44 protein-coding genes and 4 pseudogenes (2 of these 48 running past the window's edge) are annotated in these 57,671 nt (G+C 37.7%); 19 read left to right on the top strand and 29 right to left on the bottom strand.

Features of this window, described 5'->3' with window-relative positions; genetic code table 11:
• Positions 1 to 6,335: the 5' portion of an RHS repeat-associated core domain-containing protein gene (locus LEP1GSC060_RS14990; RefSeq protein ID WP_003006217.1), read on the bottom strand. Its footprint begins 712 nt before the window's first position; 6,335 of the gene's 7,047 nt are visible here — the first part of the coding sequence; it begins with the start codon at positions 6,333 to 6,335; its stop codon lies beyond the left edge, outside the window.
• Between the two features lie 391 nt (positions 6,336 to 6,726).
• Here LEP1GSC060_RS14990 and LEP1GSC060_RS14985 point away from each other — a divergent pair, with 391 nt between their 5' ends.
• The 4 genes from LEP1GSC060_RS14985 to LEP1GSC060_RS14970 all read left to right on the top strand — a co-directional run bounded on the left by LEP1GSC060_RS14985 (position 6,727) and on the right by LEP1GSC060_RS14970 (position 10,695).
• A complete protein-coding gene (locus LEP1GSC060_RS14985; RefSeq protein WP_003006295.1) occupies positions 6,727 to 7,617 on the top strand; it encodes an LA_3334 family protein in 891 nt (296 codons plus the stop codon).
• 101 nt (positions 7,618 to 7,718) lie between these two features.
• A complete protein-coding gene (locus tag LEP1GSC060_RS14980) occupies positions 7,719 to 9,158 on the top strand; it encodes a Kelch repeat-containing protein (RefSeq protein WP_338041975.1) in 1,440 nt (479 codons plus the stop codon).
• Positions 9,159 to 9,244: 86 nt separating this feature from the next.
• The gene (locus LEP1GSC060_RS14975) at positions 9,245 to 9,889 is read left to right on the top strand and encodes a tetratricopeptide repeat protein (protein ID WP_003006608.1); all 645 of its coding nucleotides are present in this window, start codon (positions 9,245 to 9,247) and stop codon (positions 9,887 to 9,889) included.
• Entirely contained in the window at positions 9,886 to 10,695 is an 810-nt protein-coding gene (locus LEP1GSC060_RS14970; RefSeq protein WP_003006321.1) for a hypothetical protein, read from the top strand. Before LEP1GSC060_RS14975 ends, LEP1GSC060_RS14970 begins: the two co-directional genes overlap by 4 nt.
• A 718-nt stretch (positions 10,696 to 11,413) precedes the next feature.
• Here the strand turns inward: LEP1GSC060_RS14970 and LEP1GSC060_RS14960 are convergent.
• The 3 genes and pseudogenes from LEP1GSC060_RS14960 to LEP1GSC060_RS21040 all read right to left on the bottom strand — a co-directional run.
• Complete coding sequence (locus tag LEP1GSC060_RS14960) at positions 11,414 to 12,664, bottom strand: DNA-binding protein (protein WP_036096581.1); 1,251 nt, start codon at positions 12,662 to 12,664, stop codon at positions 11,414 to 11,416.
• A 354-nt stretch (positions 12,665 to 13,018) separates the two neighbouring features.
• Positions 13,019 to 13,633 carry an IS5 family transposase gene (locus LEP1GSC060_RS20115; RefSeq protein ID WP_003006476.1) on the bottom strand — a complete coding sequence of 205 codons (615 nt, stop codon included), beginning with the start codon at positions 13,631 to 13,633 and terminating at the stop codon, positions 13,019 to 13,021.
• 102 nt (positions 13,634 to 13,735) lie between these two features.
• Positions 13,736 to 13,852, bottom strand: a pseudogene (locus tag LEP1GSC060_RS21040) (IS5/IS1182 family transposase); the annotation flags it as partial.
• Between the two features lie 393 nt (positions 13,853 to 14,245).
• On the opposite strand from LEP1GSC060_RS21040, the gene LEP1GSC060_RS14945 reads away from it, so the two are divergent.
• The 4 genes from LEP1GSC060_RS14945 to LEP1GSC060_RS14930 all read left to right on the top strand — a co-directional run bounded on the left by LEP1GSC060_RS14945 (position 14,246) and on the right by LEP1GSC060_RS14930 (position 18,524).
• Entirely contained in the window at positions 14,246 to 15,385 is a 1,140-nt protein-coding gene (locus LEP1GSC060_RS14945; protein ID WP_003005859.1) for a hypothetical protein, read from the top strand.
• Between the two features lie 1,191 nt (positions 15,386 to 16,576).
• Positions 16,577 to 17,449: a tyrosine-type recombinase/integrase gene (locus LEP1GSC060_RS14940; RefSeq protein ID WP_003006222.1), complete on the top strand. Its 873-nt coding sequence runs from the start codon at positions 16,577 to 16,579 to the stop codon at positions 17,447 to 17,449.
• A gap of 61 nt (positions 17,450 to 17,510) precedes the next feature.
• A complete protein-coding gene (locus LEP1GSC060_RS14935) occupies positions 17,511 to 18,050 on the top strand; it encodes an HD domain-containing protein (RefSeq protein ID WP_003006123.1) in 540 nt (179 codons plus the stop codon).
• 12 nt (positions 18,051 to 18,062) lie between these two features.
• The gene (locus tag LEP1GSC060_RS14930) at positions 18,063 to 18,524 is read left to right on the top strand and encodes a hypothetical protein (protein WP_003006797.1); all 462 of its coding nucleotides are present in this window, start codon (positions 18,063 to 18,065) and stop codon (positions 18,522 to 18,524) included.
• Positions 18,525 to 18,548: 24 nt separating this feature from the next.
• On the opposite strand, the gene LEP1GSC060_RS14925 is transcribed toward LEP1GSC060_RS14930, so the two are convergent.
• The 14 genes from LEP1GSC060_RS14925 to LEP1GSC060_RS14860 form a co-directional block, all read right to left on the bottom strand.
• Positions 18,549 to 19,130, bottom strand: coding sequence for a hypothetical protein (locus tag LEP1GSC060_RS14925; protein ID WP_003006710.1), 582 nt, complete (start codon positions 19,128 to 19,130; stop codon positions 18,549 to 18,551).
• A 26-nt stretch (positions 19,131 to 19,156) separates the two neighbouring features.
• Positions 19,157 to 20,131 (bottom strand): DnaB-like helicase C-terminal domain-containing protein, encoded by a 975-nt coding sequence (locus LEP1GSC060_RS14920; protein ID WP_003006790.1) that lies wholly within the window; start codon positions 20,129 to 20,131, stop codon positions 19,157 to 19,159.
• A 17-nt stretch (positions 20,132 to 20,148) separates the two neighbouring features.
• A complete protein-coding gene (locus LEP1GSC060_RS14915) occupies positions 20,149 to 21,804 on the bottom strand; it encodes a hypothetical protein (RefSeq protein WP_003005794.1) in 1,656 nt (551 codons plus the stop codon).
• A gap of 251 nt (positions 21,805 to 22,055) precedes the next feature.
• Entirely contained in the window at positions 22,056 to 22,643 is a 588-nt protein-coding gene (locus LEP1GSC060_RS14910) for a hypothetical protein (RefSeq protein ID WP_036096576.1), read from the bottom strand.
• A 195-nt stretch (positions 22,644 to 22,838) separates the two neighbouring features.
• A complete protein-coding gene (locus tag LEP1GSC060_RS14905; RefSeq protein ID WP_003006348.1) occupies positions 22,839 to 23,591 on the bottom strand; it encodes a DUF5131 family protein in 753 nt (250 codons plus the stop codon).
• 1,134 nt (positions 23,592 to 24,725) lie between these two features.
• On the bottom strand, positions 24,726 to 25,118 hold the full coding sequence (locus LEP1GSC060_RS14900) for an LIC_13246 family protein (protein ID WP_036096573.1): 393 nt from the start codon (positions 25,116 to 25,118) through the stop codon (positions 24,726 to 24,728).
• A gap of 185 nt (positions 25,119 to 25,303) precedes the next feature.
• The gene (locus LEP1GSC060_RS14895) at positions 25,304 to 26,419 is read right to left on the bottom strand and encodes an Lcl C-terminal domain-containing protein (RefSeq protein ID WP_003006456.1); all 1,116 of its coding nucleotides are present in this window, start codon (positions 26,417 to 26,419) and stop codon (positions 25,304 to 25,306) included.
• Positions 26,420 to 26,545: 126 nt separating this feature from the next.
• Entirely contained in the window at positions 26,546 to 26,734 is a 189-nt protein-coding gene (locus tag LEP1GSC060_RS14890) for a hypothetical protein (RefSeq protein ID WP_036096571.1), read from the bottom strand.
• A gap of 117 nt (positions 26,735 to 26,851) precedes the next feature.
• On the bottom strand, positions 26,852 to 27,448 hold the full coding sequence (locus LEP1GSC060_RS14885; protein WP_003006782.1) for a hypothetical protein: 597 nt from the start codon (positions 27,446 to 27,448) through the stop codon (positions 26,852 to 26,854).
• Entirely contained in the window at positions 27,445 to 27,627 is a 183-nt protein-coding gene (locus LEP1GSC060_RS20645) for a hypothetical protein (RefSeq protein WP_003005799.1), read from the bottom strand. Before LEP1GSC060_RS20645 ends, LEP1GSC060_RS14885 begins: the two co-directional genes overlap by 4 nt.
• An 875-nt stretch (positions 27,628 to 28,502) precedes the next feature.
• Positions 28,503 to 28,730: a hypothetical protein gene (locus tag LEP1GSC060_RS14875; RefSeq protein ID WP_036096569.1), complete on the bottom strand. Its 228-nt coding sequence runs from the start codon at positions 28,728 to 28,730 to the stop codon at positions 28,503 to 28,505.
• A 10-nt stretch (positions 28,731 to 28,740) separates the two neighbouring features.
• Positions 28,741 to 29,880 (bottom strand): hypothetical protein, encoded by a 1,140-nt coding sequence (locus LEP1GSC060_RS14870; protein ID WP_003005922.1) that lies wholly within the window; start codon positions 29,878 to 29,880, stop codon positions 28,741 to 28,743.
• A gap of 99 nt (positions 29,881 to 29,979) precedes the next feature.
• A complete protein-coding gene (locus LEP1GSC060_RS14865; RefSeq protein WP_003006664.1) occupies positions 29,980 to 30,627 on the bottom strand; it encodes a hypothetical protein in 648 nt (215 codons plus the stop codon).
• A gap of 23 nt (positions 30,628 to 30,650) precedes the next feature.
• Positions 30,651 to 31,223 carry an RNA polymerase sigma factor gene (locus LEP1GSC060_RS14860; RefSeq protein ID WP_003005976.1) on the bottom strand — a complete coding sequence of 191 codons (573 nt, stop codon included), beginning with the start codon at positions 31,221 to 31,223 and terminating at the stop codon, positions 30,651 to 30,653.
• A gap of 644 nt (positions 31,224 to 31,867) precedes the next feature.
• On the opposite strand from LEP1GSC060_RS14860, the gene LEP1GSC060_RS14850 reads away from it, so the two are divergent.
• The 5 genes and pseudogenes from LEP1GSC060_RS14850 to LEP1GSC060_RS19620 form a co-directional block, all read left to right on the top strand.
• Complete coding sequence (locus LEP1GSC060_RS14850; protein WP_003006374.1) at positions 31,868 to 32,569, top strand: NUDIX hydrolase; 702 nt, start codon at positions 31,868 to 31,870, stop codon at positions 32,567 to 32,569.
• A 51-nt stretch (positions 32,570 to 32,620) separates the two neighbouring features.
• Entirely contained in the window at positions 32,621 to 33,583 is a 963-nt protein-coding gene (gene nadE / locus LEP1GSC060_RS14845; RefSeq protein ID WP_003006559.1) for an NAD(+) synthase, read from the top strand.
• Complete coding sequence (locus tag LEP1GSC060_RS14840; RefSeq protein ID WP_003005893.1) at positions 33,580 to 34,356, top strand: 2OG-Fe(II) oxygenase; 777 nt, start codon at positions 33,580 to 33,582, stop codon at positions 34,354 to 34,356. The genes nadE and LEP1GSC060_RS14840 overlap by 4 nt, the downstream gene beginning before the upstream one ends.
• Before the next feature lie 5 nt (positions 34,357 to 34,361).
• On the top strand, positions 34,362 to 35,801 hold the full coding sequence (locus LEP1GSC060_RS14835; RefSeq protein WP_230458339.1) for a nucleotidyl transferase family protein: 1,440 nt from the start codon (positions 34,362 to 34,364) through the stop codon (positions 35,799 to 35,801).
• A 211-nt stretch (positions 35,802 to 36,012) separates the two neighbouring features.
• Positions 36,013 to 36,353, top strand: a pseudogene (locus LEP1GSC060_RS19620) (transposase); the annotation flags it as partial.
• Positions 36,354 to 36,360: 7 nt separating this feature from the next.
• On the opposite strand, the gene LEP1GSC060_RS14820 reads toward LEP1GSC060_RS19620, so the two are convergent.
• The gene (locus tag LEP1GSC060_RS14820) at positions 36,361 to 37,002 is read right to left on the bottom strand and encodes a hypothetical protein (protein WP_155119694.1); all 642 of its coding nucleotides are present in this window, start codon (positions 37,000 to 37,002) and stop codon (positions 36,361 to 36,363) included.
• A gap of 28 nt (positions 37,003 to 37,030) precedes the next feature.
• Positions 37,031 to 37,486 (bottom strand): helix-turn-helix domain-containing protein, encoded by a 456-nt coding sequence (locus LEP1GSC060_RS19010; RefSeq protein WP_051061442.1) that lies wholly within the window; start codon positions 37,484 to 37,486, stop codon positions 37,031 to 37,033.
• Between the two features lie 86 nt (positions 37,487 to 37,572).
• Between LEP1GSC060_RS19010 and LEP1GSC060_RS14810 the strand changes: the two genes are divergently transcribed.
• Positions 37,573 to 40,350 (top strand): hypothetical protein, encoded by a 2,778-nt coding sequence (locus tag LEP1GSC060_RS14810; RefSeq protein WP_003005854.1) that lies wholly within the window; start codon positions 37,573 to 37,575, stop codon positions 40,348 to 40,350.
• Positions 40,351 to 40,700: 350 nt separating this feature from the next.
• On the opposite strand, the gene LEP1GSC060_RS14805 is transcribed toward LEP1GSC060_RS14810, so the two are convergent.
• The 3 genes from LEP1GSC060_RS14805 to LEP1GSC060_RS19005 all read right to left on the bottom strand — a co-directional run bounded on the left by LEP1GSC060_RS14805 (position 40,701) and on the right by LEP1GSC060_RS19005 (position 43,575).
• Entirely contained in the window at positions 40,701 to 41,243 is a 543-nt protein-coding gene (locus LEP1GSC060_RS14805; protein WP_230458338.1) for a permease, read from the bottom strand.
• A gap of 78 nt (positions 41,244 to 41,321) precedes the next feature.
• Positions 41,322 to 41,642, bottom strand: coding sequence for a hypothetical protein (locus tag LEP1GSC060_RS14800; RefSeq protein WP_036096558.1), 321 nt, complete (start codon positions 41,640 to 41,642; stop codon positions 41,322 to 41,324).
• A complete protein-coding gene (locus LEP1GSC060_RS19005; protein ID WP_003005805.1) occupies positions 41,608 to 43,575 on the bottom strand; it encodes a hypothetical protein in 1,968 nt (655 codons plus the stop codon). The genes LEP1GSC060_RS14800 and LEP1GSC060_RS19005 overlap by 35 nt, the downstream gene beginning before the upstream one ends.
• Between LEP1GSC060_RS19005 and LEP1GSC060_RS14790 the strand changes: the two are divergent.
• Positions 43,551 to 44,180 (top strand): annotated as a pseudogene (locus tag LEP1GSC060_RS14790) (3'-5' exonuclease); the annotation flags it as partial. The gene LEP1GSC060_RS19005 and the pseudogene LEP1GSC060_RS14790 sit on opposite strands and share 25 nt — an antisense overlap.
• Positions 44,181 to 44,383: 203 nt before the next feature.
• Here the strand turns inward: LEP1GSC060_RS14790 and LEP1GSC060_RS14785 are convergent.
• Positions 44,384 to 45,943 (bottom strand): SDR family NAD(P)-dependent oxidoreductase, encoded by a 1,560-nt coding sequence (locus tag LEP1GSC060_RS14785; RefSeq protein WP_003006293.1) that lies wholly within the window; start codon positions 45,941 to 45,943, stop codon positions 44,384 to 44,386.
• Positions 45,944 to 46,161: 218 nt separating this feature from the next.
• Here LEP1GSC060_RS14785 and LEP1GSC060_RS14780 point away from each other — a divergent pair, with 218 nt between their 5' ends.
• Both LEP1GSC060_RS14780 and LEP1GSC060_RS14775 read left to right on the top strand, forming a co-directional pair.
• Complete coding sequence (locus LEP1GSC060_RS14780) at positions 46,162 to 46,485, top strand: 7(1) septoil knot domain-containing protein (protein ID WP_003006382.1); 324 nt, start codon at positions 46,162 to 46,164, stop codon at positions 46,483 to 46,485.
• Positions 46,486 to 46,852: 367 nt separating this feature from the next.
• Positions 46,853 to 48,010 carry an adenylate/guanylate cyclase domain-containing protein gene (locus LEP1GSC060_RS14775; protein WP_051061446.1) on the top strand — a complete coding sequence of 386 codons (1,158 nt, stop codon included), beginning with the start codon at positions 46,853 to 46,855 and terminating at the stop codon, positions 48,008 to 48,010.
• Positions 48,011 to 48,169: 159 nt separating this feature from the next.
• Here the strand turns inward: LEP1GSC060_RS14775 and LEP1GSC060_RS14770 are convergent, their stop codons facing one another.
• Positions 48,170 to 49,846 carry an acyl-CoA dehydrogenase family protein gene (locus LEP1GSC060_RS14770; protein ID WP_003006566.1) on the bottom strand — a complete coding sequence of 559 codons (1,677 nt, stop codon included), beginning with the start codon at positions 49,844 to 49,846 and terminating at the stop codon, positions 48,170 to 48,172.
• A gap of 315 nt (positions 49,847 to 50,161) precedes the next feature.
• Here LEP1GSC060_RS14770 and LEP1GSC060_RS14765 point away from each other — a divergent pair, with 315 nt between their 5' ends.
• Entirely contained in the window at positions 50,162 to 51,238 is a 1,077-nt protein-coding gene (locus LEP1GSC060_RS14765; protein WP_003006144.1) for an ankyrin repeat domain-containing protein, read from the top strand.
• Positions 51,239 to 51,338: 100 nt separating this feature from the next.
• Here LEP1GSC060_RS14765 and LEP1GSC060_RS14760 read toward each other — a convergent pair.
• Positions 51,339 to 51,990, bottom strand: a pseudogene (locus tag LEP1GSC060_RS14760) (hypothetical protein).
• A gap of 590 nt (positions 51,991 to 52,580) precedes the next feature.
• Here LEP1GSC060_RS14760 and LEP1GSC060_RS14755 point away from each other — a divergent pair.
• Entirely contained in the window at positions 52,581 to 55,598 is a 3,018-nt protein-coding gene (locus LEP1GSC060_RS14755; RefSeq protein ID WP_003006583.1) for a DUF2339 domain-containing protein, read from the top strand.
• 102 nt (positions 55,599 to 55,700) lie between these two features.
• On the opposite strand, the gene LEP1GSC060_RS14750 is transcribed toward LEP1GSC060_RS14755, so the two are convergent.
• The 3 genes in view from LEP1GSC060_RS14750 to LEP1GSC060_RS14740 are tightly spaced (at most 4 nt apart) and all read right to left on the bottom strand, a layout consistent with a single transcriptional unit that may run on beyond the window.
• Positions 55,701 to 56,900, bottom strand: coding sequence for an AZOBR_p60025 family cell surface glycopolymer formation protein (locus LEP1GSC060_RS14750; protein WP_003006337.1), 1,200 nt, complete (start codon positions 56,898 to 56,900; stop codon positions 55,701 to 55,703).
• A gap of 4 nt (positions 56,901 to 56,904) precedes the next feature.
• On the bottom strand, positions 56,905 to 57,609 hold the full coding sequence (locus tag LEP1GSC060_RS14745) for a glycosyltransferase family 2 protein (RefSeq protein ID WP_003006090.1): 705 nt from the start codon (positions 57,607 to 57,609) through the stop codon (positions 56,905 to 56,907).
• Positions 57,606 to 57,671 carry the end of an NAD-dependent epimerase/dehydratase family protein gene (locus tag LEP1GSC060_RS14740; RefSeq protein WP_003006680.1) on the bottom strand. The gene runs 972 nt beyond the window's last position, so 66 of the gene's 1,038 nt are visible here — the last part of the coding sequence; its start codon lies beyond the right edge, outside the window; its stop codon occupies positions 57,606 to 57,608. Before LEP1GSC060_RS14740 ends, LEP1GSC060_RS14745 begins: the two co-directional genes overlap by 4 nt.

Raw genomic sequence — 57,671 nt, 5'->3', positions numbered from 1 at the left:
GGCATTACAACCGAGTCCGCTTGTAAGAATCTACCAAGGATCGGTTCGTAATATCTCGCCTTGTAATAATAAAGTCCGGTATCTTTGTCTTCAATCTGGCCCGTAAACTTGTAACGGAAGATATCAGGACCATAGGAATCGTTTCTAATAATCGATCCGTACGGTTCATACGAAACATAACTTGTCCCTGGCTCCGGACCCGAGGCGGGATTCCCCGCACCGTCCGTGATCATCTGAATTGATCCTAAGTGATCCGGATGAAAGAAATACATTCCGGTTACTGGAAATCCTCCGACGCTTCCGCCGCCTGTCATCCCTACTCCCGGATTTTGGATGTTTGGTGTTCCCGGTGCTACGTTTGCCCCCATTGCCAAGATCCAAGGCGGATCTCCGTCCTTCCCGCCGGTTCCCGGTAACACGCCGCATCCGGGCAAAGATGTTACAACAAACATCGCAAGGATCAAGACAGGTGTTCCGACGCCGCGCCAACTCAGTCTTTGTAGTAGTTCATTCCCCTTTAGAAAATAAGGATAAACTAAATAACAAAGTCCTAATAAAAGCAAGAAATAAAAGGCGTTGTAAGTGCTTGTCGAAACTCCATTTTGAAAAAACTTGAAAATAAAACCATTCCGAATTCGATTCTTGTAATACGTCCCGCAATCGATCGCCACGTCCTTACAAAACGGTTTTGTGGTAGTTCCCACAAATCTTCCGACAACCGATCCGATCGAATTTTCACTTGCAATTTCTTCTGTTCTCGGACCCGTATCCGCAATCCGTAAAGTCGCGTCGTCCCTCGTCCATTGCGCCACCAAATCCCCTTGCAAGCCTCTCACATACAATGTATGTCTTTCCGCAACGCCCGGAGTTCTTACAATTTCGTAATTTTCTTCTAACGTATATGTGGAAATCAAAGATATATCCGAGACGGTTTTCACTCGGTTTCCTTGAAAATCGTATGTGTTTCGAATCGAACTACTCGTTGCATACGGAGTCAACTCGATGAGTTTGCCGTAGGAATCGTAGCGTAACGTGTCGCCGTTTCTCGAAACCATGTTCCCGCTTGCGTCGTATCCGTAGCTTAGAGTTCCCGTATTTGCGCTCGTGGCAGTTGTCACCGCGTTTGCGTGGCTTCCATCCGTGTAACCTAATGTGTAGGCGCCTTTTTGCAGCAAATTACCGTTAGGCGAATATGAATAGTCCTGGGTTCCGTATTTCCCTGTCGCTTGTGTCACTCTACCCAAGCTGTCCAACGTAAAGTTTTGAGTTCGATTCGGATTCAACTTGTCTTCAATTTTTGTTATATTCCCTTTGGAATCATACGTAAGTTCCGTGTTGCCGATTACACTTCCATCCGGTTTTTTGGAAACCACGCTCAACGGCTTTTTGTCCAGCGGTTCAAACCCAATCTCCATCGTTACTCCGTTTCCGGTCACTCGCCTCACGCTTGGAACTCCGTTGGCATTGAGGTAAGGCCCTTGGTAGCTTACAACCGTGTGGCCCGTGCTCGTTCCATCCGCGCTGTCCATCGTAATACTTGACAACGTTCCGTTAGGCGAATAAAAGTTGTGAAGTTTCGTTCCGTCCGGCAACGTTTCCGTGATCGGACGGCCTAAAGAATCATAATCCCGTTTAAAAATAGCAGTGATATCGTCCACGTATCTCGTTTTTTGGATCGTTTCCCCTCGTTGATTGTAGAAAAGCTTTGTAATTCCCGATCCGTCCGCTATCTGCGTTACGCGCCCTTTCGAATACGGAACGCTCGCGTCGTCATACGTGTATGAAACCGGAGCTTCGGGTCCGTTCGTGTTTTGTGCGAGAATCCTTCCTAAAATGTCGTAGCTAAAACTAATCGTCTTGCCTCTTGCGTCGGTTTGAGAGGACAACTGACCCAAGGAGTTGTAAGAATAATTGATCGTACCCGAGTTCGGATCTTGTGTGCTCGTCCTTCTTCCTTTGGAGTCATAGACAAAACTGGTCGTAAGTCCGCCCACGTCCGTAACCGAAGAAATACCACCAAACGGGGAATAGGTGTAGGAAAGTGTCCTTCCGTTTTCGGTTTTACTCATCGTTTGTCCGAGTTCGTTTTTGGTCACAACTTCGGTTTTGCTTTGGCCGTCCGGATAGGTAGTCGTTTTTGTTTCGGTAAATGCCGTTCTGGTTACGTTAGTCGTAATCACGCCACCGCCAGGACTCGGTTCCGTGATCGATGTTAGCTCCCCGTCCGGATCATTGTATTGATACGTCGTATATTGTGGGGCAATACTGGTATAGTATTCGTTGGATGTTCGAATGAGTTGACCCTTTGTATAGTCATAAAAACTTTCTTCGATCGTATTGATTCCGGCAAGCGCGGTATTTCCTTCCGTGCGAATCGTATTTCCCAAAGGATCTGTAAAAACCCGAGTTGTGCTCGTGTTCCCACTCACGTTGTCCCGGATCGTTTTCGTGACAAACTCGTTGTTATTCAAATTCGATAAATCGTATTCGCCCGTGTTTGTGTAGGTGTACGTTTCGTTCGGGCTACCCTCTCCCGGATACGTTACGCTCGTTTTCCTTCCGTAACCGTCATAGCCGGTTAAGGTGATCGCTCCGTTTGCGTCGGTCGTAGATGTTTCAAGTCCAGTTGCAAGATCGTACGCGGTAGTCGTAACATGTCCCAGCGCGTTTGTTTTGGTAACTGGAAAAAGATTTAAACCCGCGTCATACGAAATCAAAGAAACGCCTCCCGAAGGTTCTGTCACCGAGATCACATTCCCCAAAGAATCATAACCGAACGTAGTCGTTAGCGGAGACGCACTCGCAGGAAACTGTGTCTGAGAAGTGAGATTGTCTCCCGTGTATCCAAGAGAAACGTCTTCCACCCAAGTTCCGTCTACGTTTTTTCTCGACCGCAAAACCCTTCCCATTCTCCAACCGGCCACGTCATTGGAAACCTGAGTTGTATTTGTAATCGTATGGGAACCCAAACTCTCTATTTCACTCGTAACAAATCCGTAAGCGTCATATGTATAATTTTTAATCGATGTTTCGGTTAACGTTCCGTTGCTGTAATCATTCGTAGTCACAGTTCCCGGAACCGCCATTTCGGTTCCAAAAGAATTCGGAAAACTAAAACCGGAATTCGCAGTCGATCCGGTTAGGTTATTGGACGCGTTGTAACTTCTCGTAGATTGTGGAGTTCCCGCCAAACGATAGTCGTTTTGAAAAAAGTCCGTGATAGAATAAAAACCTGTGTTTATATCCGTTTCCCTTACGGAGGCAAATCCCAAACTCCTCGATACATTACGAGTTCCTAAATATTGCCTTGCGTTTGTATATCGATACGTGGTCGTTTTAGAAATCCCCGCGCTTAATCCTTGAGTGGTCTGAGTCGCGAGATATCCCGGTGACAGGTTCGGCATGTCCGGATAGTTTCCGGAACCCACGTTAACCGCTCCCGCGTGTGTGTTCTTAAGCGCATATTGAACGCTCGAACTCTGACCCGCTCCGTTGGACGTGGATAACAACATGTCTTCCCCGGAGTTCCGAGCCGCGTTATAACGATAATAAATTTTTCCCACGTTTTTGTCCGAGGAAAGAAACGCGATGCTTACGTCCGATATCCCGTCCAGGTTGATATCCTGTAGAGAAATTTGATACAAATCCGATCTTTCGATCCCGTTGGAATCCGTATATTCCTGAGTGGAAAATCCTCCGAACGAATAACCCCCGCTCAAAGTAAAACTTCCGTCGCCTCTCGAAAGATACGTTTCAATTACATGACTTTCTCTATTCAATAAAACTAAATCGGAAAGCCCGTCTCCGTTCACTTCGCCGAAATTAAACTGAACTAAGTTTTTGCCGTTCCCTGCGTTTAAGCCCGTATACACCGGAGGAGCAAATCCGTTGCCCATAAACAGAGAAACGGAGACCTGAGTTCCGATAAAGGAAACAAAATCCAAGGCCCCGTCTCTATTGATATCGGCTAACGTGCTTTTGTCAGGATCGATAGAGTTAGAAATCGGAAAGGTTCGAACTTGAGAAGTTCCGTTACTTGTATTAAACGTCCTCACTTGAAGTGCGTAAGTGGCTTGTCCCATCGTTCCCTGTGCATAGATCGCGCCGATTTGTATGTTGATCGCCTGACTCTGTTGCCCCACAAAGTTCATCTTTGCGCTTACGATATTGTCGAGGACTGTCTGTAAACTTGCGACTTGTGCGGGATCATAGGCATAGTCTTTTCCGTCCGTTTCCAAAGAATCAGACACCATGTCGTATCCGTTCAAAGTCAGATAATCTAATAAGTTTTGAAATTCGGTATCGTTAATTGTAGCGTGGGTCGTAGGCGTAGGCAACTGATCAGCAACCGCTTTTACCCTCGCGTGGTCCACTTGATACTGTGCCATGAGGGTGTCTAACGCCGCTTTTTGAGCCTGTAACGCCGTCAACGTGGAGTTGTCATACGTCGCGAGGAGCTGCACGTAATCCGCTTTTCCGTCTCCCGTAAAATCAATCATGGAATTGATATAAAAGTCGGAACCTCCTCCGATTACAATCGGATTGTCAAAGTAGGTTTTCCGGTTGATATAGATCGAAAAACTTCCGCCGTTCGAATGTACAAAATCCGTCAGGTCGTCCCCGTTCATATCCGCAAAAAAATCGGCAACGGATCGGTTACTCGCCAGTGGAGTAGTATTACTCGGAGAATACTGAAATCTGTATTCATACGGACTGAATGTTTTCATGTCTCGATTGGCCCCAACCAGGCTTACGTTTCCAAAAGCTACCGGAGAACTAAAGTTTCCTCCCGTAGAATAAACCCCCCAAAGTGTTCCGCCGTCTTCGTACACAAAATCGGTTTTACCGTCCCCGTTTAAGTCCACGGGTTGATAAAATGTATTGTAGTGAATTGGAATATTAGGACCGTTGAATGTGACCGGTCCTTGTCCGATCCTTTGGATATGTCCCACCAAATGAATCGATCCGTTTGTTTCGTTCCCGTTTAAGGTCGCAAAGTCCGTAATTCCGTCTCCGTTTAAATCCATCGGCAACCACGCCGTCAACGCCGAATCCACTCCGTTGTCGCAGGCTCCCGGCCCGCCCCAACTTAAAAAACTGAGACAATTCCCGGCCAGATAATCGAAAAAACCCATATTCCCACCCCAACACACCGGAAGAGCCGCACACAAACAAGACGCAAATCCCAAATTACAAGCGTTTCGATCCGGCACGGGAACCTTTACTACATACTGCAAGGACGCATCCACGTTCGAGTCCAGCGCGGAAGGATGATACGGCAACCCTCCGTTAAAATATACATTCAAGATATCTAATGCAATATTCGGCATAAAGACGGCCATCGATATCGTATTATTCAAGGTTTGGTAGTCTATATTACCGGGGGAAAAATTCCCCGAATGATTCGTATATGTAAAATTCAGATCCGCAAAATTCTCACTCCCGAACGTGTTACTTCCCGATCGTTTGATCTTTTGTAAAACCGACCTTCCGGTTACAGGCCCGGTTGTATAATCCAGGTCGTAAGTCCGAAACGTATTTCCTCCGACAAGGATATCGATCGTATTCAGTCTTCTTTGAAGTCTTTCCAAAGTGCCTAAAGAATAATTCGGAATTTTGTCGTTTCGATTTTCGTAGTTAAACCGGATCGTTCTGTCGTTGTATGTGATCGTGGAAGGATAATAGTCCCCGTTGGTAACGTCGATCAATGTGTAACTAACATCATATCCGTTCCCGAAAGAATCTTCTTCCCGACTCAAAGCCCATTCCCGGATCGATCCTGCGGTTCTGCCGAGCGCGGGAATTCTGGAATCGATACTACTTCCGAAGATATGTCTTCTTCCATCCTTGTCGGTTGCGATCCAAGTACAAGGACCGTCCCCACAAGTTCCTTGCGGTTCAAATTTTATATAGGATTCTTTTTTGGAATGATAGATCGTTTTGTTCCCGCTTATGTCTACCAGCTCCCCCGCCAAACTCGAAATATACGAATCACTTCCGTTGTAACCGATTCCGTTCGACGGATTTCTGAAAATAGTCGGAATTCCGTTTAAGCTCCATCCCATTCCCACAACTCCGTTTCCTCCGTTTGAGTTGTACGAAAGGGAAAGCTCCGGGATCACTCCTTTCGTGCCGGGTGGAACTTCGATTTCTACTTGAGTTGATGCCGACCCGTCGGGACCGGCTTGTATTACCGGAAGTTTTTGAGGAATTCCGCCCGCAATTGCAGACGCCGCCGCGTTGAATATATTAGAAATTCCGTTTAAAAGAGAAAAGTTAAGTATGAAAAGAATGGAAACCCCTAATAAAATAATGCCGATAGATCGTGATTTCATTTGAAAAACCTCTGTTCTAAATTCTCTTGTTCTAAAGCTTGCACTATCCCATAAATCAAGTTCACCTAACAGAAATACAACGTGTTTTTGTGATATTTTTGCCACCTTAACACAAACAAGTTATTTCTAGGAATGATTTTTTAACTTTTAGAACTAGTTTTGTATCTTTGAATTATAATTTTCGCATACCGCAAGCGACCGGTCATTTTCAAGTACGTTTAACAAATTATAAAGTGATTTAATTCCATTTTGCTCATTTTCCTTAAAACATCATCGATTATAATCGATAATGTTTTAGAATGTTATACATCTAAACTTAATTTAATATTCTATTTACAAGAAAAACATAGTTTAGACTTCTGGATCTAAACTTCCGAAAGGTGTTTATACAATGAAATTCAAAACGAAATATTATATTCCAATTCTTTCATGTATTTTGCACCTTTCCCCCGCCCTATTCGCCTCCGAACTTCTTTTAAAATCGGGAGAAGCGTATTTGATCGAAGAAATCAACGAAAGCGCGGATGTGGTCAATGTTCGTTGGAAAGGAAGGCAATATAGAATCCCAAAGTCTGAGATTCAAAGGATCGATTATCAAAAAAAAGGCCCTGAGTCTTCTTACAATTATTCCGAATTCCGTTTAACGGACGGTAGTTCCATCCGAGGCATTATCGTGGAAAAGAAAAAAGATCGGCTCGTCTTTCGAACCGAACTAGGGTTTGTGGAAATCGAAAAAACTAAAATTCAAAATCTAAACGCAAGTTCTTTAGAGTCCGAAAGTGAAAGTCCCGAGTTACCTGACAAATATCTCTCCGGACGTTCGGGTGAAAACCTACTCTATGTCGGTGGAAGTTTACTCTTTCAGGCAAATCACGGATCTTGGCACAAAAACAACCCCGGCACCGCCGGCGTAGGGTTTTTTATCGAAAAAGGATTTATCAATCATCCTCTCTGGTTTTTCGGATTTCTTTCCGAGTATTCCGTCGCACCCGGCGCGTTAGGTTCCATTTCTCTTTGGAATCAATCTATGTATTTCGGAAAACAATTCGGTTCTTCCGCCCCCTACTTCCTGTTAGGTGGAGGTGTGACGTCGGTTCAATGGAAAAACGATTCTCGTTCTTATAACGGAACCGATCCCGAACTTTTAGGGGAATTCGGTTGGGCTTTTGAGTTTAACAACGGATCTCGTTTGCGGCTCGGTATCCGGTCACAATGCACTTTTGAAACCGGGGACTCACTTTGTAGGTCCGGGCTTCGTATCTCCTGGGGGATTTTGTTATGATTTTATTTTTCAAAAAAAGAAAGACGATCCGGATACTTTCCATGTTTAACACGTTCCTAAATCGTTCGGAGACTTTAGCTCTTATATACGAACCTTTGCAGATGATTTTTTTAAATTCGAAAATCTTTTCTTTCGTTATACCGGCGTTCTTATTAAAAATCGGGAATGGTTTTAAAATCACCCGTTTCGTTTTTCTTTTCACTCTAATCTTACAACTTGCAAACTGTTTAAATTCCCCGCTTTCGCACATCCACAACGCACAAAACGAAAAAGTTAACCTTGCTTTTGTGACTCAAATCGGTCCTCGCTCCGCTACGATTTTCTGGGAATGTTCTACGTCCCTTCCGGGTTCTGTTTTGTACGGCAAAGGTGCGATCGAATCGGTTGTGACTAGTTTAGAAAATTCTAAACTGCACTCGATGACTCTCCCTAATTTGGATCCAAACACCGATTATCTCGCGTATGTTTTTTGTTCCAATAGCACAGACAAACTACAAGGGGTTCCTTTAACTTTCAAAACTTGGACGAGTGATTTTCCAAATCGAACTCGGGGTCTTTGGGTTGTAGGTGGGATCGGTGCGGACTCATCCCCCGTTCGGGAAATTGATTTTTTTGATCCTGTAACGTCTACCTGGTATCCGGCGGCAACTTCGATTCCTACTCCTCGCGCTTTTGCTAATATTGTTTCTCACAAAAACAAAATCTATGTCATCGGCGGTCTCGAAAAACAAGGGATCAATTACGTAGCTTCTAAAAAAACCGAGGTGTATGACCCGTATACAAATCAGTGGACTACCCTGTCCGATATGCCCGTTGCCAATCAAGGCGGCGTCATCGCATCCGTGGGAGAAGAAATTTTTATCATAGCGGGAACCACTACAGCCGACATGACGACCGGGACGATCCTAAACACGGTCTCCCGTTTTGTTCCCGGAGTCGGTCCGACCGGTTTTTGGCAAAGTTATACGTCTCTCACTGCAATTTATTCTAGGGTGGACATGTCCGGTTGTGGTCTCAATGGAAATATCTTTTTTACAGGCGGGAGATTTACAAACGACGGAACCTCTCAAGCCACATCCGATGCTTACTCTCCTTCGATCAATTCCACTTCGAGCGCGGGGGAACCTTCGATTACAATCGCAAGGCACGGGGCCGGTGCGGCTTGTGTAAAACCTTTGAACTCTGATCCCTACCCTACCGATCCCGAATGGATTGCGGTCCTTGGAGGTTCAACCGGAGTGAGTACGTTACAACCGATCACGTCAATCACAACCACCAACCGAACCGACTTTTTTCAAAACGGCACACTTGCCTTTGCGATTGGTCCGATCTTACCCGTTTCCGTTTATTTTCCCGGAGTGGAAGCTTCCTACGAAACACGGAAACTTTTTGTTTTTGGAGGAGCTTCCGCACTCAACATTCCCACAGATTCCGTTTATTCGATCGGTCTTCAAAATCCGATCGCAAGCACCTGGTCTCTGGATTCTCAAAAGATGCCACGCGCTCGTTACGCTCACAAAGTAATCCGAATCGACAGGTAGGTTTCAAGTAGCGAGGTTTTAGTTAGTTAGGGGGTTAGGCTTTTTTGAAAATCCAAGTAGTTTATGAGGTTGGTTCTATTAAAAAAATGAAAGTGTTTCGTTCCATAGGCAACATTCTTCGGTTTTCTTTGGGATTGATTTTAATCCCCGTTTTTCTTTTTACTTTCTCTTCCCAAGCTTTTCCGCAAGACTCCGGCTATTTTGGAAGTCATGAGGACGGCAAAAAACTTTTAGAAGAAAAAAAATATTCAGAGGCCGAAAAGTTGGCCCTGTCCTTACTCACAAACAACCCTTCCGATCCGAACGCGGAATATCTTCTTTCATCCGCTTGGGTCGGCCTCGGACGAGAAGAAGCGAACAAGGGGAACTTGGATAAAGCTATATCTCTTCTTCAAAAGGCCCGTCAAAAATGGCCTTTTGATCAGGAGCTTAAAAAGGAAATCGAACTCCTAGGCAATATTTCTTCTAGAAAAAATATTCAATCTAATTCTTCCCAAAATCGTAAATCCGCCGGCTCCCAAACGGTCGTTCTTTTGGATTCCGAACTTTTTCGTTCGATTGAGGATATTAAGGAAGAGTTAAATACTATTCTATTACAAACGAAATCCTTTCGTGAAGGGAACGAGCCATTTTCTTCGAAGGAAACATTTTATCAAATATCGATTGTAGTTTTAGCTTTCTTCTCTGTTTTGAATTTTATTTTTACATTCTTACTTTGGAGAAAAAAATGAATTCTAAATTTTTCAATATTCCAAAATATGCAGTAACAACTCTATTATTCATTTACTTGCTGTTATCTCATCTTACATTCGCTCAAAACAATAGCTGGCCTAAAAAACAAGACGAGATTCGAAAAGTTTTAATGAAAGCCGGAAGATGGGAAAGTTCCAACGGTGTTTTCATTGAATTTTTTAACGGCGGAAAAGTCGATTTCCACGAAGAATCGGAACCAGTTATACATGGTGTAGGAACTTATACAGTTGATGATAAGTTTATCACAATTAATTTAGAAAATGCAGAGGATGAACGCCTAAAAGGACAAATCCATAAATGTTCCTACGGCTTTAAAGAACACAATTATCTCCCCAAACAATTTATACGCTGTTCCATTGAAGATATTGATTCAAGTAACTATGAAGCTTATAATCAACAATCCAGAAATCCCAAAGGTATACATTTCGAATTAGATCAAATAAAAATGATAACGACCGGATTAGAGAAAGTTACTGTCAATTTTGATTCTTATTTTAGAAAAGCGCCAAATACAAAAGGGGAAATCATTCCATTTAACCAATTATCTTCGGAAGAATGTATGGAAGATATTCTATCAGACAAGGGCAGATCTGGAATTAAACAACAAGTTAGACTACCGAAAGGTTATAAAGTGGAGGCCATAGCCAAAACAGTGGAAACATATCAAATCGAAAAGTGGAATAACCATTGGTACTATGTATCAACTTCAGTTGGCTGCTACGGAGATATTAACACAACTTACGGTTGGATATTTGGTCAATTTCTGGATTTCGATAAAAAATAAAAATCTGAAGAATTATGAGTTATCCGCATAGAATAATAACTTCCGAATATACAAAATGGCTGTCAGACGAAAAGGGATTCATATAAACTACGGGCATAAAATTTGCGATTATTGATCTTTTATTTCTCAAACATGATTTACAGTTTGTTAATCTTTGGTTGCGCCTATAAATCGGAAACTAAACTAGAAAGAATTACGCACGAGAATTCTCCAACTAACTCATTACAAGGTCAATACATTGTAGATCTTAAAACATGTGCATTGGCCTTAGATTCTTGCCTAAATAAATGCAATAAAGATTACCCTTATGCTTATTTAGAGAATTCCAATCGAGATAATTGTAGAGATAGCTGCACAGATCGCGTTAAGAATTCGGATAGCTGCTACATGTATTATCGTTCTTCCAGAAACAATGTTTTTCGAGCATCTACAACAAAGTGAGGTCGTCTTGGCTTATAAATTTCAATTTGAACAAACGGAATTGTGCATAAAGGCTAAAACGAAAGTTTATTCATATTCGTCTATTTTTCTCGTTATATTAATATCGTCTTGTCGCTTTGAATATAGAATCGAACCGAAAAAGATCGATGGGGAAAAGATATCTAATACGATAAGCTCAAAACAAAACAGCGAAAAGCAGCATATATGTTACCAAGAATTAAATTCGGCGTTATCAGCAATCTTGTGTAAATGACTTGTAATAATTTCTGCCTCGGGTTTACTCCAAACCATTTAAATAGGCTTCAATGATCTTATTTTTTCTATCCATTAAGGATATATTATTCTTTTTTAACCAATAGTACAGCTTTACGGTTTCGGTTTGACTAAGATTTAAAAGATAAAGATTCACGCTACTATTACATTTAAGAATTTTTTTATCAGTATTGAATCCAATATTTTTTATCAATATTTTTCTTATCACTTTCAGCAAACCAAGATTCCCAGCTATATTACATTGCAATAAGCTACCTCTCTTATGTTTTTTATGAAGATATACACAACCATCACCACTAATTACACCTGCAATAAAACCAGGATAATATTTTTCAGGCAGTTTTTTTGGGAAACTAACCGTGTAGGTTTTCTTTGGAACAACACCATAATTTGACAGATCAAGTTGCATTTGATAAGAATACACTTCTAGACCGACCTGCCTTCCGGCTTTTATTATAGAAGTCTTACCAGTAATTTTATTTTTCAAGAGTTGGGGTGGGCTTTTTTTAAAATATTTAATTGGGCTATCCGTCTCTAATTCTCTCTTGAAGTCTTCTAAAACGTCTACGTCCTCAATCTTAATTTTCAATCCTATTTTATTTGATTTATATACTTTATCCTTATTTCGAATAATTCCATTAACCCAACCATCGGTTATCAACCACCCCAAATAATAAGCCTTCTTTTGTGAATCTATTAAACTAAAATAAGTATCATTTACATTATAAAATCTTCTATAGAGATTATTTTCAATTTTGGATTTCGGTTTAATTTTGAGAGATAGCTCTCTCATTTTATTAAAAATTCCTCCGATCGGTCTTCCAAAGATTTGACTAAGCTCTTTACCTGACTTTCCTTCTCTAACTAATTTTTTAAGTAATTTTAATTCATTAGGTTTCCAGAAATTTTCTCTTTGATGCAAGGTCCAAGCATTGACATCTTTTCTTTTTTTTCCTAAAAACAACAGTCTTCCTCCAACTGCGCTTGGTGTACGATTTAGAATAGTAGAAATTTCTTGATTAGTTAACTTCTTATAGAAATATTTCAGTAGTCTTGATTCTTCATGCTTAGTCCACAAGACGCGTCGATTACCTAATTCAAGCTCATCAATCTTATGTTGAATTGAAAATGTAGACCTTGATAGTTTCTCGGCAATTCGTCTTATTACATCACCGGCGCCATAGAATTTCCGAAGATTTTTTAATTCGCTCATACTCCATTTACCTCTATGTCCGGGAAATGCTGATCTTGTCATAACTTTTATTGTTCTTTCGGCTATTGAATACATAACGTTAGCTTGATCCACTTTAAGTAAAATCGAATTTGCAGTTTAAATGCCTCTTTATTATCTATTTTCCTTTTATATCGACGACCATCTTCTCCTTCGCTAAACAGAGGTGATTACGTGAACGATGTCATTAATACGAGACTATTCATAGCATTACCCCCTATTGCTTAGGAGCTAACTGAGATGTACGGTTTTAAGTGGGATAACTACACCTAGCATGTCTCGAAATATTTCTGTTTTCTTTAAGTTTTATAATTTAAGTTGCCAAATAAAATCTATTAATAATTTTACTTAGATCTTGTCCCAAAACCTACTTATAAATCATTCTAAATAGAATGATGGCGTACGCAAGTAAAAGAAAGCGGAATAATTTTCGATTTTAAATTCCCAGCGTGTTTTAACAGCTCGAAAAGCATTGAACCATGCGAAAGTCCTTTCAACGATCCATCGGAATGGTTTTAATTTAGGAATGAATACAGGATTTTTTGCATTCGTTTTGTTTGGAATCCTGTATTGAATATTCTTCTTTTTTAAATTGCTTTTAATTGTTTTACTAGCGTAAGCCTTATATAAGGAAAGGATTTCGGGTTTAAGCAATTGTTTGTTTCGAAATACTTTAAACTTTTTTAAAGTAGGAAAAATTAACTTAGAGTCATGAGTCTCTGCGCAAGCCAATACAAAAGCTACAATTGTGCTCCACGCCGATCGACGAGAATATGCCTTTAAATGCCTCTTTTGCCGCGATCCGTTGGATGGCGTCCCGTGAAAGCCCCCTTTTGGAGCCTTTGCGAAGCTCCCGTCTTCGGCCATTCTTTTGGTTCTAATCTTGATGGATCGTTCGTAAAGTTTTAACGCTTCTTTTTCAATCTTGTCAAAAACTCCGGCATCTACCCATTCTTGAAATCTTCTATGCAAAGTTGATTTAGAACCAAACATATAATGAGTGGATAGGCTTAGGAATCAGTGGATAGTCAATTTACAGAGTAGAAAAATCATACTTTGTTAGAGTCTGATTCCTTTTGTACTAAAATGTAACTAATCCCTAAAGCGAGGACGACCTCCTTTACTCGGATCTTTCTTGTTTTTGGGTAGTAATGGCTCTAATCTTTTCCAAATTGTTTCAGGTATATTAAGACCACCTAATTCCGTTTTCATAGGTCACATTTTAAAATCAGGCGGTTATGTACAAGTAGGTTGGCGGACAAGCTCTTATTTAAGTTTAACTAAATTACGATTCCTCCTATTAAAATCGATAGTAAAATTGAAATAAAAAAAACTTTGCGAAATTTTTAGGACGTTTTCTAATCGGACGAACAAATATATACGCAGTTTTTATAACTTTGTTCGTATTAAATCAAGAATTGCATCCCAAATATCTTGTTGGAAATTTTATCACTACTCTTATCGGAACAGATATGGAAATGTCCTGTTTTACCAAAGAGGAAGTTCAAATCCCAATAGATTTCGTGAATCTACAAAAAGGGAAGTCTTTTAAAGACTCAAACGAAGATACTGAATTTACGAACGTTATTGGAAGGGCTTGACTCTATGATTCAAAATCAAACAAACTCGTCCCGAAAGAAGCACTCGGTGGTGGATTATTGTATTGAACCTAATATCTCTGGTTACGAGAGTAAAAAAATAATGTTTAAATTTATAATATTGAATTCTTTTACAAATCTGAAATATGGCGTAGTTTTTCTGATTGCTCTTGTTTGTTCCTGTAAAAAAGAAACTACCATTCTCGATCCGAATTTTCGAATCGGTGTTGTATTTATGAATTCAGAAATTACACTCTATTCAGAACCCAAGTTCGGAGCGACGTATAATAAATTCAATGTTTCAATCGGCACTTTAGTCAACATATTAGAAACGATTCCTCCTGAACATAATCAAGGAGTTTGGTCAAAAATTAAAAGAAACGATCAAATAGGATGGGTGTATGTTAAGGATTATAATCTCATAGATACTAAATCTCTTGTTAACGATCTCTATGTAAGTAATTTAAACGGAGTTGGAGTATATGAATCGCCTTCGATTGATTCTAAAATACTAAAATCTTTATCGTACGGAGAAAGCGCGCGCCTTCTTTCAGAAGGATTTCAAAATCCGAAAGATGGTAAAATGTTCAATATAGTGAAAATTGGATCTGATTACGGTTTTGTTTTGGATGATGAATTTACGACGCGATCATATACTAAAGAAGAATTAAACAAAGCTCCTTTTGTGGACATGATCTATAGGGGTTCCATCAGTGTTTGTGAGGGTCATTATGCTTCTGCCGTTTTCTTAAAGGGAGAGGAATGGTCGCATCGTTATTATATTTCGAAAGGAAAATGCAATAATAAAGAATTTGTTCAATTGTCTAAGACTTTAAGATTTGTAGGACGCCAGTCTGAATTCAAAATCCTTAATGTCATGGATGTCTCTAAGTATGAAACTGATAAAAACAAACTCTTAGTTGTTTCACAGGAACCAAATGAAGATTTGTTCTGTTCGGGTCCTCGTTTTTTTAATACAGTTACTTGGGTTGATTTAAAAATGGGTACAGAAACAGAATTACCCGACAAAAGTAAAAAGTATGAGAACGTAATTTTGAAAACTTGGATTCTAGATGAAAATAAGGAAAACCTAGTCGAGGTAGACACAAAAGATCAAAATTGCTACTACCCGGCTCCATGGAATTAAAATTTCTTTTTTCGTAAATAATCCCGAATCAAATTCTTTGTATCCATCGGAACCGCACTTTTAAGATTTTTCGACTTTAAGGTGCGATTTACTTCCTCTTTGACTCCTCTTTTTCTGAGTGCAAGTTCTTAAAAGGATGCATCTTCCTAAAACTCTAGAGTTATTTTTTAAATAAAAGTATTAAAGCAAAAGATTAAACTCACTTGAAAATAAACCAAGTAGATGAGACCCTACTCAAGATCTGAGCGAAGTCGTAAGGGAGCCAGTCAAAGAAACCTGAATCCGGTCAATAAATCTGCCGAAAAAGTAACGATTAATAATTTAAATCTATGCTTGTTTACATAAGTGGAGATATGTAAACAAACGCATTTATCTCTTTTCAACGATCCCAAACACGTCCCTTAGAAATTGAATTTCAGCTTCATCATCAAACAATTTTTTGCCTGAAATGATTTGCGCAGGGATAGTTCCTAAAACAATGATAACTTTAGGTTTTAGAAATTCAATTTGAGTTCTTAAAAACTTTAAATTTTCCTTATAAAAAGAATCAACTTTTATAACGCGAGAACACCAGGTGCGTTTACTACATTGTGTAGACCGATAGTCAGGCTTTTAAAAAACATTTCTCTAAAGACAAACCAACTTGATTTGCTAATTTTTCGAAATTTAACCAGGTAGGGCTTTTACGTTCATTATGCTTATTTATTTGATTGAATTCATCAAGAGTTCTAAAATCTTGTCCAAGAACCATACCTGAAAAGATTCAGGCAAATCATTATGCAATTCTGTAAAACCTTTGCCCCCAAGCTACGATGTCTTCAAGAGGATTGCGAACAGGTTCTATATAATCAGAAGGGTAAAATTTAATCGAAGATTGCATTATTTCAAATAGAGTATCCGAATCTCCCGCCTTGCCATAGCTCTAAACTTATACATCGGTCGTAGAATAAATAATCGGAATTTTCTCAACCTAGCGCACCTGAAAAAGTGATCAGGTTTTATCCATAGGCAGAAATAATTAAAGTCCTATACTCTTTAAAACCAGCTATACGTCTCTCTCGAAAATTATTTCAACTTCCTGCAATAAACTAAGACGTAAGGACATTCTTCTCTATATAGGAGAACGAATTCCGTTACACTACGTAATTGAAGCTCCATTTCAAAAACTGAAGAAAACTAATCTAGATAATAATGAATCTTATCCGAGAAAATTCCCTTACAACTTTACGGAATCCGAAAGAATCAAACGTAAATACTCGGAACTCTTACAAACTCCATATTAATCAATTCAATATTTGGAATCAAAGTGAGTTAATAACTCCGGACCGTATCCAATCGTATCTCTCGTATTTAAAGACCAAAGGAGTCCGGTCCGCTACAATTCGGGTAGCAAAATCTGCATTAAAAAAAGGGATAAAACAATCGCTTCCCGGTAAGGCCAATAATCTCGCTTTCTTAAGTGTTTTGGATACGGTTTTCAAAGAAATGAAAATCGACTCTACGAAATATTCATTAAACGAATCGGCGGTCTTATCAAGAAAAGAGATATCTACACTCTGCAAAAATACACCTAAGAAGCTTTCTCTAATGATCAAAGCATTATATAACTCTGGATTTCGAGTATCAGAACTAACGCGAATACGAATTAAGGATTGTTCTATTTCAAATGACTCTCTTGCTATTACGATCATTAGGAAACGTGGTAAAGAAGTAACAATTCAAAACGCATTCCCGGTTAGACTTTATCAAGAAATCTTAAAAACCTTCCACAGTGAATTTATCAAACCCAAGGATTACCTATTTAAGAACCTGAGATCAATCAATGGGTACTACTCAAGACAATATTTATGGCAAGAAATTAACAAATATTCTAGAAGTATATTAGATAAACATTGTTCAGTGCATTCGCTTCGCCACTCACATGCGAGTAGTCTTCTTTTGGCAGGAGAAAAAATTCCAGCTATCGCCTTACGCTTGTCCCATGAGGATATTAGCACGACGGCTAAATTTTACTTGCACACACAACTAAATCCAAAGGCTTTAAAAAAAGTATTTATCAATTAATAAGGGTATAGGCCGGAGATCGACGGTCACAACAGATTCCAGATTAAGGAGATTTTGACTGATGATTAGATTCAATACATTTAAAGACGCTTTAAATTTTCAAAAGTTCTTATCCGCACCCGAACGGCTTATCAATCATCATATCAGAGTCCTTGAGAATTTTAATAGTATCCTTTTAGAACTACCGTTATCAATGAACATGAGTATCAACAAATATTTAGGTCAAATTCTTTGTGTTGTCCATGACATCGGGAAGATTTACTTTCCTGACGAACTATATGAGCCGGGCAATCTTCATGAAAAGTTTGGAAAAGAATTCTTATCATCCTGGGGAATCGATTCTTCCATATCTACGATTTGCGAGATTCATGGAGAGTGGCATAATTATTCCCCTAATCTTGAAGAATCCCTTGCCATACTTTCAGACAGGTTGTGGAGAGGAGCCAGAGACAGTGAATTAGAAGAAAGAATATCGTATCTTCTTTGCGAAAAAAACAAGCTAACATTTTGGGATACATTCCTAATCTTAGATTCCATATTTGAAAAAATCGCCACCCAAGGAAACATTCGAATTCAGCAGGACGCTCTTGTAAAAAATTAAGGGGGAACACTTATGAAGAAAAATATCGAATCGCAAATTACCGGAAGATTGTTTATTGATCCTTATGAAAACGGAATACTAGAAAAATGCAAAGAAAAAATCGAGTATTCCGATTCAAACGCAAGTTGGAAGCTCTGGCACGGCGTTACGGAAGAATTCGAAGATACATTCTTCTTCGCTGAGTTACGAATTAAAAATACGCACCTAATCCCAAAAATCTTTGATCGGAACCCTAAATACACTTCCAATGAAAATTGGTTTCTCTTGAAGGATCAGGAAGATACTTTTGATATCTACGAAAAGAATCGCTTCTTTCTGGGTGGTATAGCCGAAGCTACACAACTTGGAATTCCTTTTAAGGAAGAATTCCAAGGATTTTGTTTTCACAGGCAAGCACCATATGAGGAGTTCTTAAATAGCACACATAAATTGCTAATGGCTTTTAATGATCGACTAAAGGAAGAAATTCAATAGCTATCCATTGTCTTTACTATAAAATCAGCTTTCGAAGATATCGAAGATCGCCCTAGATTTATATAAACCATGCCTATCCCCTATAAAACCAATTTTGCCTCCTAAGTATCTTCGCACTAAACGAACTGGAGATCCATTTACCATTCTAGTAAAATCCGCTTCAGAGATATCTGTAGAGTCATCGAAGATCTCCCTATTTTGATAATTTCCGGGCCGAATTTCAGATAGTGTTTCCCTGTATTTTTCCCTATATTTAATATCTCCAACTGGAGATATATTATTCAAAATCAGGATAAAAATAGACAGACTTAGATCTTCCGGTCTATAAAATTCGAGCCTTAAGGGATTAACAAGATAAAAGGTATCTAAAGATTCCAAAAGCTCAATTGAGTTTCGCTCATGGCCTTTATTTACAAAATTTAAATCTAAGCTTATACCGTCTATGATGACCATATCATTTTTCGTTTCTGATATTTTCTTTAGAATTTGGTAAATTCTATCTCTATTATTCCAAGTGTAATTTTTGCAGATATACCCATTATCGCCCTTTAGTTCATCCAGCGAATGTACCATAGTGACCCAATCTAATTTTTTTAAAATATCCATTCTATTATTCCTATCCTTGTAAATTTTCACGAAGCTATATCATACATTGACTTGTATTCTGCTATCGGAATAATAGAGAGACCATTTGCACTGGTGAAAACAAAATCAGCATAACCATCTTGTCCATCGTTAGATTTTGCTATATGAATTCTCATTATGTCATCATTAAAATAATCAGTCGTGAGTTTACCTTCCTCTCTCGCTTTCATCAACTTCGGCCTATTTAAAATAAGCACGTCTCGTGCTCTTTCTTTATAAGCCGCAGACCCCTTGAGATTCTTTAATGCTAACTGAAAAAGACCATTCTTATTGCCACTACCAGATCTTTGATCATTTTCATTTGTCTGAACTATTCCGATCAAATGAACCGGTAAGGATTTAATTATCCGGTGCAATCTATCGATCGAATTTTGGATCTCGATTTGTGATACTCCCCAATCTGAAATTAAAGATAACAAATCAATTATCAATACAAAGTAGCCATCATCAGGTAGAAGATTTAAAGACTTAAAATGGTTTTGGATTAAGCGGATCAATTCCGGCAATTGTTCTAAAGAAACATTTGGATTATCATTAAAATAATATCGTTTTAATAATTCATTTTGTTTCATGAGCTCAGGTAGAAAATCCAAATTGGATTTTTCACTACTTGTCACGCTATCAAAATAGGATTTATCTTTACCGAGCAACATAGAAAACAATCTCTCATGATTTCTTATTTTAGTCATTTCTAAGGATAATTTCGCAACACAAGTATTCTTGCGTAACAAACCTATTTCCATCGCTAATGAAAACAAAGATTTACCAGAACCAGATTCGCCTGCTAATATTGTGATTTCACCCTCACCAGCAGGACTATCTATAAATCGATCCAAAGAATCAAAACCTAAAGAGCGTTTAGGTTTACCATTATTTCTCAAATTTAATTGATTTATAAATTCTCTCACAACCTGACTATAGTCTTCATTTTCTTCCAACACTACACTTCCTTCATTTGCCAATATTCTTCTCCTATCTATTATTCATTATTAGTATCGCTCACATAATATATATTTTCCATGAGGGGAGCCGCAAGCTCACCCTCATGGGTTATTGAAATAGTAGGATCCATGTATTTATTCCCACTATTGTATTCATTTACATAATTCAACTTAAACTGTTTACAAGATGATCCATTTTCATTCTTAAAATAGCCCCCGCATTGAGAGAATAAGCCTAATTTATTATAAATTACTGACCTCAGAGTATTTGGTGCTCCTTTCAACAAGTGAAATTCTTTAGCCTTTTCAACGTAATTCAATGGAAACTGAACTCCATATTTTAATCTTTCTTTTGTTTCTTTTTTTAGATGTGCTTTAGCCGAAATTGTCCTTGGATATTTACATTCATAATTATGTTTGCCAACAAATTCTTGAGTCATCAAATTTAGATTCTGTTTCGAGATATTCTTATTGGTATTTCTTCCGACAGCTTCTTCAATATTAAACTCATCTAATTCAGTCAGAAGTTCCAAATTGCTAAAGAAACCCAAACTATCTCTATAACTTGCTCCAGACTCCTGATATTTTTTAATCGCGTATTCATATAGACTTTTTAGAATCTTATCCTGCTTTTGGATAGACGCTCCTGATAATTCAGTCAGATCTTTACTATCAACATTACATAAGAATACTAATCTTTTAAACATATCATAGGTTTCTGAATTCCTCACACATCTAAATGCTAATTTCCAAAGCAATCCATCACCGGCGACTCGATTGCCTGCTGTTATTTTGATATCATCATATCCAATCGGAGTCTTCGTTCCAGTTACTCCAATACGTTCCCATATAGAAGCTCCAATTTCCAATGGCTGAAATTCTACAGGCAAAAGCTCAGGAGTGACCATTCTAATGTCCTGTACTATTTCCTCAAAATTAACAATACAATCCTTTGAATCCAATTTTTCTTTTACCCAACCGTAAACTTCATCTAGATTACGAGATTCTTTATTTAATTCTACGTTATATCCTACGTAATCGCCACCCAATGGTAATCGAACGCATTGAGTGAAACAATCACGAACATCTATACTGGAAATGAAGGAAAATTCTCTTCGCAAGCGTTCTTTTACTAATCTTCCAAAGGATTCAACATTGAATGATTTATTAATATAGTAGAACAAATGAAATCCCCGATTTAACATCGAGTATTCTGAAAATAGTGGGTAAACTCCGGTTAGATTATAGAGACACTCTACAACAGAGCTATGCCCAATTTGTGAATTTTCAATTCCAATAGAATCATGCGTATCCACATCGATGCAAATAACATGACTGTGAGGATGTTGAAATAGAGCGATGTTTCCAATTTTATTTTTGAGGATAGATTCATTATCAAGCTGAAATTCGGGATTAATGAGCAACGAACTAAAATGTTTTACAATGGAAAGATTCAATTGCCATTGACCCTTTGGGTAAAAGCTTTTATATGTTAATTCTTTAGAAATTCTCGCCACTCTTGAATTTGACTTGGGGTCGTCATCAGTTGTAAGTGTTCTTTGCCTATCTAGACGAATATCGTATCCTAATGATTTTACTAGTTCGAAGATTAGGTCATTACGAACTTGCCTAAGCGACGGATCTTCAATATTATTTTGTAGACATTTATTTATTTTTTTCTCTTCTGTTGCCAATATGAATTCCATTATTTTTACAGAAATGAATGCATCAACGGTTTTTTCTTAGAAATACAAGCGATTTAAACATTTTATTTTGTTGACAAAATAATTTTTAAAACAAGAAACAATTTAATTCTTTTTGAATATGTTGACAAATTTGCATTCAGTTTACATAATACTAATTTATTTTTATTTAAACAAATATATCGCACACATGTTCACTCTAAATTATTGTGAGAAGGCATTTTGTCCCATGAACAATTCAATCAATACAATTCACCTGTCTTCAGCCACGGATAGATTTCATAAATCTTTTTAGTTACCATCTCCTTTAGATGTTTATATGCACGAAGCTTTCCGACTTTTCCATAGTGACTCATTATTATCTTATCATAATGAGTCAATTCATGCCTGACATAATTTTCAGTAATTCTCCTAACAAAGTCCCAGCTATCGGAATCATTTGCCATTTCATCGAAACCTTGGAGTTGCTTTCTTGAATTATAACTCGAAATCGCATTTTTAATTAGAACTTCTTTGGGGTATTCCTTTACTGTAATTTCAATCTTCTCTATGGATTCCTTTAGCATTTCTTTCCTCTTTTCAATGGAACGAATGCTTCCGGAAATTCTCTTTCTATTCTTCTCAATAAACTCCTTAAATGAATCGGAATTTTCGACCACCGAAACGCGAGATAGCAAATAACACTTCATCGGAGCCGCTTTCTTATAGTATGGATTTTTCACCATTCTATCTGGTTCTCCGAGAAAATTGCTAATGGCAACATCGGTCCATCCGATCCTCTCTTTTAATTTCGATATTGATAGGAATTGTATTTTTTCTTCTTTTTGCATATAAAACTCTCTTTTATTCTAAGCTGTTTTCCTCTATTTCCAATTTAATTCTCCTTCCATAATCTTACTGATTAGTTCATTGTTATTAATGGGCTTTACCAGTTTATTTCTTGTAGATAATTTAGGTTAACAACGACTTCTAAATGATAACCTGTGCTCATAAGCTAAATGTTGTTTGATAAAAATGTTTTTAGATTAAAAGATGAAATCAATTGCCAATTCAAGGCGAATGACATTTCTCTGGACAGTTTTTTTGCGAGGATAGCCATCATAACTTCTACCATTCAAAGTCCGTCCATTTTGTTTTTTATTTCGTCCTCCCCATTGTTTAAAGAAAAAGGGTATGGAATTTTTGTCGCATATAGCTAAGACCTCTTCAACCCACTCCTGTTTCATTGGCCTTGCCTTTGGTCCGGATTCTCCTCCAACAATGCACCAGTCGATCCCGTCCAAATTTATGTCGGCGACACTTTCCAATAATGGTTCAACGGAGACAAATTTCGTTTGGGCATGAGTTTTCCTGAGTAGATCAATACGATCGTAAGCTTTTCTATTTTCTACAGTAACTCCCATCCAAATATTTGGAGTCCAAGTGATCTGAGGATCTAATTCCAACATGCGCTCTGGCCGTTTAGTTAAAATTTGAAACGTATGCCTTGGATTCTCTTGCATTATTTTGAAAACTTTTAGAATAAATTCAGTCGGAATCTTTTCATGAAATAGGTCACTCATAGAATTCACAAAATAAACTGTAGGTTTCTTTCTTTTAACCGGAATTGCTAATCGATCCTCATGAATTTTAATTTCAGAGAATTTCCCTCGACTCTTTTCAAAGCGTTTGGTCATTGTCTCCGCATAACAATTTGCGCAACCCGCGCTTACCTTTGTACATCCCGTAACAGGATTCCAAGTCGCCTCTGTCCACTCAATATCTGATCTATTTGACATTCAAACCTCCGTAATCTTTGATTTTGTCGATTCCAATCTACAACAAATTATCGAAAGTGTCAACAGAATAAGTTGCCAAATATAGCATACGATTCAAAATATATAATACTTTTGTTATATACTTTAACACCCTGCATTCCCAGTTCGATTCGAGTTTTTATTTAGCGTTCGAATAATTAACATTAGTATATTATTATTTTTATATATACTTAAGCACCCAATCAACCGTAGATTTATTTGGAAATTTATTTAGAGAATGCGTCAAAACCTTGTTATTGATAATGATCTATCAATAACGTTGAACGAGCGCGAATTGCCCGTTTTCCTGCCGAATTTTATGAGATTGCGTACCTAAAAAGCATTTAAAAGGTCAAATTTATATTAATTGCTTAGACCCATTTATTTTCGGAAAACCATCTACCAATTTTGGGGAGTTAAGGATGCTTTTTTAGATGAAATTTTTTATACTTAATATAGACTTAATACAAGCCAATACTTTAATTTTTTGTAAAGAATAGCTCATTTTCGCTTAAAATCGATTATTTTTGAGGGTTTATTTTTTTTGAAAAAAAATTAGAATGGCGAAGAACTGCCCTAAAAATGCGACATTTTTATGCCAATATGTCACATCGGTTTCTTTGCTTTGCTTTAAATCCCCCTGAATCAGCTATTTCAAAAGCCTCCATTTCTTGTCGGTTAATCATTCTCGGCTTCTGACAATCACCTTTCTCATTAGGATAGATAACCAGGGCCTCAGAAGATCCTGAAGGCTCCAATTCGTGTAATTAGTCGCTTTCTGCGGGTAATTTTAGAAGGTTTGCGAACAATCCTCATAATCTCTAACCCAATTCGATTTCAAAGTAATTGAACTATCTCAAGTAGAAAATAGAGTCTTCTATTCGAAGATATTTATTATGTGATTAATTGAGAGTCATAAGAGTTATAGAAGGATTGCTTTCCTTACAACGTAATTCGGAAGAAATTTTCAAGACAAAAAGAGACAGAGAAAATCCTAAGCAAGGACAATCGCATAACAGCCGAGAGCTTTTTCTTATAACCGGTATTAGACTTGCCCATATCTACAAGAAATGCCTGAGAATGATGATACTTGACAGCTTCTTTACGTAACCTCTCTCAATGATGTACATTCTTATATCGATTAGGGTCAAAGTCTACAACTTTAGAATGGTTATCATAAACTTCTGTTAAACAGGGAATATCAAAGATTGGATGGTCGAGAATCCCCAAAGATGTAAAGTGAACCTGCTCTTCCTTAATGCCGTCTATATGCATCCAATTATCTCGCATCGTTGATTCAGGTTCAATGATCTCTGCAAATACGAAGTATGAAAAGTCATCTAATTTTTGGAGATATATTTTTGTATTTTGAGCTTGAGGGAGTAGGAATTTAAAATCTCTCGTTTTGTTTTTAACCATTGAATCATAGAAGTTATTCAAGACCCGGAGAATTTCATTTAATTTGATCTTCCCTACACTATCGATCTCTTTCCATACACTGTTATTCATAATCCAACAGTTCGCATTTAGTTTTACTGAAATTACTTCTATTGTCCAACGGAGAATCGGCGGTAAACTTGATTAGATGACCCGATGGATATATATTTTCCTTTTCAGAAGTTGACCATGTCGCAATTTTAATATTTTTAATATTCATTTCTTTTAATTTGATAATGGAAATAACAATTAAAAAATTAGTCTATATATTCAGAAACACATATAAACGGAAGAATACTTTCATTATTTACAATCTCATATTTACTTTCGAAAATACCTTTTGCAAAATGTGAAGATGTATTATTTTCTCCTAAAAATAAATCTTGAGAATGTAGTAAAGATATAGAATTGTCTTTATAGATTTTTTTGACTTCAGCTCCAGAGTTACTATCAGTAAAAAGATTGAATTTCCATAATTCTTCTAACGTCGGCAGCCTCCATTGGTTTTTAGGATTAATATTTTTACATAAAGAAATAGCCTGATCTATAGTAAGTTGATTTAATTTGCCTCTTTCACATTGTAAACCATTCAAACCAGATGGGCATTTTTGCCAGGATAAATTTGTAGTTTCTTCATAAAAATGCTCTCGATCCTTTAATTTAGAATAAATAATTGATTCTTTCTCCTGACAGTTTGCAACTATTATTGGAAAATTTTCCTGGTACATTATACGCCAACTATTATTATACCAACAATTTTGTTTGTCTTTTATGCCCTGTACTGAGTCACAGGAAGTATTAGAATATACCATTGCTTCATCTATTTTATCAAAATCTAAAATAGTCGAAGAATCCAATAGTCCATTTTGCTGCATTGTTCTCTCAAGATACTTGACGTCTTTCTTGAAAAGTCCTCTCTCTAAGTCTTTAAGATAGAATTTATTGGTTACTTTACAAGTTAGATCATTGTTTAATGAGCTTCCAGATTTATTATAAATCGAACGAGACTGAAAGTGAACTTTCATTTTCTTAGGAATTAATATAAGTAATGGATATAATAGATTAGATCTTTTTTGATATTCTGATATATTTTTTATTGGATTAAATTCTTGGGTTTTAGAAAAATTATATAAACCTTCGGAATTTAGAAAATCTGCCATAACTCCGTTCGATTCTTTGTTTAATTGAAAAGACTTTAATTTAGAAATATCTAATTCTCCGTAAAAAAGAGAAGCTGACACATCCAATTTTGAACCAATTTCAAAAATAGACTTATTTAAATGAAAAGATTCTTTCCATCCCTTTTCCTCTTTTAAAAAGGAACATGAATAAATAACTATCAAAAGACCGATTATAAATTGCTTTTTTATCATTGTTTTCCTCATTTCAGACCGTAGATTACTGATTCCTACATAATAGAGTACCATAGAATTTTGAAACGAATCCCTTTTTTGAAGGCAGAAATTTAGGTACTTTATTATATAGTTTGAGTAAGAAAATTAGAGTATCTTTTCGGAAACCGGTGTTGCATCACAATAATCGTCTCCATATTCATCTTTAAGCTGATTGACTGCTTGATTCCATGATCCTGCTATAACTTCTTTTTTAACAATATAAGTCATTTGCCGATCATTCTTTTTTCTTAAACGCAGATTTACTAAATATCTTTTATCATCAAAGAATCCCATATTCAAATTCTCCTTTTTTATCCTTGTAGTTTAAATTCATCTTTTGTACGGACAGCATTACAAAATTGTATTATATAATCGCTTCCTGAATATTCGTGATTAAATAACAAAGCATTCTTAATTAGAAATCTTATTAATTGTCAGAATCGGCGCATAAGAGGCGGTTAGTAGCGATAACGCGCCTCCACTATCTTGAAAACACTGCAATTTGATCGTATCACCTTTGTTAAACCTTGAATTCGTTCCAACACTTGCCATAACCTCATAAGTCCCAAATCCGGAGGCAGGCAAGGAAGCTGCGGCAACTACGTATACACTACTTAAACCATCATTCACGATGAGATTTGTTTTCCGTACGCCTGTTGTATTTGCCGCATAGCTAACTTCACCGATCACGCTATAAATTCCGGTCTCTGGAACAGTCAATCGATCGGGTAAGCTGGAATTATAATAACCACCCGTATCGTAATCAACCTCGTTGAAGGAAATGATTGTATATGCTCCGTGTGCCAGTGGAATTGGGCTTCGACTTCGAATTTTTGCTACAGAACTTTCAGAAACAATCGAAGTATTCGAAGTATTCGAAGTATTCGCAATCAAAGAAAGGGCAACCGCTAAATCAGCGTCGTTATTTGCATTTTTAACATCATCCGTATTGCAATTGAAAAGAGAGGTAGCTAAAGCCATTAGCAAGAAACAGGTACAAACCTTCATTCTTTTGCATCCTTTTGAAGAGATTTTATCTTTTGTTCGGAACGATAAGATATTGCCCACATGGACGCGAAAATCCAGCCGACAAGCGAGCACATCAATATGAAGGAAATAAAAGAACGGATCAAATTACCCGTTATCAAAAAATAAACACAAGGCAAACAAATAGCCAATAAAATCATTAAGATTCTCCTTGAATCAGACAAAATGGTCTTATTAAGGAAATGTATAGATTCTTGGATTTTATTGCAGTTTTAGGAAAAAACGTTTTAAAAAAAATATGAATTAGACTTATTCTTGGAGAAGGTCTCCACTAACTTCAAAAGACTCACCTTGTTTTTGATTATTTATTGTACTGTTGCCATCTTGTTCTCCTTATTTATTTTAAGAAGTGTAAGATCAAGTTCTAACTATCACAGTTTAAACAATGTGTTAAAGATATTAGGATGCTTCGTATTGAAGAAGATAATGATCTGCAACCAGTTCTTCTCTAAAGAATACTCTTCTCAATAATTAAATCGACAGTGTCGGCTCGATTGTGTAAATGACTTTCTTCCGATCAATTCTTTAATTTGCCTATGTTACTTTATCCTTACTATTTTTTGGATATTCATAAGCAAGTTGACTCCCTCAAATTTTAATGGTTTATATGAGTGGAGTTCGAATCTACTACTAATTAACGTGAGTTCGACATAAGAAAACCGGGGCGAATCCGGCTTGCCACAGGCAGCCGGCCGGGCTCTCAGCTCTGGTCAAGTTATTGCATACAGGAAACATAATACAACGATCGTCTTTAGATTCAATTTATTGACCCCGCATCAATCCCTTTCACATTAGGCCGAACTCACGTTAAGTAAATATGGAAATCTTAGGCTATATTTTACTCTGGGTGGGAATTTTTTTGTTTAGTAATGTGTTTTATACTTCAATAATAGATGATTCTCAAACTAAAAAAGATTTAAAACAAACTCCTTTATATGCATTAACAGGTTTAGATATACCCTTGCTTATCTGTTATGGTCCCACGGTAATTGCGACAGCTATAGTGACATTTATATTAGGAATTAGAATTATCTTTAATTTTTTCTAATGATTCCTTAGGGAAAATTAAAACTTTTTTGTTGCAATCTTCTAAAAATTCACAAACAATATAAGGTGACGTATTTTCTCCTTTTTGATATCGTGCGAATCCAAACTTTGTTTCATTTTTAGAAAAACCTTTTACTACCATTATTTGTGATGATGATTTATGTTTTACTAAATCTCCAATTTCATAATTTTCCATATTAATATTCTTAATAATTTAAATATATTTCCAAGTCTCTGAAACTGGAATTCTCAATCCTGTATCGAACAGGAATTAGATTTAGCTTCTTTCTACGTAAATCCATCCTTACTTTGCAAGTTGTTTCGATAGGCGGTTTAGTCCAGTAAATCATGTTATCAGAGCAATCTCCCCAAGCGATCTTGTCTTCAAAACCATTCTCAATTTTAAATAGCAACTCAACTTCTATAGGTCTCTGTCTCTTATCACCAATACCGTCATCAACATGACCTATATATAGATCCTTGAAATACTTTGCTTCTTTGAGAGGAATCTTAATTTGTAAATCTTTTGGCATATCAAATCTGTCATTTTTCTCCCATTCTTCAGAAAATTTAGTTGAAAAAGTTTGGGTTTTAAAATCGTATTCTTTCCAAACATCAAAGAGTTTTGCAAGGTTGCGGGTGTATATTTGAATATAAAGATATTTTTTTTCTTTTTTGATTTCATGAAGTTCTTCTACGGAGTCTTTGAATATAAATTCATCCCCATCATATTTTAAAGAATTATATAACTTATATTCGATATCATTAAAATGGGACTCTACAAAATTTTTCAAGTATTCATTTGGATATGTAGAAGGGCCATAAGAAGAGTCTTCTTGTCCAAGTTTTCTTAATATATTTTTTATCATACCTCCAAAAGAAGAAAAACCTTCTCCTTCTTTAGGAACCTTAACTTCAACTACATTTTCAGGATTTATGTTTTTTAGGATATCTTGAGCTAATTTTTGCTTCTCTTTAATAACAAATTCAATTTTATCAAAAATAGCAGGTTTTCCCGTATTTCCACAAGCATCAGAATACAATTTTTGAAACGCAATCAGGTCATGTTTATTTTGAATATTTACCGCATTCGTTAAATAATCCAGAGGGACCGTTTTTAGAAAACGGTCAGTTATGATTGCCTCTTTCTGTAATTTTTCATCGAAATAAATCGATTCAGAAGGGATGGTTTTAGAATCAACATTTCCGAAATTATCACAGATGTTTTTATTTTTCACAGGTGATTGATACGCTCGTTCAAGATCAGAGATGCAAGCGAGGTTTAGAAGCACTGCTAAAATAAATGTAATTTGTTTACCTTGAGGATTTTGAGTTTTTAGAATCACAGTCTCTCCATAATGAAACATATAGTCTCAATATGGAAATGTATTGATTCTTAGATTTTATTGCAGTTCTGAGGAAAAAATTTATTAAAAATTACTAGTTTAGTCTTCTTCTTGGAGAAAGAAACCAACGGAAAAGATCCGCTCATTCTTGTTATTGAAGAATCTAATTTCAACTGATTGTGTGGAGAGAAGTGGGTTCTTAAAGAATTTCTTGGGACCGAGTTCATCAATTCTTTCGATAAACTGACGCTCTAACCATAACTCCGCATAGAGTTTTTCGGTATCATTCAAAGTCAGACCGATATATTGTTCACCGGGAGTATCACCTGGGACCAGTATAAAGGTGAATTCTTTCCCTTTGATTTTTCTCGTAATTGATACGGGTCCCGGTTCACTTCCTGGATCTTTAAATTCAGCCATCAGTCCTCGGTAAACAAGGTCGTTTTGATCTGAGGTCGAAATTACTACACGATCCTTCCAAACACGGACTAGGATTCGAAGATAGTTGGGATCATTTTCCGGAAGACTAGATTCGATAATTTTATCTGCGTTCTCAGAGGAGATTTTACTTCCTATGGATTCTAAAAAGATCACTTCTTTTATTGAAACGAACTTTAGAAATATCTCTTTGTTTCTTTTGATCGCAGTCTCAACCCTATCCATTTCTTCATCAGAAAGCTGACCTTCTACATATCGTAGTAAAAGTTCCTCGGAGATTTCCTCGCTTCCATCATATGAATGTTTCATAATATCGGTTTTACTGCAAAATCCTATGAAGATCTGAATTTTTTTAACTCAACAATGGCCCGATTGCAGAGGCTTGTAATGGTTCCAAGAGGCATTGCCATTATAACAGCGATTTCTCTGTGCTTATAACCTTTTCTACGATATAAAATGACCTGTCTGGAGGTAAAATCCAATTTTTCAATTAGGCTCTCAAATTCATTCGAGAGTTCTCGATAATGAGCTTCCGACTCCCCTTTTTGCCAAGCTTCCTCTGCTTGCTTTCCCATGACAATTTCTACTTCGTTATCCTGCCAGTCTGCGGCTTCTCTTCTTTTTAGAAGCTTTCGAAATTCATTACGAGCGACGTTTCTACCGATATTTTTTAAATATACTTTAAAGGCGATCTCCGATTCACCGGTAAACTGACGTAACAACCTAAAATCATCTTTAATTAATTCCTCTATAATTCTTTGGACAATATCCTCGGAATCACGACGACCAAAGGTCTGTATCACAATTCCATTCAACAGGCGATCATACGTTAAGAGGAATTCCTTCCAGCTTCTGGAGTTCCCCATCAAACAGCCGTTAATTATTGTTCTAAAATCTTTTATCATTCGCAAGTCACCATAAAAAGAATTATTGAAGGAATCTCTTTCAACCGTTATCTTTCGTCAAAGGCGGCAATCATAATATTGTAGGGTATTTTGTCAAGTCTATTCTATACTTTGCCATACTTCCCTAAAACTTGCTTTCATTATATTCTTAAAGACTGTTGAACCGATTTTTTGAAGAATTTTGGAGACAATTGTAAGGTAGTCGTCAATGGAATCGGAGAGATTTTGAGTTATATGGACTTCTTTTCTGAGCCTGGGAGAACGAATCCTCCCAAGGAAAGTAAATCGGTTATACCCACCTAACATTCGTAAGGCGATTTACACCGCGAACGCTATCGAGATTTTTTCATGATGTCCGTATTTTACTCGGAATTCTTTATGCACAGATTTATATATCTCCCGATTTACGGATCCTCATCCGTAGATAACTGCAACTTTCTCTTTTTCCGATAGTTTTTTATATAAAGTTGAATCATTGAAAGGCTTCCTTCTAAATCTGAGGAACGCATAACAAAGCCGATCAAAGTAGCCTTGAATATTTAATATAAACTTTTTCATGTTGAAGTTTTTTACTTGATTAGTTAGTGTATATTTTACACCTTAATCCATATTTTCAAAACTGACTACCAATTTTTTTAAATCCGATGAAAAAGAATGACACACATTCATATGAATTTGCCAGACCGAGCATCACAGTTGATTGTGTTGTATTCGGTATTGACGAAGATAAGCTTAAAATTCTTATTATTCAACGGGCTTTGGATCCGTTTCGAGGTCACTGGGCATTACCGGGAGGATTTGTAAGAATCGAAGAAACAATCGACGAAGCTGCCAGTCGTGAACTCAAAGAAGAAACAGGGTTAAAGAATATATTCTTGGAACAACTATATACCTTTGGTCAAGTAGATCGTGATCCCCGAGAACGTGTTATCTCTGTAGCATATTATGCCCTCGTAAATTTGCAGAACCATTCCGTGCAGGCTGCTACAGATGCCGAGAATGCCGGATGGCACAACGTGCAAGAACTTCCTAAGCTTGCATTTGATCACGAAAAAATCGTAGACGTAGCTTTGACGCGCTTAAAGGGAAAGGTTCGCTATCAACCGATCGGTTTCGAGTTACTCCCTCGCAAATTCACTCTTACACAATTACAGAGATTATACGAAATTGTTTTAGAGAAGAATCTTGATAAGCGAAACTTCCGTAAAAAGATTCTGCAATTCAATATACTCAACGCAACGAAAGGATTCGAGGAAAATGTAGCCCACAGAGCGGCCCTCCTCTACGAGTTCAACAAGGCGAGATACGATAGAATGGTAAAACGAGGATTTAGTTTTGACCTATGAGGATAATCTCTTACTATATTCAATCAAGATTCAAAGTATTTGGAATTATTTATGGATAAATACGACATCAATTCTTCCTCTTCAATTTCCGTTATAGGTCGAGCCTGGAGAACTGAATTGGAAATAAGGAAATTTCTCGATCATGCAAGAGGTTTCGACTTAGAATTTTATTTAAAAAAGAAAATCGAACGAATTAACGAATTCTTTGATACAGAACATTTAGATTCTTGTGTCATAGGACTATCTGGCGGGATTGACTCATCACTTGTTCTCGGATTACTAAATTTGGCATCAAAAGAACCTTGCTCCCCTATTAAAAAGATTAGAGGAATTACTCTACCGATTTTTAATATCGGCGCAACCGGTCAGCGAGAAGCTTTAAGAAAATTTGAACTTTTAAAATCGTATCCGAGTTTGCAAAATGAAAAGATAGAATTCTTAGAAAAGGATCTGACTCAAGTTCAAGAAAGTTATCTCAGACTCGAAGAAGGTCATTACAGTCCATTCGCAGCAGGACAATTGCTTTCTATCATTCGAATACCATTCCTTTACTTTCACGCTGCACTTCTGCAAGATCAAAACTATCGATCCATCGTAGTAGGCACAACCAATCGAGATGAAGGTGCTTACTTAGGATTTTATGGGAAGGCTTCTGATGGAATGGTGGATTTGCAACCCATAGCGGACCTACACAAGAATGAAATATTTGAGATCGCTAAGAGTATTAAGATACCGGAAGAAATCATTTGTGCCGAACCAACAGGCGATGTTTTCGACGGAAGAACCGACCAAGAAATGATAGGTGCAAATTACGAAGATATTCGCTTCTTTATCTTGCTCAAAGATTTCGGTCTTGATTTTCGAAAAATGATTCAGCTTCTTTCTTCCGACACGATTCGAAGTTTTGAAAATATAGAAGCTTTACATAAGAAAAACCTTCATAAGTACAAAGTCGGCCTTCCTTCGAGATTCGTAGATGTTATGAAGAGAGTTGTGGAAGGAGGCTGGTCATGATACTTCACAAAAAACCCGAACAATCCAAAGTTCCCGGTTTTTGGGCAATGCCATTGATAAAATTCCCTATTCAAATAGACTCTAATTTTTCAAAGGTGGCTACCTTAATTCCGGAAATAGATTATTGGAATCACTTTTTAAGTCCTGATACTTGCGATTCTCTTAGGAATCTATTTTCTGAATCAAAGATTTCAGCACCCGTTTCTATCAACGGCCTTCTGGACCAAGACTATGGAATCGGAAGTCAAAGGGCAACTGGATGGTCTCTTCAACTAGCGAATGAACTTTCAGAACTTATTATCCCTCACCTAAATGAAAAATTTTGTTCGGAGAAAACTCCTACAGATTGGTGGCAAGGGAATCCTAATAAATTTCCTATTTGGATTCCGGTTCAGGTCAGCCCACTTTTTCGTTTTATGAAATACGAATCAGGCGGCGAACACTATGCTCATTACGATGCTGGGTTTTTATATGAAGACGGGATTCATCGGACTTTAAAATCCTTTGTGATCTATTTAACTACCAATCAATCTGGAGCGACCCGATTTATTCGAGATAATTTAGAAAATTTCAATATATGGGATAGAAATCATTCGGATTGGGATAGAAGAGTTCTTAAAGAAGAAGTCCTGTCTGCCTTTTTACCGAGAGAAGGTTCTATATTAATTTTTGATCATAGAATTTGTCATGACGTTGACGTGTATTTAGGAGAAAGAGATCTTCCAAGAATCATTATTCGTGGAGATCTAATCTATAAAATGAAAACTTTATGAAAAACATGCAGACCTGGAAAATCAAACGAGACCCTTATTACAGTAAACTCTTTCAAGAAGAAGGATTAGACGCTACATTGAATGCAGGTTTTTTCGAAGATCTAAATTCAGACGACATAGATATTGAAGCCACCACATCTATTTTATGTACGCCTTATTCCTTTTTAGAAAAGCCTAAGACCAATAATCATTGTGTTCTGTTGCTTACGGGTGCTCTGTGTCCGATACATGACGGTCACCTTGAAATGATGATCATTGCAAAAGATTCTTTGGAAAAAGAGGGTTACCAAGTTTTAGGGGGCTATATCTCACCCGATCATGACGACTACGTAGGCCCTAAAACAGATTCATTTCTAAATATCTATGAAAGAAATCGAATCGTAACCGAAAAGATTGAAGAATATCCATGGATTGGTTTGGATCCGTGGAATGGCGTTTTCAATCAAACCAGTATCAATTTTACTGAAGTCGTTTTTCGACTCAAAAAATATTTGGAACGGAATGCAAAACTACAGACTAAAATCTTCTTTCTTTGCGGTGGAGACAACTTTCGTTTTGCAGAAGCATTCAAATATTCCGAAGACGGATGCGTTGTAATTACTCGAAATGGATATGAGGTTAATGTTAAGAATCAAGAATCCGTTTATCTTGCTCAAGGGAAAAATAGCAATGCTTCTTCGGAGATTCGAAAATCCTATCAGAAAAAGAATTATTATGACAAGAACTTAAAAGTCCGAGAAGATAGTTACCCAATTCCAGAGTTTCTTCATGATTTCTTTCAAGCAGTGGACGTAATTTCCCTCGAAAAACAAATACAAAAATTAAAATCAATGTCCACGACGAATATAATCAGCTTAGATCCTATGATTCGCTTAGAATACAATCTATCCATTTCCAGAATCTTCGACCTTCACGGACATAGGAAGCTTGGCTACAAGATGGAAACACTCACTCAGGATTCTAAATTAAAAGATCTATCTGGTCGTAGCGATATTCTCTTATACGATGATGATATTTACACTGGAAGTACAATGAGTGAAGCAAAATCCTATCTAAAATCTAAATTAGATATTACCATAGATGGATTTTTTTCCTTCAACATGAACCCTGAAAATTATGATCTACTGGATCCACGAGATCTTTACGCATTTAGTGCGGAAGACAACTGCGGTTTACTGGTCAATTTTGGAGATTTCCAGCAAAGAGTCCCGTATGCCTTTCCTTATGTTGATCCATCCATTCGTAGTTCCGTAAAAAACCCGTTTCAATTTTCAATCGAAGTCTGGAAAGAAAATCGAAATCATTTCTCGGCATATCCAGATTTGCGTTTAGGTGATTTTTCCTTTTATCAAAAATTATATTTAAAAATAGGTTTTGATTTAGAAACTTCAATCCAAGAAATCTTTGATTGGCATATTAACTTCTTAGAAAAACTCAATAAATAGTGGCTATATATTTAAAATGTACAAACCTTCTGCTTCGTAATACGTGAAAGTTCCTGAAATAATCAAAGACGATCCCGCTACCTGTAATTAGTTAATTAAAATAGAGTTAATAATGAAGGCGTTACTTGCTTCAAATATAAATTCGTCTGTAGGTGCGGCAGCTCAAATCGAAACATATCCGAAGAAGGGAAAGATCGAAAATCAAATTATAAATCTGAAGGCTATCTACAAATCTCCATCGGCAGAAATCGCTAAGAAAAGCCTTGATGATTTTGCAACCAAGTGGGACAGTCAGTATCCGATGATCAGTAAGTCTTGGAGAAACAATTGGGAATCGGTCATTCCATTTTGGCCTACCCACCTAACATTCGTAAGGCGATTTACACAACAAACGCTATCGAATCTATGAATATGGGTTTGAGAAAAATCATCAAGAATCGGGGTTCGTTTCCTAATGACGAGGCAGCAGTCAAGCTTCTCTATTTAGCCTTGAATCATATGTCTAAAAAATGGACCATGCCTATTCAAGATTGGGGAAAAACGATGAATTAGTTTTCGATTATTTTCGGAGATCGATTGAAACTGGATTCTTTTTAAGAAAGTCATTTACACAAGATTGCTGATACCCCTCTCTAAAATTGCTAATTTTCTCACGTCCTAAAAGCTCATGCATAAATCTATACTCTATTTGTTTCAATTCAGAATCAAAAATATTGTTCGAAAAATGTTGTTTTATTATTTCTAATTTAAACGGATGAGCCATTTTCATTTTATATTTTACGTTCTCCTTTAGGTCAGCGATGAAAGTGATTAATATTTTTTTTAACTGACTCGATTCAATTTCATGTTCTTGTTCTATAAGCGAAAGCACTCGCTCACGCATTAAATAATAGGCATTTTTATAAATAAAGATTCTCTTCATAAGCTGATCAAATCTTCTTTTTTCAAAGTTTGAAAAATCATTCTCATTTCTTATCAAATGGTTATGATTATTAAGAATAGATCTTTCGTAAAAACAAAGATCTTCTTTTCTTTCAAATACTATATCTAAAAACCCATAGTGATCAATCTCTCTAAAAAATTCACCCGGATTGGTTTCAGTCAAAAATTCAATCCGACATTCCCAATATGCAATAGTCTGTGAAAAGATTACTTCAACTTCAGAGATGGCCCGATTAATAGTGTAAATGAAATCATTCATGCTCATGTCCATATTTTTCTAACATAGTTTAATAAATTCCGACGGAGTTATTAACATCGCTTTCAACATTTCTCATATTCAAATTAGAATAGTATTCAATGTGTTTACTCTTGGCTGCACTAGACATTCCAAAATAATCATTAAGACTGATTAAATACTCTTGTTCTGCTTCCTTTAATAATCTGGTTCCAATTGAATTTAAAGAAACGTAACGCTCATTTATCACACTTACAATCGCTTTTTCTTTTAAGCTCGAAATAATTTTCGATGTCATCATTCGATCAATATTTAAAAAATTCGCTATATCGACTTGCTTTACTTCAGTTTTGATTTTTCGAATTGCGTATAAAATGTAATACTGAGTCAAAGTTAAATTAAATTTATCCAGTTTAACTTTAGCTTTTTTTTGCCAATCTAATGAAGTCTGCCACAATAAATAACCTGGGTCTTTAGATAGTGGATTTTTTAAATTTATCTTTTTCATTTTCCTTGACTACAAGCAATTGAAATTTAATTGTTGTCATGACAACATATTTATTGGTTCCAAAAAAATCAAGGGGAAATTTGCCTTTGGAAAATAAAAAAGAAGAGAATAATTTATTTCATTACAACGTTTCAGCCGGAATTGTTACTAATTCTTTCGAAAATGATTTCACATATAATTACATCCCAAAGCTGTCGAATTTAAAGCAGCTCATAGGCTATCTTAATAGCGGCTTAAGCATCCTACCATTTAAACTCAAAGACGGAAAAAACCACAAACTGTTAGAAAATTTTGATCACACAAATTTAGTTTTCTTTGATATTGATGAGGGGTTGTCATTAGAGGATGCGATAAAGATATTTAAAAATCAATGCATTGCAATCTATACCACAAGGAATCATAAAAAACCGAAAGACAAAACTATAAAAAAGAATGGAGAGGAAGAAAAAGTTCAAGTTACAGCGGATCGATTTCGAGTAGTTTGTGCAGTCAAAGAACAATTAAATATTTCAACTTTGAAACTTATCTTAAAAGCCGCAGTATCTCAATTCTTTCACGATACTCAATGCGTCGATGCTTCAAAAGGTTACTTAACTCATCGAAATTCGGAAATAATGACTTTCAATGAAGATAATCGATTAGATGTTAAGTCTTTATTAGAAAACGATAGCTCGAATTCCCATTTTAAAAAGTATATAAAACAATTAGTTACCGCACATGGTGAGTATTCTACTCCAAACGCGCTCATAGAAGACCTTAATATCAAATATGGAATGACTTTACCTTTTTTTCCGGGATCAAATAAAGGTGCCCCTAATTTTTTCATTAATTCCATTAATTCTGAAATAGAAAATGGGCTAATTTCTACCAAGTCTTATAAGTCTAGTACTATAAAGAATGGTAAAAATGCTAGTATTTTTGAGGAGGGCACTTCTAATGGATCCCGCAGCAAAAAAAAGAATTATCATAAGATCCGTGATTTAAATTTTCAATATCTCTTATCGAATTGTATGCTTCTCCAAGCTCCAAAATTCACGAATCACGGGGAATTAAGGCACATTCTACTCAATTTATTTAGATTTGAAGGGGGAAGGGAAAAGGCCCTTGAACTCTTCAAAGATAGACCGCATAATGAAAGAAGGAAAGGAAATTACTATGCAGAACTCATAAAGGATATTAGATCCAAAAATAGCCCTCCATCGTATTGTAGTAACTTTTGCAGTTACCATACAGAGTTAGGTGGTACCTGCAACAATTCAGGAAACTTGATTACGCTAGAAAATGAGAGCCGAAAGAGAGTTATTCTACTTAATAAAGATAAAAAATACCAATCAATTGAGGATGGCCGAAAAAAACTTAAATTATTATTCGAAAAAATTAAATGCGATAACAATAACGATATTACAATAATTCAAGCCCAAACAGGACTTGGAAAGACATCTTTAATTGAGGGAATAAAAGAAACTGAATATCAGCAGATCATTGTTGGACCTACGTATCGACAATTAGAATCCGTTAATATTGGTGTCCTTTACCCAAAGTCTCCATTATTTCTTGAGAAAAAGATTCGTTGTTACACCGAGATGGGAATTTCTAGATTAAAGCTTCTAAAAAATCCCACCTTCATTAATTCCTTAAATGAATCTGAAAAGCAAATTGCAAGAAAATACATATCAGATGTGGAAGCAGCCAAAAATTCAAAAATATTAAAAATAACTCATGAACGATTTTTAACCGATCCAGACATTGTCAACGAAACCAAAGTAATTTCAAATATCTGGATAGATGAGGATATTATCGAATCATTGCTAAAAATAAATTCCATAGAGATCAAAGATTTAAAAAAGTATAAAAGTTTTATAGAAGAAAAAATCAATGAAACCGATTTTTGGACTCCCTATTCATTACAATTTATCGATCAATTTCTAATGGATGAAAATTCTGGGGAAATAAAAACAGTTGATAAATCCCTTGTTTACGAGATAAAAGAGCGAGATTCCGATTTATTAGATTCACTTGCAAACACCATTGCAAATCAAAATAGATGGAATAGCGTAGAACTAATAGACGAAGAATCAAATCCAATTCAGAGTGATATCCTATCAAAACATTTTTCTATAAATATTTTCAAACTATTTAATGCGGAATACTTCCTAGTAATCGATAAGAAAATACATTTTATAACTAAGCGCAAACTACCCAGTAATTCCAGTATAACAATTTTGTCTGCCTCTATTAATGAAGATGAATATAGAACACTTTTCGGAGATAGAGTTAAATACTATAAAATCGGAAATATCAAGCCACGAGCAGAATTAATTCAATTTAACAAGTGGAGTTTTTCCAAAACTTCGATTGCTTTAAACTCAGACAGAAAGGACACGTTAGAAAGTTTAATTGAAAAATCTAATATAACTGGGTTTAAATTAATTTCATTCAAATCAATTTCTGAAAAATATAAATCCGATGTTTATTTTTACGCTACGGAAGGAATTCGAGAATATGCCGGTAAGAATATAGTAATTATTGGGACTCCATTTCCAACTATTCCGTATCTAAAGCTTAGAAGTAAAGTTCTTGGATTTAATACAAATACAATTCGAAATTTTAACGAGATAAATAATTTGGAAGTAATTGAATTCAAGGATTATAAATTTCAATATAAGGTATTATCTTCAAATCCTCAAATTAGAAAAATGCAACTTATGTTTACTGAAAAACATTTAACTCAAGCGATAGGTAGAGCCAGGATATACGAACATAATTGCAAGGTTATCCTTTTTTCAAACTTTCCGATTTCAGATTTCAAACAATACAATACAAATAAAGTTTTGGAAATTTCAGAGTCATTTATTAATAACTAGAATCGTCACCGCGAAAAGTATACGTACTTTATTGTTGTACATAGATAAAAAATAAAAATCCATGTAATCAAGAACCGGTGAATTGCCTGGATGAAAAGCTGGTCAATTTACGCTGTGAGATTCGCAAACCGATTCCAATTCGACCCGGGGCGTTATCAGCAATCTTGTGTAAATGACTTTCTTAAAAAGAATCCAGTTTCAATCGATCTCCGAAAATAATCGAAAACTAATTCATCGTTTTTCCCCAATCTTGAATCGACATAGCATATTATTTATTCGTAATTTTATAATGGAATATTAAGTCAATCTGACAATTTTTTATTGAAATTCAGAAAACCCATTCCTTAAATTTAATGTGACAAGATCATCCTCCATAGCTTTCGTTTTTGATCACTAATCCTATCAATCCATCCTTGATTAAAATACCTGTCCAATTTCATTTTCTGTCCTTCAAAGCAAAGGCTCCAATATGTTTCTATTTTTAATTTGTTTAATATCAATTTTTTCCTTTTAGCTCTTTGAACTTCGATAAATCTGTATCTTGATCCCCGAGTTTGAATTTGAAGAACTTCACTCCGCATTCTAAATTTTTTAGTTTGTCTTGATATTGCAGCTTTCCATAAATAACCGGTTTCTTGAGGGAATATCCAATTATTTAATCTTTCTAGAGTTTCGTATTCGAGTACCCGCCATGCGTAATCGTCATTGTAGAGTCTTTTAAATTTTGCTCTTTGATCAGTGATCAAATTTTGCCAGCCATCATTAGGTAACAGATTATCTTTTTTTAGAATTCTATTTCTAATTCGACTTTTATTTTTGATGAGGCAACTAGACCAAGTAGCCGGTTGTTTGGAAGTTAAATTCCTATTCTCAGCTTTTTCTACTCTGTCCATTAATCTTCCCCTAAAAAGCATTATGAGTCTTAATATTTTGTAAGGAGGGAAATGAGACTGGATAGAATTCACTTTTCGTTACTTCCTAATTTTCTTAAGTTCGACGTTAGCCTCTTTTCCTCTAAACTTAACAATTTCAATTGCTAAATTAATGATCTCTTTATCTGAATAGTGTCGAGCTACGAAAGAGAGAGCTTTATCGACAGCATAAATATTATCAAGCGAACCCTTATCCTTTGTTCTATGGGGATCAACTAATTCAAACTGAGTGTTTAATTCAGTTAATATTCTTCCAGACAATGCACACTTTCTTTCTTGCCGATTTAGTATTTCCCAGAATTCCTTAGCTCCAAAACGAATCTTTTCAGTGTCTTTTCTTTTTGTTTTGAAATTTCCCATTGCAACCCCTTATCAATTTATCCCGTTCTTTTTTTGTAAGTCCGTATTTGCTTTTAGAACCAACCTGAGTCGGTATCATAATAACTTTGATATTCTTACTTTGTTCCTTATAATTTAAAAAATCACTTCGATCGTAAGTATAAAGGACATCCGGTAATATAGGAATAAGCTTCTGAACCTTTAGCTCAAATTCATCAAAGGCTTTGGTTTTAACTTTTGTTACTTTTGCAATTCCGAGTTTCGCCCAGCGTGATAATATTCTTATTAATGGTTTTCTATCTTTTAAAAACTTCCATTCCTCACTATTTACATAGCTTTCGGATTCATGGTTTACCTTGTTCCAAAGCATATAGGATAATGAATTGAAGTATTTTTCTTTTAGTCTTCTATGCTTTGGTCCGTCAATCATGAAATCCAGATAGTCAATGTGTGCCTGTCTTAACTCATAGAATTCGTTTTTCTCTAGTAGATTACGGAACTTTACATCGATTCTTTTCCTTGAATTACTAAAATCTCTACGAATTCTTCCATTTGGAGTGGGTGGTATATACTTGAAGGAATCCACTGTTTTAAGCAAATATTTAGAATCCGAGTGCTTTATACTGGAATTAGGCTTAATCCTATATTTAGTCTCTACTTTCCCCAATTCCTTAGTTTTTTTAGAGCTAAGATGAACCTTTTGATGACTACTAACTCGTAGTAACTCTTCTACTCCATATACTCGAATAGCTTTTAACGCAGAAAATTCATTAAGATACAATTGTCCACTCTCTGGTTTAAAATAACTGTATGATGCTAAGAAAGAATATTTAATAGAACGTTGAGTTCCTTCACTTACTTGATTTGATATTCCATTTTTGCTCCAGCGATTCTTAGCCCATACATTCCTCTTTCCATCTTTAGATCTCGCTGAATGATTTACTGATCTAAAGTTTCGATTGTATCTTTCCATCCAGGGAATTCCCTCATCAGAGCATAGAGGCGCATTCTGTGGCAAAAAATCAAAGAGAGGTTGTAGAGTAGTTTGTTTTTGATCAGGAACAGAAGTTAATATAATCCCTTTACCTTTAATCGCTATGGTATGGATCAAACTTCCAATCTGATACTTACCTTTCTGTTCTGCTACTCGATCACTGAGGTAGATACTAGCTGTTTGTCCTGTATGTTTCTTTCTAGCTAAATGTCCGTTGCTTCTCATACTAGGTGTAGCACTGAATAGAGCTAAAGTATCCGTATGAACTACGGGCTTACCCTTAATAATCTTGCTCAAATCGCCTGATTCTGGCAAATTCCTACCTTTCCAGGACTTACATATATCCTCTACCATTAAAGCCTTTATAGATGGTATCATTTCAGAGAGGAATACCTGGAGCCTCCTTTTAAGAAGAATCCCAGTATTATTACTGACGCATAGTTTCCTTTGTATTTCAGAAGCTGATAGTCCTAATGGAAACCTTTGTACTGCTTCTACTAAGATATAAGAGAACGTCCATAACGGTACTTTTAGATGATGCAATGAAGTTCCAACAGTTCTCGATCCATGATAGTTACACTCTGGACAAAGAATAGCATTCTCACGAGTAGAAACTTCTTTAGTTAAAAGAACATTACAAGTAGGACAAGTCTTTGGGTAAAAATTAGTTAATAGAGCCTTAGTTAAATTGGTGTAATAGTCAATGTTGATATGAGGGAATTTAGAGTTAAAACGATCTTTAGCTGTTAGAGACTTTACTTTAGGTGATTTAGTTTTGGTAGAAGGCTTATTTTTAGTAAAAGCTTGGCTGTCGTCTCCGACTACGAATTTCTTGTTTTGATGAACAGAGGAAAAAATGGACTCGCCAAGGACGTTTCGAAGAAACGGATTGGTGAGTTGGTTTTTTTCGTTTGGGGAATCTAAACAAGAAATTCGTAGTCGGAGACGACAGCCAAGCAATCTATAGTTTCCGGGGAACGGCGCCGGAAGCGTTCTTAAGTTTCCAAAAACTCTTCCAACCTTGTAAGGTCCATTTTTTAAACACAAACTATCGTTCTCTGCCGGAAATCATCCGAACGTCCGCAATTCCGATCCTAAAAAATCGGGAAAAAATCGAAAAAGAAGTTCTTCCTTCGCGCACAGGAAAAGCTTTTATCGGGAAAATCCTCATGGAAGAAACCGCCGATCTGATTCCTTTCCTATTTGGAGCGATCCCCGCCTCCGCAGGAGATTTGAAAATTTTATGTCGATCAAATTTTAGAATTTCCGAATATATCAGAATTGGAATACCGGATCGATATCTGATGACGATTCACGCCAGTAAGGGTTTGGAATTTCATACGGTTTTTGTGGACGTCGCGGACGGCTGGAACGCCAGATACGATTCTCCTTTGGAAACGATCGAAGAGGAAAGGAGAATTCTCTATGTCGGTTTATCAAGAGCGAGGGATCGTTTGTTGATTTTGGGAGCGGCCAAAAATTCGAGAAGAGAAACGATCGAAAACGAATTCTTCCATTATTTCAAAAAACTAAAAAAGATAGAACCGGAAGATTTGTCGAAATAAACAACGCGACTTCGATATAACCGATGCGAAAGCGATTGAAGCGAGATCAACAAATTGGAACGACGAAAGAATTTCATTTTTCGGACATTCCCTCAATTTGTTGATCAGAGCGGAAAGCGCGGTCCGGTCTTGGCAAAGCCAAGGCCGGATTCGCCCAAACTTTTTTAAGTCGAATTCGCGTTCAATAGAATGTATTTTTTTCTTCACCAATCGATCGGAAAATAATCCTTTAAGAATTTACCGCACCAATGTTTTCCGGTGAGAATTCCGTCAAAGAACGGATCGCAGACCCTCGCCGCGCCGTCGACGATATCCAACGGAGGTTGAAAATCGTGGAGGTCCTGTTTTTTTTGGGATAACTCGATCGGGTCCTCGTCGGTTACCCAACCCGTATCGACCGCGTTCATATAAATTCCGTCTTTTGCAAAATCGATCGCGGAAGTATGTGTAAGCATGTTCAACGCGGCCTTTGCCATATTGGTATGAGGATGTCTGTCCTCTTTTTTAAAACGATGAAATTTTCCCTCCATCGCGGAAACGTTTACGATATGTTTCAGACCCGTATTTTCCCGTCGCATAACGGACACAAGGCGATTGCAAAGTACAAAAGGAGCGACCGCGTTTACAAGCTGGACTTCCAACATCTCGGAAGTTTGGATTTCGCCTAACTTAAGTCTCCAACTGTTCGTTTTTCTAAGATCGACTTGTTGAAGATCCGCGTCCATTTGACCTTCGGGAAAAACCGTCTCCAATTCGAAAGAATTATCGTGGGAATAAGGCATTTGTGAGAGTTGTGCGGAAGAACGAATTCCCACTCCGGGAATTTTTCCGTTCCAACCTACGGGAAGCGCGGCCTCGTTCGCAAGGTCGGTTCCTCCGAAAGATTCGAGTTTTTCCTTACAATCCCTGTGAAGTTTCAGAAGTTGCGACGCCTCTTTTGGTATATCATGAAAATATAATAGTTCGAGTTTCATAAGATGAGTGTAAAATCCGGGCGGCCTACGAACCGTCTGGGCCGCGTTATTGATGAGAATATCCAAACGATCCACGGTTTGTTCGATATAACTCGCAAAAAGTTCCACACTCGGAGTATGTCTTAAGTCCAAACCGAAAATCTGAAGTCGATCGGACCAATCCGCAAAGTCGTCTTCTTTAGAAAAACGTAATGCTGCATCCACGGGAAAACGAGTCGTGGCGATCACGGTCGCACCGGCCCTTAATAACATCAGAGTCGCTTGATATCCGATCTTCAATCTGGAACCGGTAATCAGCGCGACTTGGCCGTGTAAGGACGCGGTCTGAAATCTTTTTTTGTAATTCAATTCTCCGCATTCCGGACACATGGCGTCGTAGAAAAAATGAAGGCGCGTATATTCCTTTTTGCAAACGTAACAATTGCGAGGCGAGGAAAGTTCCGGCGCGTTCTCGCTTTTCCATAAATCGGTTTGATCGGCAATTTGCAAAGGCGCTTTGAATACGGAGACAGTTCGCGCGGTTCGAATCCCGGTCGCCGCCCTCGCTTTTTTTTCCCGTGCGACGATCTCTTTTTTTCTGGAATGTTTGATCGTTTTGTTTCGAATTCGAATTTCGTTCCGATCCGGACGGGAAATTTTTCCGGCAACGATCATCAACGCGATTCGTTCTTTTTCGGGAATGGAAGTAAGCAGTTCGGGATTTTCCGTCAGTGATTCCAGAAGTCGGATGCAGTTCGCGATCTCTTCGGGAGAAAGGTCCGCTTTGTTGTTTTCAGGAGAATCGTTCATAAATCGGAAGATATCAAAACGGAATTTGAAATCAAGGACGTGTGTTCCCACTATACCGGAAAAAACGATCGAAGGATCAACTCAATTTCCAAGTTAAAATCGTTCTTTTACTTTTTTAAAAACTTTTTCAATTTCAGAGTTAAGCCGCTTTTTTAGGAACCAATTCAAAAGTGAAATGTTCTCATCGACGTTTCTCAAACCATATTTAGGATGGAATCATGAAACGGATTTTTTCATGCACAATCTTAATCGGAACTTTTTTAATCGGAAGCACAATCTATGCGGACAATATCGATGAGGCTTGTAGCTTTGAAGGCAAACGTTTGTATGGAAGAATCAAAGTTGTAAGTAACTCCCCCGATATACGAGTAAAAGTGGTAACCTCGTCTCCGGACCTAAAAGTAAAAGTGGTAAGTTCGTCGGCGGATTCCTGCGGAGAATGGCAGATGACGGATTCGTTTCCGGATCTTAAAATCCAATTCGTGGACAATTTTCCGGATATCAAAATCAAATACGTGACGTCTTTTCCAGGGGTCCAATGAACCTTCCTTTGTTATTTTTAGAATCCGTTCCAAGATCCTAAATGAATTCTAAATATATCTCTGTCCCGATCGAAAAACCTACTTCTTTCGAGACGGAGGTTTCAAAAACTCTATGGGATCGTTTGATATGTCATCGTATAGTTCGAACATTACTTGCAAATTTTCTAATTTACGAACGAAAAAGATCCTAATCAAAAACGTTCACTTAAACGATTTTCAATCCTACATCCGGTTTTTCCTAGATTGAATTTTTCTTTGCATAAAACTCCGAACGTAGGATATGGACCAGCAGAATCCTTTCGAACCGTCTTCGAATCTTAGAAACGGACTCGAAACGAATCCAATACATAACGTAAGAAGAGAAACAATGAAAGAAATTATAAATTGGTTATCCACCCCCGAATCCAGAGCCTTGGAAGCGAAGGAACTTATAGAAATCGTAAACCGCAAAATGATAGAGACGGGAATTCCGGTTTGGAGATTTTTTACGAGTATTCCCACCATGCATCCGGAAGTGATGGTGAGATCGCTCATCTGGACGAGAGGAGAGGAAACACAAGCCGTATTGATTTCACACGACGGACTCAAACAACAACAATACAAGGACAGTCCTATCTATCTCATTCGAGAAGAAGAAAAGGATTTCATTCGTTGTAAGCTGACCGGTCCGGACGCCGATCTTTCGTATCCGATCTGCGTCGACTTACGCGAAAAAGGCGGAACGGATTATTGTATCTTCGCCTCCGTTTTCGGAACAAACATTCGAAGTGCGATTTCTTGGAGTACGGACGCGCCCGGAGGATTTTCGGAGGAGCAAATCGATTTCTTAAATTCGATTCGAAACGTTCTTTCCTTACGTTTGGATTTGGAATCCAGAAAATTCGCGATCAACGAACTTTTGGAAGTTTATCTCGGTTCCAACGCTTCCAAAAGAGTTTTATCGGGAGAATTTAAAAGAGGATCGGGTGAAACGATCTACGCGGCGATTCTTTGCGCGGACCTACGGGACTTTTCCTATTTGAGCGAAAACAATTCCCCTAAAAGAATCGTGGAAATTCTGGACAATTACTTCGAACTCACCGCACAACCGATTCAAGAAGAAAAAGGAGAAATTCTTAAGTTCATCGGGGACGCGATCCTCGCCGTTTTTCCCGCGGAAGAAGATCCGCATAAGGCGTGTTTGGCGGCTCTAAAAGCGGCGCAAAAGATTCAAAGTTCCGTAATCCAATGGAACGCCGATCATCCGGAGTCTCCGATTCACTTGGGTATGGCGCTCAACGTGGGCGACGTAGTTTACGGTAACGTAGGCGCTAAAGACAGGCTCGATTTTACGGTGATCGGTAACGCGGTCAATCAGGCCTTTCGAGTCGAATCTCTTTGCAAAGATTTCGGCAGGAGTATTTTGACCACGGAGGAGTTTGTAAACAAGGCCGGGTTGGAAAATTTCGAATTCGTGGGTGCAAAACATCTCAAAGGAATCACCGGAGAAAGGAACATCTATTCGCCCAAGGATCCGAACGAATGAGTAAAAGATCCCTCGTCGAAAAGAATCGGACGGTTATATCGAAAACAAAATACTAATTTTGATCTTCGCTAAACTAAAAAAGGCGGAACAACCCGCCTTTCCGACTCGAAAGTCCATTCAGTTTTCTGAATAGACTTTCATTCGATTCTAAACTTAAACTCAGCCCGCGGAGTATTGGTCCATTAGAGATTTTGCAATGACTCTGAGGGCCATCACTTCTTCGGCGCCTTCAAAAATGGAGAACACTCGAGCGTCCACGAAGTAACGGGAAACCGCGTATTCTTCCGCGTAACCCATACCGCCGTGAATCTGCATCGCTTCGCGGGTCACCCATTCCGCCACTTTGGAAGCGTAGAACTTGATCAGAGTGGCTTCCATCTGACCTTTGTGATCGTCCAAAAGATTGGCAACGTGATTTGCAAACTGACGAGAAGCCTGAAGAATCACAGCCATCCTTGCGATTTTGTATTTCGTTAAGTTATATTCGTAGATCGGTTTTTGGAATACGGATCTCTCTTGCGCATAACGTAGCGCCGCTTCCAACGCGGCTTGCATCACACCGTGAGCGCGAGCTGCGGTTTGGATTCTACCGCCCGCAAAACCTTCCATCTGAAAATAAAATCCTTTTCCTCTACCGGCTTCTCCGCCTAACAGGTTTTCTGCGGGAACGAAGTAGTTGTCAAAGGAAACTTCGAACGAGTGCATTCCGCGGTAGCCGATGGTCCCGATCGCTTTTCCTTCGATCTTTCCGCCTTCCGGTTGAGTGTACGTAAATTCGTGACCGGTAAAACTCGGCTTTTCGGCGAGAAGAATCGAAAGGCCCTTGTGTTTTAGAGAAGGATCGGATTCGGTTCTACAAAGAATCAATAGAAGATTTGCATAACCCGCAAAGGTGCACCAGGTTTTAACCCCGTTGATCACCCAACCGCCGTTAGTCGGTTTTGCAGTTACGGAAACTCCGGCAACATCGGAACCGTAGTTCGGTTCGGTCACCATGATCCCCGCCATTTTTTCTCCGGTTGCCAGAAGCGGAAGCCACTTGTCTTTCTGTTCTTGAGTTCCGCCTTTGAGAAGGGCCTTGGACATGATCTCGGGTCTTGTAATCAAAGAGCCTGCGATCCCCAAACCTCCTCTGGAAAGTTCTTCGGTAACGACTAACATGGAAAGGTTATCCGGTTTATCGTTGGGTTGAATACCACCGTAAGACTCGGGAATACAAAGACCGAAACATCCCATGTCCTTGAGTCCCCCGATGATGTCTTCGGGAATGATATCGTCGTGTCTATGAACGTGTTCCGCGTGAGGCATCACAACGTCTTCCGCAAACTTCTTAAACGTTTCACGAAACATCTCGTGGTCCTCGTCCAGACCGTAAGCGCCGAAGTGGCCTTTGGCGACGATCTTATCGGCGATCCGGTTGTAGTTTTGGATCGCCATCGCGTTTTCTAAAAATCGATTGGTTTCATCGTTGAAAATTTTGGAAACGAGGTCGGAGGCTTTGATTCCGTATTCGGAAGGACGGGAACTGATTTCGGAACGAACGTGATTTACGGTTTCAGCCGCGAAAACTACGGCCATCTCTTGTTCGAGATCTCCCGTTCCTCGGGACGCGTCCCAAGCATAATCAATGAACTTTTCCGCGATTTTTTGTTCGGAAGTAAGCCAAGCGATTTGGTATTGAACGAGTTGGTTCTCGTCCATTTTCTCAACGGAAACTTTTCCGTTTACGTTGCAACGTGCCGCAAGGGCCTTCGTAACTTCTTCGATAATTCCTGCGGAAACGGAAAGTGCTTTTTTAGCGGTCGCTTGATCAACGACGGTATGGGTTGCGCTCATGGGTTTTTAATCCTGAAGTAAAAAATTCGAATCTGATCACTAGAAAATCAAAACTTATCCCTCTGTCATTTGCTTTTTGATCCGTCTTCACGAGAACAATCGACCTCAAAATAAGGCCTGGATCGCACTTAAAAGATTTGTGTTTTCGAAATAAGTTCATTTTCTTACGAATCAAAATAACGTTAAGCAAATGCAAAAAAGAATGAACAAAACCCTATTTTTATTTATTATAAAATTTTACGCCGGACTTACAGATATGAGAATGCCAAAACAGATTGAATCGGAACAATCCAATGTAATCGGGAACAATAGAAAATGAAAATCTTGTTCAGAATGATGATAATGATCTCGATGGCCGCTCAGATGGATTGTGCCACAATCCTAATGCTTGAAGAAGCCCAAATTTTACCCACACCCGTTTGGTCCATGGCAAGATACGCAGATAAAACCATCTCTCAGCAACTGTCTAAAAATCGTAGCGCCTTGGATCCTCCTCTCTGGATTTATCCAGGGATACGACTCTACTGGATGACTGGTATAGATAAGAATTTTCCTTTTAGTATTATTGATCTTCCTTTGTCCTTCTTAGCGGATACGATCCTACTTCCTATTACAATTCCGTTGACGGCATATTACTATTCGAGAGTCCCCGAGGCCTGGGAATCAGGTCTTCTAATCGGAAGTATCGAGAACAACGATCTATCCGGGGTTCGCCGTTGTATTGAGACTAGCGCTGCAATTGTAAATTCTACATTCATTGGTCCGTCTCCATTGTATTTTGCTATTAAGAAAGAGAATGTTGAAATCGTGAGGTTACTCTTAGAGAAAGGCGCCGATGTACATTTCCAAAACAACGCTGTCTATGATAAATCTTTATTATATTTTGCTATTGAGAAAGAGAATGTTGAAATCGTTGAGCTTCTTTTAGAGAAAGGCGCCGATGCAAATGCGAAGAGTTGCGATCTTTTTCGTCGTTGTAATTATCTATTCTTCAACGTGATAAAACATTATTCTAATCTTCCGCCAAAAAATGATAGAAGACTCAAAATTATTAGGTTGCTCTTAGAAAAGGGAAGAGTCGATGTCAATTCTACTTTGGCGGAAGACGGGAGTAGTCCTCTACACTACGCAGTAGAGAATAAACACAACATTGAAATTGTAAAACAATTAGTAGAACACGGCGCCAATGTAAACGGTAAGAATGTTTATCAGCAGACTCCACTGTATGATGCAGGCTCGAAAAAAATTGCGCAGTATCTTTTGCAACAAGGCGCAGACCCAACCGTAAAAAACGGCTCTGGGGAAACTCCTCTGGAACATGCAAAATATTTAATGAACTTGGACAGAAAAAATAATTATGATGCGCTCAGGTTTCTTGAAGACGCTCCATAGTTGCCGGAGGTAGTACGGATATTTTTAGCAAATTCATTTTTAAAAGGTTTTCGCCTTCTACTCATCCCTACACCTAATGTTTATCACAAAGTGTAGTTCGTCATCTGTATCGATGCCCAGAGGCTATTTTGATTCTTTTAAATTGTGTCGGCTTACAACACAGTTGTTCATCTTCAAAACAATTGGTCACCGGATAAAAACGAACCGACTCATACAGATGGTCTTCATAACCATTTTCTAAATCTAAAGTTTTATTTTTGAATTTCCAATCTTTTGAATCAAGGGAAGTGGATTTTAATGCCTCGCCGCATGCTGTAAATTTTTGGCTGCAAGTTTCTTCCGATACCCGAATTATTTCGGAATCGGAAGAACTATAATCCTCAGCTGCCTAGGAATGAGTTGGCAGATAATCCATATATCGATAAAAACCTTCGACTCCTATGGCAGTACAACGTCGGATCATTCCCCAAAGTTCAAACTTTTCCACGTAAAATTCCGGATACTCTCCACAATGACCGTCATTAATCACTTTTCCGGTTTTTCTTCCAAAAACTTTAAAATTACTCAATAAAAAAATATCATAATTCAATTTTTCTAATAGAGAATTTTTTCCCTCGGGATGTACCATTTCAAAAGGGCCGTTTTCCGATTTTGAAATCTCCAAAACAGAACTCTGCATATTTTGCAAAATATAAACGATCCAAAGAGTTTTCGGAAACGGAATCTATATTGACTTCGTTTCCAAATTTGATTTCTTAGTTTGATTCTATTTTATCAAAGATCCAAAAATTGCGAATAGAAATGTCGATAGTTGATAAGATAGAACGGAACGTATCATGTTGATCTCAAATAGCTAAAAAACCTTTCATAAAATAAATTTCATTTTATGGCAACACCGAACTATGATTTCATGATAAATTACTGAGAATTGCATAATAGGTGCTTTTATTACTCGGATGGATGAAAATATTTGTTTCCAAAAAAATTAAAAAGTGTGGTTTCCTTCATAAAGCTCTGAATTCCATGATAGGTGCAATTTTTGAGAACTTCTATAGCTTCGCAAAATCGTCCATTCATTTTGGGTACGGTTAGTAAATGACGATTAGTCTACAAATTTAATAATCTATTACACAGATCTTAGTAACATTCAACGTTATTCTCTCTTGTGAGATTAATACTTTTAATATTACCTTCTTATCAAATATAAAAGTTATCGTTCGATTTTTTTAAATTTTACAAAGACCTTTTTATTTTAAACTACAACACAGATTAACTCGAAGAATTTTTACTTTCAATTTTAAATAGGGAATTACAATTAAGCCGCCCAATAAGCAGGTGTTCCTTGGACTTAAAGAAAATACAAAAACGTTTGGACGAACTGGAACAAGAAATCGTATCTCTCAAAAAAGAAATCCTCACGCATACGATCGGCAAAACGGAATCGAATACAACTTCCGAAACGTTATCCGAACTTCCAGCCATCGAATCCGCCGCGCCGATTCAAAAATCCAGAAGTCCCGAATGGGAACTTTTTTGGGGAGGAAATCTTTTAGGCAAATTCGGATTGGTTTCGATCCTACTGGCAAGCGTATGGCTCGTCAAATTCGCATTTGACAATCGATGGGTGAACGAGTCCGGTCGAATTCTGATCGGATTGTCGATCGGCTTCGGAGTTTGTTTTGCGGGACTCGGATTGGCTAAAAAGAATTATCGGATTTTGCCGGAGTCGGTTTTAGGAACCGGATTTTCAATCGTCTACTTGAGTTTGTTCGGCGCGTATTATTATTACGATTTATTTTCGCTCTCGGAAACTTTTTTGTATCTCGTTTTGTTAGGCGTATTCTCTTCCGGTTTGGCTTATTGGATCCGTAAAGAAATCCTGTATATCTTCGCGTTAGTCGGCTCGGTATTATCTCCCGTTCTGATTTCCCAAGGGGAAAATTCCTATCAATTCCTATTCAGTTATTTAATTTTTTTGAATATACTACTATTCTTAATTTCTAGAAAAGTATCCTGGATCGTATCCTCTTATCTATTATTGATCGCCAACTTCGTATTGTATTATCTCTGGGAGATAGAGAACGCAAAACGAAGCGGATTTTTGATTCCCTTCCTATTTATCAATACGACGTATTTGTTGTTTGTTTACGGAAAAGTTTTTTTCTTTCCGAAACTTTCGCAAAGGGACGAAAATTTTGGCGCCGTGTTTCCCAAGTGGAATTGGATTTTTTATCCCGTCTTTTTAGTTTTAAATTCCTTATGTTTCGGATATACGGGGTACTTACAACTACGGGAATCCTATCCCGATTTAAGTCCGCATTTTATGTTGTTCGGAGCCGTACTTTTTTCGTTATGGATTCTTCTCAGTCGAAAAAAAGCGGAAGTTTTTTCCGCATCGGAACGCGCAATTTTTGAAACGATCCATTTATATCTTCTCTTGGGGTTTACGTTCGCCGCGCTTTTGGACTTTTCGGAAGGAAACTGGCTCACGTTTTCTTGGATCACCTTCGCCGGTGTCGTTTCTCTACTGAGTTCAAACTCCGGAAACGTACAAATTCGCATTCTTTCGATAGGCTTCTGGGTTGCGGCCTTGTTCAGGTTGTATATTTTCAATTCAATGGACGACGTAAACCGATGGTTCTTATTCAACGAAAGATTCGCGTTGTATTTTCTCGCGTCCGTATTTCTTTTCGGAACTTATTACATTCAAAAAAACAAGAACTTTTCGGAGTTCGATCGGGGATTTATTTATATGGGAATTTTTACTCTTATTTTAGGCACTTTGACGGACGTTTACCACGCCGTTCACAACGAACATTACAGAAATTTAGGATATTCTTATGTTCTTGCCTTTTATGCCTCCGTGTTTCTTTTTGCGGGATTCAAATATTCCTTCAAATCCCTTAGAATCGCGGGCGCTCTCGTGTCCGTGATATTGGTTGGAAAATTATATTTTTATGATATATGGACGATGAGTAAGATCGTGAGAATCATCGCGGGTTTTACCCTCGGTCTCGGTTTTATTCTTATCAGCGTTTATTATCAAAAGTTTAAGGAAAAACTCTCAAACTACCAAAATTCATCCGGTTTACTTTTACTTTTCCTCGCAATTTTAGTTTCGTCCGCCGTTTCTTCTTTGGAAGCCGAAACGATCAATACGAAAGGTTATCGGTATTATAAAGAAATTCAAATTCCGAAAATTATCCACAAGGCCGGGAGCGGCGCGGAGGATAACGTATATTACGGAAAAATAAAATTGGACGAGGACATCGTCAGACATTCCGGGATCAACGACAGAAGGATCGTTCATAACGGACGTGTGATCCCGTTTATTTCGCAGAACACTCTCGAAAGTTCCAAGGACGCCGGAGAGGCCGGAGTGAAACTTCTTTTCGAAGATAACAACGAAAACGATAGAATCTATGTATTAAAACTTCCTAAAATACCCGTCAAAACCGGATACTCTTCGATTATCGTTCAAGGCCCAGGAGAATACGAGGTGAAAGGAAAAGTTTATCTGGGAAAAAATCCGGAAGATTGGAGATTCCATTCGGAGTTCACGGTCTACAGTTATTCCGGAGGAGACGTTTCGAATCAAATTCGATTCGAAACGCAACAAAACGAAACTTACGTTCGGATCGAAACCGATTCCGATGTCCGTTTAACGTTTCTCAAAACGACTTACAAACCGATTGTAGAAAGGGCGGAATTCAAAAGAGTTTTGGAAAAAACCGATTTGGAATTCGGTTTTAACTCCGATACGAGATCGAGCGTTTTCTATTTCAGAAATCCCATGAAAATTCCGATTCATAGGGCGTTCCTGTTCATCAAGGAAAAGAAATTCGAACGTAAGGTGAACGTATTTTTTAAAAATTCCTCCAAGGAATTCGAACTGCTCGGAGACGGTATCATATTCAATCAATCGAATGGATCCTCGGATACGAATTTGGTTTTCTCGAAACCGATTTCTTCCGAACTTAAATTGGAAATTTTCGACGGAGACGACGATCCGTTGACTTTGGAAAAGGCGGAAATTTTTATCCTTCAAGAGGAAATCGTTTTTCCATTACGTTTGGAAACGGATCAAGACATTCAGGATTTGAAAATCTTTTATGGAAATCCTTACGCGCAACCCGCCGAGTTCGATTTCGAAAAAACATTTTCGGAATCCGCATTTCAAAACGAAGCCGTCGTCAAAGAAGAACACGAAAATGAAAATTTCGGCTATTCCATCGGAGAACCTCCCGTTTCCACTTGGATCCTTCGTGTATTCTTTTTTCTAGGATTAACAATTTTGGTCGTTGCGACGATTCGAGTCTTTCGTTCTAAAACTTCCGTTGAATCCGAAAATCCTTCTTAAAAAAATACATTCCCATTACCTAATATACAATCGGAAAAATTTATGATACCGATTCTTTCGATACAATATAAGAATCCGACACACGCTTTCTAATTTAAAAAATCATCGAGCCGCATAATCCTGAACTTTGTACAAAATCGTAAGCCTCGCCAAAATCAGAATCAAGTTGATCAAGAACAAAATCAAAAACGGCCGATCGACGATTTCCTCGTCCTCGGCTTTGATCAAAAGATAAAGAGGAATCGCAAACGTAAAAAGGCGGATCGTATTGATGTACTCGGACCAGAAATGATAGTGATTGGCGATCGCGATCATCAAGATCACCAAAGAAAAACCGACCTTATAAAAAGTTCCTTTCTTCCAAGATCCCGTAAAAGGAATCCAAAACATCGTCAAAAATTGAAGTACAAGGGGAAACTTGGAAAAGGATCGAACGATCTGTTTGATTCCCCCTCCGCTCGTAAAACTCGCGCCCAACTCCATTAGATATTTATAAATTCCTTCGAACGGAATTATAAAAACCGCAAGTCTTGTCGGAGTCCAATTCGGCAAAGTATATTTGAGATAAATCTGCCAGAGGACGGGAACCAGCAGAGTGGAACCTACGATCAACATTTTCTTAATGTCTTTTTTGGAAAGAGCCGCAAGTCCCAAAGAGAAAAGGTAGAATAACGCGGGTTCTTTCGTAACCAAAGCGAGACCGGAAAGAAGATAAAAGGAAACGTAGTTTTCCTTCTCGTAAAAATAAATCGCAAGAACGATCAACGACACCATGATCGTATCGCTTACTAAAACGGAATAACTCGCCAATGCAAACGGAGAAATCAGATACAAAATCGCCCAGTGCGATTTTTCCTTTAACAGTACGCGAAGGGCCAAATAAGAAAGATAAAGCAAGGAAATGCTCAAGACATACATCCCCGCAACGTTTCCCCATTTACCGAAAATTCCCCAGATAGAAATCAATAACGGATAACCGATCCGAGGCGCTCTGTATGTGGCGTCGAATCCTTCCGGCCACTTCAGACTGAAATTGGAAATCGATCTGGAATAATAGTAAAAAATCTGGCCGTCGTAACCGGCGCCTAAATCCCCTTCTTTTCCCTTAAAGGCGATCACCCCGCTCGGAGTTTCCGCTTCGTTCTTTTTGATAAACTCCTCGCCGAAATTCACCATCGCAGAAGGGTTCCACTGATAACGGGACCACAGAGCCAGAGTCACAAAACCGTAAAGTGATAAAAGAACGATCAAACCTTTCATCGGAGAATCGACTTTTCGAAATAAAGATTCAATTTTTTGCATATTCTTAACCGCCGAAACCGAATTTTCTTCCTAATAATTTGAATGCGAATCGAATCGCTTGTTTTAAAACCCTTCGATTGAAGGAGGAGTTGGAAAACACATAATGAATTCCGATTTCCCGGATCGTTCCCCGATTTTTAGCGACGATCGAAAGCGCTTCCATATGAAAGTCAAACGCGACCGATTCCAGTTTTGACTCGGCGATCCAAGTAAACGCGTTCTTGGAATACTTTCTATATCCGGAAGTACAATCCCGCAATCGATAACCGAATACGTCGAACAAACCCGGTGAAATACAATAATTCATCACCTTTGCGGCGATAAAGGATATTAGCTTTCTGTAAAGTGGAACCCCGTCCGTCGTTATACGACTTCCGATCACGAGGTCCTCTTCCGTTTTGATGAATTCGGAAAGTCGATCGGGATCGTGGGAAAGCCCCGCGTCCATCGTCACGACCGAATCGTATTTTTTTTGAACGGCGAATTTCATTCCGTCCTGAATCCCGCCGGGAATATGCGTGTTCTTTTCGTGACGAATCGTGAATAGTTTTTTAGGATATTTGCGAATCAGCGTTTTTAAAATTTCCGGCGTTTTATCTTTGGAAGCGTCGTCGACAACAAGAACGTCCGAATACGCCAAAGCCCGTTCGACAACTTCGCGGATCGTTTCCTCCTCGTTGTAAGCGGGAATGACGACGAGGTTTTTCATTTTTTGACTTCGAACACGGATTTATCCGCTTCAATCCAGCGGATCAGTTTTTCCACGCCTTC

Source organism: Leptospira weilii serovar Ranarum str. ICFT (assembly GCF_000332415.1).
Classification (GTDB): Bacteria; Spirochaetota; Leptospiria; order Leptospirales; family Leptospiraceae; genus Leptospira; species Leptospira weilii_A.
This window is presented reverse-complemented; position numbering and strand designations above follow the sequence as displayed.

Coding starts and splice junctions, on each gene's coding strand:
- nadE (WP_003006559.1), top strand. CDS start 32,621: ATGGATAAATACGACATCAATTCTTCCTCTTCAATTTCCGTTATAGGT.
- LEP1GSC060_RS14945 (WP_003005859.1), top strand. CDS start 14,246: ATGATTCAAAATCAAACAAACTCGTCCCGAAAGAAGCACTCGGTGGTG.
- LEP1GSC060_RS14840 (WP_003005893.1), top strand. CDS start 33,580: ATGATACTTCACAAAAAACCCGAACAATCCAAAGTTCCCGGTTTTTGG.
- LEP1GSC060_RS14885 (WP_003006782.1), bottom strand. CDS start 27,448: ATGAAGGTTTGTACCTGTTTCTTGCTAATGGCTTTAGCTACCTCTCTT.
- LEP1GSC060_RS14910 (WP_036096576.1), bottom strand. CDS start 22,643: ATGCAAAAAGAAGAAAAAATACAATTCCTATCAATATCGAAATTAAAA.
- LEP1GSC060_RS14835 (WP_230458339.1), top strand. CDS start 34,362: ATGCAGACCTGGAAAATCAAACGAGACCCTTATTACAGTAAACTCTTT.
- LEP1GSC060_RS14980 (WP_338041975.1), top strand. CDS start 7,719: ATGATTTTTTTAAATTCGAAAATCTTTTCTTTCGTTATACCGGCGTTC.
- LEP1GSC060_RS14985 (WP_003006295.1), top strand. CDS start 6,727: ATGAAATTCAAAACGAAATATTATATTCCAATTCTTTCATGTATTTTG.
- LEP1GSC060_RS14865 (WP_003006664.1), bottom strand. CDS start 30,627: ATGAAACATTCATATGATGGAAGCGAGGAAATCTCCGAGGAACTTTTA.
- LEP1GSC060_RS20645 (WP_003005799.1), bottom strand. CDS start 27,627: ATGATTTTATTGGCTATTTGTTTGCCTTGTGTTTATTTTTTGATAACG.
- LEP1GSC060_RS14775 (WP_051061446.1), top strand. CDS start 46,853: ATGAAAGAAATTATAAATTGGTTATCCACCCCCGAATCCAGAGCCTTG.
- LEP1GSC060_RS14960 (WP_036096581.1), bottom strand. CDS start 12,664: ATGACAAGATCAGCATTTCCCGGACATAGAGGTAAATGGAGTATGAGC.
- LEP1GSC060_RS14745 (WP_003006090.1), bottom strand. CDS start 57,609: ATGAAAAACCTCGTCGTCATTCCCGCTTACAACGAGGAGGAAACGATC.
- LEP1GSC060_RS19010 (WP_051061442.1), bottom strand. CDS start 37,486: ATGAAAAAGATAAATTTAAAAAATCCACTATCTAAAGACCCAGGTTAT.
- LEP1GSC060_RS14970 (WP_003006321.1), top strand. CDS start 9,886: ATGAATTCTAAATTTTTCAATATTCCAAAATATGCAGTAACAACTCTA.
- LEP1GSC060_RS14895 (WP_003006456.1), bottom strand. CDS start 26,419: ATGATAAAAAAGCAATTTATAATCGGTCTTTTGATAGTTATTTATTCA.
- LEP1GSC060_RS14750 (WP_003006337.1), bottom strand. CDS start 56,900: ATGCAAAAAATTGAATCTTTATTTCGAAAAGTCGATTCTCCGATGAAA.
- LEP1GSC060_RS14925 (WP_003006710.1), bottom strand. CDS start 19,130: ATGGATATTTTAAAAAAATTAGATTGGGTCACTATGGTACATTCGCTG.
- LEP1GSC060_RS14800 (WP_036096558.1), bottom strand. CDS start 41,642: ATGGGAAATTTCAAAACAAAAAGAAAAGACACTGAAAAGATTCGTTTT.
- LEP1GSC060_RS14900 (WP_036096573.1), bottom strand. CDS start 25,118: ATGAATAACAGTGTATGGAAAGAGATCGATAGTGTAGGGAAGATCAAA.
- LEP1GSC060_RS20115 (WP_003006476.1), bottom strand. CDS start 13,633: ATGTTTGGTTCTAAATCAACTTTGCATAGAAGATTTCAAGAATGGGTA.
- LEP1GSC060_RS14770 (WP_003006566.1), bottom strand. CDS start 49,846: ATGAGCGCAACCCATACCGTCGTTGATCAAGCGACCGCTAAAAAAGCA.
- LEP1GSC060_RS14785 (WP_003006293.1), bottom strand. CDS start 45,943: ATGAACGATTCTCCTGAAAACAACAAAGCGGACCTTTCTCCCGAAGAG.
- LEP1GSC060_RS14850 (WP_003006374.1), top strand. CDS start 31,868: ATGAAAAAGAATGACACACATTCATATGAATTTGCCAGACCGAGCATC.
- LEP1GSC060_RS14935 (WP_003006123.1), top strand. CDS start 17,511: ATGATTAGATTCAATACATTTAAAGACGCTTTAAATTTTCAAAAGTTC.
- LEP1GSC060_RS14890 (WP_036096571.1), bottom strand. CDS start 26,734: ATGGGATTCTTTGATGATAAAAGATATTTAGTAAATCTGCGTTTAAGA.
- LEP1GSC060_RS14940 (WP_003006222.1), top strand. CDS start 16,577: ATGAATCTTATCCGAGAAAATTCCCTTACAACTTTACGGAATCCGAAA.
- LEP1GSC060_RS14765 (WP_003006144.1), top strand. CDS start 50,162: ATGAAAATCTTGTTCAGAATGATGATAATGATCTCGATGGCCGCTCAG.
- LEP1GSC060_RS14930 (WP_003006797.1), top strand. CDS start 18,063: ATGAAGAAAAATATCGAATCGCAAATTACCGGAAGATTGTTTATTGAT.
- LEP1GSC060_RS14860 (WP_003005976.1), bottom strand. CDS start 31,223: ATGATAAAAGATTTTAGAACAATAATTAACGGCTGTTTGATGGGGAAC.
- LEP1GSC060_RS14820 (WP_155119694.1), bottom strand. CDS start 37,002: ATGAATGATTTCATTTACACTATTAATCGGGCCATCTCTGAAGTTGAA.
- LEP1GSC060_RS14905 (WP_003006348.1), bottom strand. CDS start 23,591: ATGTCAAATAGATCAGATATTGAGTGGACAGAGGCGACTTGGAATCCT.
- LEP1GSC060_RS14805 (WP_230458338.1), bottom strand. CDS start 41,243: ATGGACAGAGTAGAAAAAGCTGAGAATAGGAATTTAACTTCCAAACAA.
- LEP1GSC060_RS14875 (WP_036096569.1), bottom strand. CDS start 28,730: ATGGAAAATTATGAAATTGGAGATTTAGTAAAACATAAATCATCATCA.
- LEP1GSC060_RS14975 (WP_003006608.1), top strand. CDS start 9,245: ATGAAAGTGTTTCGTTCCATAGGCAACATTCTTCGGTTTTCTTTGGGA.
- LEP1GSC060_RS14780 (WP_003006382.1), top strand. CDS start 46,162: ATGAAACGGATTTTTTCATGCACAATCTTAATCGGAACTTTTTTAATC.